Origin of the sequence: Undibacterium sp. SXout20W, assembly GCF_049340285.1 — a bacterium.
Classification (GTDB): Bacteria; Pseudomonadota; Gammaproteobacteria; order Burkholderiales; family Burkholderiaceae_D; genus Undibacterium.
In genome coordinates this window covers 1-52,477 of record NZ_JBMPPH010000031.1, presented here as the reverse complement: position 1 = coordinate 52,477, position 52,477 = coordinate 1, and the positions used below count along the sequence as shown (strand labels likewise).

Annotated in this window: 39 protein-coding genes, 1 tRNA gene and 2 pseudogenes; 17 read left to right on the top strand and 25 right to left on the bottom strand. The window is 47.2% G+C overall.

The genetic code is table 11. The features are described from left to right. The 4 genes and pseudogenes from ACO0K1_RS14760 to ACO0K1_RS14745 form a co-directional block, all read left to right on the top strand. A pseudogene (locus ACO0K1_RS14760) lies at positions 1-117 on the top strand (IS30 family transposase); the annotation flags it as partial. A 248-nt stretch (positions 118-365) separates the two neighbouring features. Next, a complete protein-coding gene (locus ACO0K1_RS14755) occupies positions 366-953 on the top strand; it encodes a DUF1131 family protein (RefSeq protein ID WP_423027025.1) in 588 nt (195 codons plus the stop codon). A 56-nt stretch (positions 954-1,009) separates the two neighbouring features. Next, positions 1,010-2,338 (top strand): SPFH domain-containing protein, encoded by a 1,329-nt coding sequence (locus ACO0K1_RS14750; RefSeq protein WP_423027023.1) that lies wholly within the window; start codon positions 1,010-1,012, stop codon positions 2,336-2,338. 131 nt (positions 2,339-2,469) lie between these two features. Further along, the gene (locus ACO0K1_RS14745; protein WP_423027021.1) at positions 2,470-3,756 is read left to right on the top strand and encodes a hypothetical protein; all 1,287 of its coding nucleotides are present in this window, start codon (positions 2,470-2,472) and stop codon (positions 3,754-3,756) included. Positions 3,757-3,927: 171 nt separating this feature from the next. Here the strand turns inward: ACO0K1_RS14745 and ACO0K1_RS14740 are convergent, their stop codons facing one another. Next, positions 3,928-6,621, bottom strand: a complete 2,694-nt coding sequence (locus ACO0K1_RS14740) for a polysaccharide deacetylase family protein (RefSeq protein ID WP_423027019.1) — start codon at positions 6,619-6,621, stop codon at positions 3,928-3,930. A gap of 651 nt (positions 6,622-7,272) precedes the next feature. Between ACO0K1_RS14740 and ACO0K1_RS14735 the strand changes: the two genes are divergently transcribed. Further along, positions 7,273-7,845 carry a PEP-CTERM sorting domain-containing protein gene (locus tag ACO0K1_RS14735; RefSeq protein ID WP_423027017.1) on the top strand — a complete coding sequence of 191 codons (573 nt, stop codon included), beginning with the start codon at positions 7,273-7,275 and terminating at the stop codon, positions 7,843-7,845. Between the two features lie 111 nt (positions 7,846-7,956). Here the strand turns inward: ACO0K1_RS14735 and ACO0K1_RS14730 are convergent, their stop codons facing one another. The 4 genes from ACO0K1_RS14730 to mutL form a co-directional block, all read right to left on the bottom strand. Continuing rightward, positions 7,957-8,346, bottom strand: coding sequence for an Arm DNA-binding domain-containing protein (locus ACO0K1_RS14730; protein ID WP_423027015.1), 390 nt, complete (start codon positions 8,344-8,346; stop codon positions 7,957-7,959). A gap of 111 nt (positions 8,347-8,457) precedes the next feature. Beyond that, positions 8,458-8,534 (bottom strand) — tRNA-Met (locus tag ACO0K1_RS14725). Positions 8,535-8,642: 108 nt separating this feature from the next. After that, complete coding sequence (miaA, locus tag ACO0K1_RS14720; RefSeq protein ID WP_423027013.1) at positions 8,643-9,584, bottom strand: tRNA (adenosine(37)-N6)-dimethylallyltransferase MiaA; 942 nt, start codon at positions 9,582-9,584, stop codon at positions 8,643-8,645. Between the two features lie 81 nt (positions 9,585-9,665). After that, the gene (mutL, locus tag ACO0K1_RS14715; RefSeq protein WP_423027011.1) at positions 9,666-11,684 is read right to left on the bottom strand and encodes a DNA mismatch repair endonuclease MutL; all 2,019 of its coding nucleotides are present in this window, start codon (positions 11,682-11,684) and stop codon (positions 9,666-9,668) included. A 79-nt stretch (positions 11,685-11,763) separates the two neighbouring features. Between mutL and ACO0K1_RS14710 the strand changes: the two genes are divergently transcribed. Further along, on the top strand, positions 11,764-12,411 hold the full coding sequence (locus ACO0K1_RS14710; protein ID WP_423027009.1) for a VTT domain-containing protein: 648 nt from the start codon (positions 11,764-11,766) through the stop codon (positions 12,409-12,411). A 202-nt stretch (positions 12,412-12,613) separates the two neighbouring features. Here the strand turns inward: ACO0K1_RS14710 and ACO0K1_RS14705 are convergent, their stop codons facing one another. Further along, entirely contained in the window at positions 12,614-13,420 is an 807-nt protein-coding gene (locus ACO0K1_RS14705) for an N-acetylmuramoyl-L-alanine amidase (protein WP_423027007.1), read from the bottom strand. 37 nt (positions 13,421-13,457) lie between these two features. After that, positions 13,458-14,426 (bottom strand): N-acetylglucosamine kinase, encoded by a 969-nt coding sequence (locus ACO0K1_RS14700; protein ID WP_423027005.1) that lies wholly within the window; start codon positions 14,424-14,426, stop codon positions 13,458-13,460. Between the two features lie 362 nt (positions 14,427-14,788). On the opposite strand from ACO0K1_RS14700, the gene ACO0K1_RS14695 reads away from it, so the two are divergent. The 4 genes from ACO0K1_RS14695 to ACO0K1_RS14680 are packed head-to-tail and all read left to right on the top strand — an operon-like array spanning position 14,789 to position 19,560. Beyond that, positions 14,789-16,093 (top strand): MFS transporter, encoded by a 1,305-nt coding sequence (locus ACO0K1_RS14695; RefSeq protein WP_423027003.1) that lies wholly within the window; start codon positions 14,789-14,791, stop codon positions 16,091-16,093. A 38-nt stretch (positions 16,094-16,131) separates the two neighbouring features. Beyond that, positions 16,132-17,112: a succinylglutamate desuccinylase gene (locus ACO0K1_RS14690; protein ID WP_423027001.1), complete on the top strand. Its 981-nt coding sequence runs from the start codon at positions 16,132-16,134 to the stop codon at positions 17,110-17,112. A 38-nt stretch (positions 17,113-17,150) separates the two neighbouring features. Continuing rightward, positions 17,151-18,944 carry an ABC transporter substrate-binding protein gene (locus tag ACO0K1_RS14685; RefSeq protein ID WP_423026999.1) on the top strand — a complete coding sequence of 598 codons (1,794 nt, stop codon included), beginning with the start codon at positions 17,151-17,153 and terminating at the stop codon, positions 18,942-18,944. Continuing rightward, positions 18,919-19,560 (top strand): M15 family metallopeptidase, encoded by a 642-nt coding sequence (locus tag ACO0K1_RS14680; RefSeq protein WP_423026997.1) that lies wholly within the window; start codon positions 18,919-18,921, stop codon positions 19,558-19,560. The genes ACO0K1_RS14685 and ACO0K1_RS14680 overlap by 26 nt, the downstream gene beginning before the upstream one ends. Before the next feature lie 43 nt (positions 19,561-19,603). On the opposite strand, the gene ACO0K1_RS14675 is transcribed toward ACO0K1_RS14680, so the two are convergent. From ACO0K1_RS14675 to ACO0K1_RS14665, 3 genes are all read right to left on the bottom strand, one after another. Next, positions 19,604-21,313 (bottom strand): glycoside hydrolase family 10 protein, encoded by a 1,710-nt coding sequence (locus ACO0K1_RS14675; protein ID WP_423026995.1) that lies wholly within the window; start codon positions 21,311-21,313, stop codon positions 19,604-19,606. A 262-nt stretch (positions 21,314-21,575) separates the two neighbouring features. Further along, positions 21,576-21,971 (bottom strand): hypothetical protein, encoded by a 396-nt coding sequence (locus ACO0K1_RS14670; RefSeq protein ID WP_423026993.1) that lies wholly within the window; start codon positions 21,969-21,971, stop codon positions 21,576-21,578. A gap of 302 nt (positions 21,972-22,273) precedes the next feature. After that, entirely contained in the window at positions 22,274-23,209 is a 936-nt protein-coding gene (locus ACO0K1_RS14665; protein WP_423026991.1) for a LysR substrate-binding domain-containing protein, read from the bottom strand. Between the two features lie 161 nt (positions 23,210-23,370). Here ACO0K1_RS14665 and ACO0K1_RS14660 point away from each other — a divergent pair, with 161 nt between their 5' ends. From ACO0K1_RS14660 to ACO0K1_RS14640, 5 genes are all read left to right on the top strand, one after another. Further along, entirely contained in the window at positions 23,371-24,207 is an 837-nt protein-coding gene (locus ACO0K1_RS14660) for a phytanoyl-CoA dioxygenase family protein (protein WP_423026989.1), read from the top strand. A 94-nt stretch (positions 24,208-24,301) separates the two neighbouring features. Then, positions 24,302-25,126 (top strand): sugar phosphate isomerase/epimerase family protein, encoded by an 825-nt coding sequence (locus ACO0K1_RS14655; protein ID WP_423026987.1) that lies wholly within the window; start codon positions 24,302-24,304, stop codon positions 25,124-25,126. 209 nt (positions 25,127-25,335) lie between these two features. Then, positions 25,336-26,565 carry a molybdopterin-dependent oxidoreductase gene (locus ACO0K1_RS14650; RefSeq protein ID WP_423026985.1) on the top strand — a complete coding sequence of 410 codons (1,230 nt, stop codon included), beginning with the start codon at positions 25,336-25,338 and terminating at the stop codon, positions 26,563-26,565. Positions 26,566-26,574: 9 nt separating this feature from the next. Further along, positions 26,575-27,222 carry a c-type cytochrome gene (locus ACO0K1_RS14645; RefSeq protein WP_423026983.1) on the top strand — a complete coding sequence of 216 codons (648 nt, stop codon included), beginning with the start codon at positions 26,575-26,577 and terminating at the stop codon, positions 27,220-27,222. Positions 27,223-27,388: 166 nt separating this feature from the next. Further along, on the top strand, positions 27,389-27,763 hold the full coding sequence (locus ACO0K1_RS14640; protein WP_423026981.1) for a VOC family protein: 375 nt from the start codon (positions 27,389-27,391) through the stop codon (positions 27,761-27,763). A gap of 108 nt (positions 27,764-27,871) precedes the next feature. Here ACO0K1_RS14640 and dacB read toward each other — a convergent pair whose 3' ends face one another. Continuing rightward, positions 27,872-29,308, bottom strand: a complete 1,437-nt coding sequence (dacB, locus tag ACO0K1_RS14635; RefSeq protein WP_423026979.1) for a D-alanyl-D-alanine carboxypeptidase/D-alanyl-D-alanine endopeptidase — start codon at positions 29,306-29,308, stop codon at positions 27,872-27,874. 372 nt (positions 29,309-29,680) lie between these two features. On the opposite strand from dacB, the gene ACO0K1_RS14630 reads away from it, so the two are divergent. After that, positions 29,681-31,651, top strand: a complete 1,971-nt coding sequence (locus ACO0K1_RS14630; RefSeq protein ID WP_423026977.1) for a peptidase U32 family protein — start codon at positions 29,681-29,683, stop codon at positions 31,649-31,651. 204 nt (positions 31,652-31,855) lie between these two features. On the opposite strand, the gene ACO0K1_RS14625 is transcribed toward ACO0K1_RS14630, so the two are convergent. Together ACO0K1_RS14625 and ppk2 are read right to left on the bottom strand one after the other, a co-directional pair. Beyond that, on the bottom strand, positions 31,856-33,472 hold the full coding sequence (locus ACO0K1_RS14625) for an inorganic phosphate transporter (RefSeq protein ID WP_423026975.1): 1,617 nt from the start codon (positions 33,470-33,472) through the stop codon (positions 31,856-31,858). 134 nt (positions 33,473-33,606) lie between these two features. Continuing rightward, positions 33,607-34,530 carry a polyphosphate kinase 2 gene (ppk2, locus tag ACO0K1_RS14620; protein ID WP_423026973.1) on the bottom strand — a complete coding sequence of 308 codons (924 nt, stop codon included), beginning with the start codon at positions 34,528-34,530 and terminating at the stop codon, positions 33,607-33,609. Positions 34,531-34,934: 404 nt separating this feature from the next. Between ppk2 and ACO0K1_RS14615 the strand changes: the two genes are divergently transcribed. Then, on the top strand, positions 34,935-36,338 hold the full coding sequence (locus ACO0K1_RS14615; protein WP_423026971.1) for an aspartate kinase: 1,404 nt from the start codon (positions 34,935-34,937) through the stop codon (positions 36,336-36,338). 116 nt (positions 36,339-36,454) lie between these two features. Here the strand turns inward: ACO0K1_RS14615 and ACO0K1_RS14610 are convergent, their stop codons facing one another. From ACO0K1_RS14610 to ACO0K1_RS14555, 12 genes and pseudogenes are all read right to left on the bottom strand, one after another. Next, the gene (locus ACO0K1_RS14610) at positions 36,455-36,814 is read right to left on the bottom strand and encodes an alkyl sulfatase C-terminal domain-containing protein (RefSeq protein ID WP_423026969.1); all 360 of its coding nucleotides are present in this window, start codon (positions 36,812-36,814) and stop codon (positions 36,455-36,457) included. Positions 36,815-36,895: 81 nt separating this feature from the next. Further along, entirely contained in the window at positions 36,896-38,425 is a 1,530-nt protein-coding gene (locus ACO0K1_RS14605) for an alkyl/aryl-sulfatase (RefSeq protein WP_423026967.1), read from the bottom strand. A gap of 89 nt (positions 38,426-38,514) precedes the next feature. Then, positions 38,515-39,318 (bottom strand): YdcF family protein, encoded by an 804-nt coding sequence (locus tag ACO0K1_RS14600; RefSeq protein WP_423026965.1) that lies wholly within the window; start codon positions 39,316-39,318, stop codon positions 38,515-38,517. Between the two features lie 67 nt (positions 39,319-39,385). After that, positions 39,386-40,255, bottom strand: coding sequence for an HD-GYP domain-containing protein (locus ACO0K1_RS14595; RefSeq protein WP_423026963.1), 870 nt, complete (start codon positions 40,253-40,255; stop codon positions 39,386-39,388). Positions 40,256-40,386: 131 nt separating this feature from the next. Further along, positions 40,387-42,345, bottom strand: a complete 1,959-nt coding sequence (locus ACO0K1_RS14590; RefSeq protein ID WP_423026961.1) for a GAF domain-containing protein — start codon at positions 42,343-42,345, stop codon at positions 40,387-40,389. Positions 42,346-42,425: 80 nt separating this feature from the next. Next, positions 42,426-43,742: an alpha/beta hydrolase family protein gene (locus ACO0K1_RS14585; protein WP_423026959.1), complete on the bottom strand. Its 1,317-nt coding sequence runs from the start codon at positions 43,740-43,742 to the stop codon at positions 42,426-42,428. Positions 43,743-44,134: 392 nt separating this feature from the next. After that, on the bottom strand, positions 44,135-46,198 hold the full coding sequence (locus tag ACO0K1_RS14580) for a DUF4382 domain-containing protein (protein ID WP_423026957.1): 2,064 nt from the start codon (positions 46,196-46,198) through the stop codon (positions 44,135-44,137). 204 nt (positions 46,199-46,402) lie between these two features. Next, on the bottom strand, positions 46,403-46,699 hold the full coding sequence (locus ACO0K1_RS14575; RefSeq protein ID WP_423026955.1) for a hypothetical protein: 297 nt from the start codon (positions 46,697-46,699) through the stop codon (positions 46,403-46,405). Positions 46,700-47,019: 320 nt separating this feature from the next. Next, positions 47,020-48,447, bottom strand: coding sequence for a M64 family metallopeptidase (locus ACO0K1_RS14570; RefSeq protein ID WP_423026953.1), 1,428 nt, complete (start codon positions 48,445-48,447; stop codon positions 47,020-47,022). Between the two features lie 246 nt (positions 48,448-48,693). Then, the gene (locus ACO0K1_RS14565; RefSeq protein WP_423026951.1) at positions 48,694-51,084 is read right to left on the bottom strand and encodes a TonB-dependent receptor plug domain-containing protein; all 2,391 of its coding nucleotides are present in this window, start codon (positions 51,082-51,084) and stop codon (positions 48,694-48,696) included. 180 nt (positions 51,085-51,264) lie between these two features. Beyond that, positions 51,265-52,197, bottom strand: coding sequence for an SAM hydrolase/SAM-dependent halogenase family protein (locus tag ACO0K1_RS14560; RefSeq protein ID WP_423026949.1), 933 nt, complete (start codon positions 52,195-52,197; stop codon positions 51,265-51,267). Positions 52,198-52,359: 162 nt separating this feature from the next. Further along, positions 52,360-52,477, bottom strand: a pseudogene (locus ACO0K1_RS14555) (IS30 family transposase); the annotation flags it as partial.

Below are 52,477 nucleotides of genomic sequence, written 5' to 3'. Positions count from 1 at the left end.
ACACAACAGGAGATTGATCACGCCATGAATAGACTGAATAATCGACCAAGAAAAAGGTTAGGATACCTTACACCCAATCAGGTATTCTTCAAAAATACGCTTGCACTTCAAAATTGAACTCGCGATGCATAACTCCGCTTGATTTGCTATAAATGGGAGTATCCACGGATTTTCTGCAAAAGTCATATTTTGCGTGTGAGTTTTTCTTCACGGCTGGGAATAAGCGATCATTGTGCATGATCAATCTTGGCAGGTTACGGCATTGTATGCTCCGGCAGCGCAGGCGCATGATGCAGTTCAGGGCGATGACATAAATGCCGTCACGTCCGACTAAACTTAGATCATAGTTCTTCAGGAGACCCTACATGTTTAACTTTACCAAACCTGCTATCGGATATTCGGTTTCTCATTTCATCATCATTGGTATGTTAGGGCTCGCCGCCAGTAACGCCAAAGCTAGCAGCATTGCTCCGGTCAAAATGTTGGCGATTCGTGAAAGTGGTATTGGACCGCTTAACGGACAAACCCATTTTAACCAACAAGAAATTCAGAAATTATTACCCGGATTCAAAGTCACAGCGGGCGTCGGCGCGTTCGAAGACCAAACTTTCCCGACTTTGCTGGTATCCGACGCTAAAGGCTTGCTACTGACCATCAACCCAGATGGCGACAAGCCTGGAGAAATTTATTCGATCATCGTCGAAACGAACCGTTTGCCGAATTCGCTCGGAGACAAGTTAGGAAACACCTACGGCAAGGTTTATCGCGGATTTAAGGCAACGTGTGTTGCTCAATTAGAACAGCTGGAAGGAACCATGCTGTGCAAGATGCCACAGTCTCAGCATATTTCGTATTTGTTTGAGCATCAGCAGATTCATTCGGGGAAGAATGGAATACCACCACAAAAGGTCATAGAAACAGCGCGGTTAAAAAATATCGTCTGGAAGCCGTAGGACAAATCTGTCGATTCTTTCCCAGACTTCTAACCCTTTTTTTTGTGAGTGCCATCATGTCCAATCGTCTGAAAGCAGTTGTTAAAGCCGTGTCCTCTACTTTTCATTCAGCATTCCAGACTTGCCGTCTTGGTCTAAAAACAGCGACTGCAAAGGTCGTTACGCTGACATCGACCAAATTTCCCATTCTGATTCTCATGGGCGTCGTCGGCGCCATTGGCTATGGCCTTTATCGGCAACCACCGATTAAATATATTGAGCGTGGTCAAGTGGGTGTAAAAATCAACCAACTGACTGGAAACAGCGAATTAATACGGGAGGGGATGGTCGTTTTAATTCCGGGCATTGATGAATTACGCCAGTATTCGACGCTGGATCAAATGTATCGCCCCGTTAAAAGTACTACCGCCAATGGTGAAGCGCCATTTCAATCGATAGAAGGTTTGTCGCTGGGTGTGGATCTGACCATTCGCTATGCGCTCGATAGCAACCGTCTCGCGAGTATGTCCAAGAGTTTGCCGCGGGATATCAATGCAGAAATTGTGGAACCGCTGGTGCAAGGTGTGATTTATAAAGCTTTTACCCGATATACCGTGCGCGAAATATTCTCCACAAAACGTGCCGAGATTCAACAGGCAATCGAAACGGAACTAAAGCCACAACTGGCTGCTGATGGCATTACTTTGCGTAGTGTGATGATAGGAAAAATTGATTTGCCGCAAGATTATAAAAGCGGTATGGATCAACTTTTGGCGGCGGAACTCGCTACAGAAAAAATGCGTTACACGCTGGAGTTAAAAGACAAGGAAGTCAAACAGACTGCTCTTGAAGCGCAGGCAGATAAAATTCGTCGCGAGACCTCCGCAGAGGCTGCCGGTAATGAAGCAATTATTGCAGCAAAAGCACAGGAAGAAGCAATGAAACACGTGCTTCCATTCAAACAAAAGCAAATTGAACAGCGACAATACGAAGCAGAAGCAGAAAAAGTCGCCCGGATTAAGACGTCCGAAGGTGCAGCCCAGGCGCGCGTGATCGAAGCTGTTGGTGAAGCGGATTCGCGTCGAAAATTAGCAGATGCGGAAGCCTATCGTCAGGAATTAATCGGTAAAGTGGCAAGCACACAAATGGAACGTGACGGTGCCTTGATCACCCGCAATCCTTTGCTGATACAAAAAGTCATGGCAGATAAACTGTCTGACAAAATTTCCGTCATCATCGCCCCTCCGCCGAGCGACGGCGGCTTCGTTGGCGCAGGATTGCTCGGTATGGGGAATAAAACAAATCACACGACAGGTAGCACTTCAAACGCTAATCCCGGGGTTGATTCAGCAAACTTATCAGCCAACTCTGCGGCGGGCTTTCCAATTCATGGTGAAGGTCAATAATCATGATTGCAAATCTCTTCAATGTTGCCAGTCTCGCCATGATGGCCATTGTGACCCAAGATTAGACGCAGTTACGTGCGGCACCGAAAGATCAGGCGCAGCCTCAAGCTGTACTGTGGCAGGGCGATAGTTTGGAAATCCGTGCGCAAAAGTTGGATTATTTGCAGCTCTACGATCATCGCCGTGAACGTGCAGGCTACGTTAAAGCGTCACAGGCGCGGTTGGTCTCTTTGGAGGCGAAGGATGCCAACGATAACCTCACAGTAGTCCGTTTTTTACGCGACACGCCGGGCGCTGAGGCCTTGGGCATTAGCTATACCGCAGCATACATCAAAGCGGCGCCGGCAACGGAAATCACTCCTGAAGCATTTGATGCGCTCGGTAGCATGGCAGAACGTCTGGCACGACGTTCTTCAAGCAAACAAAGCAAGCAAAATGACGAGATCATTGCGGCACATTTAGAAGTTGTCGCCCAATATGGTGTCAAAATCCAAGGCTTTGAACGGGATGGGCGTATGCAGCTTTGCTATGATGGCGAGGCTTTCCGTCGTGTGCTGGCGATGGCGGCAAGCAACGAACAACAAGCCCGTGCTGCGCTGGCGTTAACCCGCAACGATTGTATTGATCCAGCGATGCCACCGGCCCAAAAGGTAGCGTTGGATACCTGGCGTGCCGACGTGTTGGATCGCGTCAATCCAACAGGTCTGCCGGAATACATTAAAAATCGGCTACACATGCGCGCTGCGGGCATCTGGTCGGGTATTGCCTTTCAGATGACGCGTAAGCAGCTTCCTTTCAGCGTCGCAGCGCAGCGAGCCTTAAGCGAACTGGCCGCCGTCGATAAAGAAGAAATGACCAACGATGATGTGAATACCTATGCTGAAGCCGGCTTGCGCGTCGGTGCGAGCCGTTGGGCAGGGGAGAACATGGCGAAAGGTAAATCCTCTTTGAACATTCAAACGACGGTTGGCAAACCGGGTGAGACCTGCATCACCTTGCAGGATCAAAAAAGCACAAAGCCTTTAATGAATCGTTGTACCTACGGCATTGTATGGCCATCATCTGCCCGCGCTAATGCCAGTGGTACCGCATTGGCATTAGCGGTGCAACCGATGGATGGCTGGCGCGAACTTTGGCTATTTCATCAGCTCAATGGCAAATGGGTCGTGGACGTTTTACCCCCTTCTTTGAGTGATCCCGAACTGGGTTACGTTGAATTTGCCGGATGGGTACCGGCGACGAATAAATTACTGGTCGCCAGAGAAACAAAAACGGAAGGCAGGTTTAAACGTAGCTTTGATGTCGTGAATATGGATACCTTACAGGTTGAGAATTCTGCAGATAAGCCTGGATCTTTGTCTATTTTCTATCGTTGGCAAGATCCCGCTTGGAAACAGCAAACAGTGAGTTTGCGTTGAGTTTGCGTTGAATTGGCGTTCATCACGAGCCAGGGAAATTCTGACGCTATCCAAGATATTTTTTGAAACGCTTTTTATCAGAACTACGTCTGCTTCCTTCATTGGAAGCGGAAGTAGTTCTGACGCGCTTCATCGCTACACTGCATAGTTATCCGGGCACTGCACCGCTTTCTACAGTTTTTCTATCTGTTGCTTTGCATACGTCGCAGAGGGCGAATTGGGACTAAGCTCAACGTAGGTCTGATAGGCTTTCTTGGCTTTGTTCTTATCACCTGCATGGAAATAAGAGTCGCCTAAATTGAGATAGGCAATCGCCCGTGATGGATCTATTTTGATGGTATTTTCAAACCAGCGTGCCGCTTCAGTGAATTGATCGCGTTTATAGTAAACAAAGCCGAGATTGTTCGCAGCAAGGGCAAAGTCAGGGCGCAGTTTCAGGGCTTGCGTAAATTGCGCTTCAGCTTCGGCGTATTGCTTTTCTTTGTAGTACTGTAAGCCACGATCATTCGCGTGTTGCGCCAACTGCCGTGAAGAGACCGGCGTATTCATGGGCGTCACGAGAGTTTGTACGGTACCTTGCAGATCCTTGATTTTGACCACGGGATTGGGCTGCGGTGCGCTACCTTTATCGTTCGCTATCGGTTCGGGTCTGGTCGAATCGAGTTTTGTATTCAGAGCGATCGCATCGTTAGAAAGTTGGGTCGTTGCCGTGTTGATAAATTCGCTTTCCAGCGGCAATTCAAACACAAAGTCGCCACCTTCCGACCCTGGCAGACTACCAAATGCAGGTGTTTGCTGAGATACCGCCGCAACGGCGGGCGCAACATAAGCAGCCAATTCTGTCGCCGTGATAATGCCGTCACCGTTCAGATCGGCTTTTCCAGATAACCCTTGCATCAGCGTCCAGGTGAATACGGAATGTCCGTTCGGTCCGCCATCCGCAACCATTTGATCAGAACCACCCGCAGTCAACATTTGTCTGCCAATTCGCTTTGCATTATCGCGTAGATAGTTGCCGGCACCGCCGCGAGTTAATCCCAGCCCGCTATAACAAGCATCCATCACAAAAAACACATGCTTGGAGTTCAGGCTTTCAGATATATTTTGAATTTCCGTCATCGGAATCGCATCCGCAGCAAATGCATTCGGATCAGAATCGAACGGAACGATATACCCTAAATCTCGCCCTGAGCTGAGCTTCCGCGTTGCTCCATGACCAGCGAAAAAAACAAAAATGCGATCATTTTTCTGCACATTCGGATTGGCCAGACGATCATGGAACGCCGCCAGAATACCGTTGCGCGTTGCTTCGCCATTTTGCAGTGAGAAAACGTGATCCGAAGGAAAACCTAATTTTTCAATCAAAATCTGGCGCACGCTTTGTGAATCTTGCACTGCATATTGGAGCTTAGGCCATTTAGCATAATCGTTGATGCCAATCACCATTGCCCAAGAGTTGCTGTAGCCCGGGCTCACAGTGACCTTATCTTGCGGGGCATTTTTATTTTTTACGACAGTAAACGCTGTGCCATCCCATCCGGCAAATTGATAACCATCAGCGACCAGGCGATCAAGAATCACCGGCAAGGCTTTGACGGCCCGGTCATGAATATCATGGAAAAGAATAATGCCGTGACCTTCTTTTTCAACCGCTTGTAAGACCCGATCCGCAATCGAACTTGGGATGGGATCGGCCCAATCCAATGAGTCGATATTCCACATGACCGATTGTAAATGCGCTTTTTCGAGCGTTTGCAAGCCTTCTTGATTGTGTGCGCCATAAGGGAAACGGAACAGCGGTGAGCGGTTCGTATCCATCGCCTTTAAAAGCGAATCGGTATTAAAAATCTCTTTATTCAGCGTATCGCCACTGAGTTTCGACAATTGCGCATGGCTAAAACTATGATTGCCAATAACGAAACCCGCATCATGCAGTTTTTGGCTGATCTTCGCAGTTGCGGATAGCGTCGTACTGCCATCGGCATTAATTGCCCCCAGATTCTGCCCGACATTAAAGAAGACAGCGGGCACGCTATATTGCTTTAGAATCGCGGCAATTTCTTCTGTATATTGCTTATGCGGCCCATCATCAAAAGTCAGTACGATGGTTTTCGGCGGCAACTTGTAACCGAAAATTTCCCGCTCGGGTTTGCCGCTGGCAGACTCGTTGGTCGTGGGTTCTTCTTTTAGCGGTGCGGGCTCAACGGTGCCGTAATCTTTGAGAATTTTTTCACGCGAATACAATTGCTTCAGATGCGCGACATAAACATCCCATTTTTCTCTTTTTAAGACAATGCCCCGTTGGTCAAAATGACCGAAAATCTGTCCTAATTCTTTTTCATAATTGCGTTCAATATCATTTAACGCATCCAGATCTTCAGAAATCCGCTTATGCATTTTGATCGCGGTCAGCGAGGTATCTTTTGTTACCGAAGTCAGCAGCGAATTCAACACTTCTTTAAATGCCAGTCGATCCGCATCAAACAAGCTTGCATCGGATTCAACGTAATCGAGCAAGTGGTTGATCGTCTCAAAGCGATTTGGCTGCGCCGAGACCACCAGTGCCTCTAAGCTCGCTTTCAGCGCAACGATTTTGTCCTGACTTTCATGAAACACCTGCTGACCCACCCTGACGCTGGCGTCGAGTTCAGGCTTGGATAGTTTGTCTTCATTAGCAACCAGGACAATCACTTTCTGATAGTTCGCCAGGATATCTTTGAATTTGGCATCGAGCGTTGCATCGTTAGACCCCACCACCGCCGTATTTTCAGGAGAACTGCTCGTCTTAGCTCGATAAAAATACGTCGCTCCAGCCGCGACAGAAATAAACACCAGACTTATTGCACTAATTTTAAGAATTTTCACTATTGAGCCACGAGGTGAGGTGGGATGTGGAACTGAAGTTTTTCAGTTCAGAATAAACGTAATTTTATCGTGAAATTACAAAATATTAACGAAAGTCGTCTCGTTGCAGGCAGCTTGCAACATGAAAGCAACACTACAAAAAGCTGCCAAATTCTGCGAATCAACGGCTTATGCGCATTCGGGATAGGTGGACTAAAAGTGGCTTGAAAGCCTCATGGATGCGAGGTCTTGACTCTACTCGTATCGAAGATGGCCCTAAAAATTCACTGAAGAATTACTGCTTGACCGCTGCGTTTGATATCGGGATACATTGCGGACTTTTTAATTTGATTAACAAGGTTCAAACGGGAGAAAAATCAGCATCTCATAAAACGTGAGGAGTCTATTGCGAAACGTGCGGGACTGTCGACCGCCTCGTGGATATGGTGCACGACAGTGCCTTGCCTACCCTTCAGAATGAGATTGCAGGCCTCGTGAGCAATCTAATCCGTACCAGCGACTGCCTTTTTTGTCGGAATTTTTTACATTCAGATCCACATTTCGCCGATTTTTTTTGTAAGTGACTGTATTTTATAAAAAAATTATTGTGGTATGCAATTTGCTTAAAGATAATTCAGGATGTAAAACCACAACTTAAACTGGAGAATTAAAATGAATCTGTTGAAAAAAATATCGCTTTCATTGGCTCTGTCAATCTCGGTGATTTCCGGTGCCTCCGCCGATGTCATTCAAACCACTTCGCCAGTGTCGATGGATACTTATGGCGGATGGAATTGGGCTCAGATGTCCAGTGTGACATTGGCTAATGGCACAAACGAGGTGCTCGGTCTGACAAGCTCGATGAATATCAAAGACCAGGGCTGGGGCGGTCAAGATCCAACTTCCAACCAAGTTCTCATCGGCTTGTATTCCAACGGTCAAGATTTGTATAACGTGCACGTTGCTGGCGGATATCATTATTGGACGTTTCAGACGTTCGACATTGCGAATAATGTCGCAGCACTGACTGACCTTAACAATGTCCTGAGCAAGATCGACTGGTCAACAGCGCCGACAGTGACGTTGCAAATGTTTGCGGCACCGCTTGGTTATCCAGGATGGACATTGCACGCCACGGATGCAACGTTCACGGTTGATTCAACCACGGTTCCAGAGCCAGCTACAATGGCACTTCTGGGCTTTGGCCTTGCTGGTTTAGCCTTGGCGCGCCGTCGTAAAGTCTAATTGTCTGTCAGCGGTCATCCGCCCGACGAAAAAAACGGCCACTGATGTGGCCGTTTTTTTTAGTAAAATCTTGCGACTTGCTACGAAATGTAAAGTAACGCAGGCAAGTGATTAGAGATCAGATCTGCTTGCGAAGGCTGTCAACCGGCTTGCTGCCATGCCGCCCTCAAATATCAAAGTTTTGGTTTGAGAGAGGTCAATATCTCGATCAAGTAACTTTCTGGCTGCGAGTCGCTTGTTGCGAGCTTCAGAGAGACTGATTTCAGGATTTTTCCCAAACGCGAGTGTTTTTCGGGTTTCACCAAGCCGATAGTCCATTCGCAAGTATTTCGAACCATCGGAATTAATTAGTAAATACCGACCGCCACCATCCGTTAATTTGTAGGGCTTTGTTTTTGGTTTTGCTGTTCTGGGTTGAATATCGGTGAGGGGAATGAATAATTTAGGTAATTTGACGGTATATTTGACGGTATGACAAGATACCGTCAAATATACCGTCAAAAGTTGTGGATTTCAACGAACGTTAAAACACCGTAGAAAACAAAAAACCCGCTGTAGCCTAAGCTAGAAGCGGGTTTTTTGTACGTTACTGAACTAGTCAGAACGCGAATCTGGTGGTGATAGGTGGACTTGAACCACCGACCCCAGCATTATGAGTGCTGTGCTCTAACCAACTGAGCTATATCACCAAGAAGCCTGAGATTATGGCAGCTTGGGCTTGGTGTGTCAATACTGGGGCGGATCTTTTTGCCTGGAACATCGGGGATTTTTTAAAAAGACAAGGTGTATTTCCAGTCTTATTGGGGCAATTCTAGTTGTTCTTTGGCTAATTGTAGGATTTGTGCGGGGGGATTGTTGCTGAGGCAATCGATGATGATGCGTTCTGGCATGGAGCGTAGCCAGGTGAGTTGGCGTTTGGCGAGTTGGCGAGTGGCGATGATGCCGCGTTCGCGCATTTCTTCGTAGCTGGTGAGGTGGTCGAGGTAGTCCCAGGCCTGGCGATAGCCAACGCAGCGTATGGAAGGCAAGTTGGCGTGCAGGTCTGGGCGTAGTTTCAGGCTGGCGACTTCGTCGATAAAGCCATTTTCCAGCATCACATCAAAACGGTGGGCAATGCGTTGATGCAGGACGCTGCGGTCGCCGGGTTCTAAAGAAATCGCCAGCATCTCAAACGCCGGCCCGGTTTTGGTTTGGCGGGCGAACAGGGCGGACATCGTTTCGCCGGACAGGGCGTAAATTTCTAAGGCGCGCTGGATACGTTGACTGTCATTGGGTTTGAGGCGGGCGGCGGTTTCTGGATCAATTTCTGCCAGGCGAGCGTGCAGCCCGGGTACGCCAATACGTTCGGCTTCGGCATCGAGTTCGGCACGAATCGCAGGATCGGCGCCGGGCAAATCATCTAAGCCATTTTTTAAGGCGTTGAAATACATCATAGTGCCACCGACGAGGATAGGTAGCTTGCCGCGAGACTGGATGTCAGTGACCAAACGTTCTGTGTCTTTGCGGAATTGGGCAACCGAATAGGATTCTACCGGATCAATGATGTCGATTAAATGATGAGGTGCGCTGGCCAGCTCTTCGACGCTGGGTTTGGCCGTGCCGATGTTCATGTCGCGGTAGACGAGGGCAGAATCGACCGAGATGATTTCTGATGGAATGTGACGGGCGATTTCTAAGGCAGCCGCGGTTTTACCCGATGCGGTGGGGCCCATGATGGCGATGACTTTGGCCTTGTTCATGCTGACTTTCTGTGTGAAGCTCCTGCCAAACCGGTCTGGGTTTAGCGGGTATTGAAATAGTTTCTTGCGAGGTGTAGTTAGCTATTGACCGCGTAAAAACATTTTATCGAGATCGTTCATGCCTAATTGCACCCACGTAGGCCGACCGTGGTTGCATTGGTCGGCGCGTTCTGTTTGTTCCATTTGGCGCAGTAGTGCATTCATCTCTGGCACCGTAAGACTGCGATTGGCGCGTACAGCGGTGTGGCACGCGAGGGTGCCGAGTAATTCGTTGCGGCGGTCAATAAGCACCCGCGAGCCACCAAATTCACGCACTTCTCGCAATACATCGCGTGCCAGTGACTGGGCGTCAGCGTTTTTGAGTAAAGCTGGCACGGCGCGCACTGCCAGGGTGGTTGGGGAGATCGCTGTCATGTCGAAGCCCAGGGTTTTTAACGTAATCTGATGTTCTTCGACGGTGCCTACTTCAATCGCATCCGCATAAAACGTGACCGGAATTAACATAGGTTGCACGGGCATGGCGTTTTCATCGAGGGCATTTTTGAGTTGCTCATAGAGGATGCGCTCGTGTGCCGCGTGCATATCAACCAGTACCAGACCTTTGCTGTTTTGCGCGAGAACGTACACACCATGCAATTGCGCCAAGGCGAAACCCAACGGATGATCGTCGTCAGGCAGCGGCGCTGGTGCTGGCTGGTTGCCAGTTGGATTGCTATAACGATACGCGCTGGCTGCGTTGTCAGTAGTGGCGCGATCATTGTTGCCGCTGCCATCATTACCGCTGCCATTACCGCTGCCATTACCGCTGCCATTAGCGATGTCATTAGCGATGTCATTAGCGATGTCATTAGCGATGTCATTAGCGCTACTGAAAAAAGCGCCATAACTTTGCAAACTTTGCGCCACGCCGTGGCCGTTTTTGCTGCCAAAATTATTGTAATTCTGATTGTTACCATTTATCCCGCTACCACCTGCATACGGTGATGGGTTTGCAAATTGACTGGAAAACGTCGTTTGTTCACCCGCAACCCACGGCGTTTTACCCGATAACACCGCAGTCGCCGACGCGGCGGTCGCTGGCGCAGGAACCGTACCAAACGCTGTTGCAGAAGTTTGCGCTAATGCCCGGCTGACGGCATGAAATACAAATTGGTGTACGGCGCGGCTATCGCGAAAACGTACTTCAATTTTAGAGGGATGCACATTCACGTCTACTAATGCCGGATCCAAATCTAAGGCCAATACGTACGATGGATAACGGTCGCCATGCAGTACATCCTGGTAGGCGGCGCGCACAGCGTGGGTCAGCAATTTATCCCGGACAAAGCGACCATTCACATAAAAAAACTGCGAATCCGCCCGCCCGCGAGAAGCCGTCGGCAAGCCGACAAAGCCATGCACGCGTAAGGGACCAGCGCTTTCGTCGAGCGGTAGACGGGCGCTGGAAAACGCATCACCTAAAATTTGCGCACTACGTTTGTCGATGGCGCTGACATTCCAGTGATCGACTGCTTTGCCATTGTGCGTTAATGAAAATGAGACGTCGGGCCGCGCCAAGGCGATACGGCGCACCACTTCGGCGCAGTGGCCAAATTCTGTTTGCTCTGATTTTAAAAATTTACGGCGGGCTGGCGTGTTGTAGTACAGATCTTGCACATCGACCGTCGTGCCAACTGCACCCGAGGCCGGTGAAATTTTACCGGCTTCAATTTGCCACGCATGCGGTGCATCGGCGGTACGGGTCGTCAGCGTGAGTAATGATACCGAGGCAATCGATGCCAGCGCTTCCCCCCGAAAACCAAGCGTGGCGACATTTTCTAATTCTGTCAGTGACGAAATTTTAGATGTCGCATGACGTGCCACGGCGAGCGGTAATTGCTCTGGAGGAATGCCGCGACCATTATCGCAAATGGCGATACGTTTGACACCTCCTTCTTCCAGCCGGATCGTAATGGTGGTAGCACCCGCATCAAGGGCGTTTTCAAGGACTTCTTTGACAACGGCAGACGGGCGTTCAACCACTTCACCAGCAGCGATCTGGGAAATCAGGTTGTCGGGGAGGGCCTGGATCGGCCGATAAGCAGGAGAATTCGTATTCATCCTGCGATTATACCTGTCTGTGCTTGCGCGTAATACCGCATAGTGTATGATTGCGACGGCTTCATTGACTAGGATAATAATGGATTTAATGCAATTATTTGACATGATACTGCATGTCGACAAAATGCTGGATGCGGTAATCAGGCAATACGGGATTTTGGTCTATTTTGTTTTATTTGCAATTGTATTTTGTGAAACGGCGTTCGTTATCTTTCCGTTTTTGCCTGGTGATTCTCTGTTGTTTATCGCTGGAACCTATAGCGCGACAGGAGCGTTGAATATTTGGAGCGTCGTTGCACTCTTTATCATTGCGTCAATTTTGGGCAATACCGTCAATTATTGGATAGGTAGCTTGATCGGTCATAAAATTCTGGACAAGAATTATAGTTGGCTAGATAAAAATGCACTGATGAAGACCCACCAGTTTTATGAGAAGCATGGCGGTAAAACCGTTGTGTTGGCGCGTTTTGTTCCTATTGTCAGAACGTTTGCCCCGTTCGTCGCAGGGATTTCAGATATGACCCACAAAACGTTTCAGACATTTAATGTGCTGGGCGCGTTGTTGTGGATCTTGACCCTGGTGCTGAGCGGCTATTTCTTCGGCAATATTCCGTTTATTCGTGACCATTTGAACAGCATTGTGTTGTTTGGTGTTGGTGTTGCGATCATTCCGGTGGTGTTGGGTGCATTGTGGAAAATAGTCAGCGGTTTTCGTCGGAAAGCTTGATACCGCAGGCTTGTAGTGAATCGCCGTTCTGCCAGGTTTTGCGTGGTGCGAAGCCTTGCACCCGCTCTACGGCGTCTTGCCCTTTTACCGCGTAAACGGATACTTCATCGCAGGGCGGGTGTAACCCGCCTTTAAATCTAACAGGCGTGACATTATTGCTTGATGTTATTGCAAACGCTATTGCTTGATGTTTTTGCAAACGTTATTGCTTTATTTTACTCAATAACACATCGATCAATGCCGCCGTTTGCGCATCTGGCGCCCCATCAAATCTTTCCGGGCGGTATTTCATTTGAAACGCAATGAGCACGTTTTTGGTTGCTTCATCCACGATTCCTGATTGTGGGATGTGGTAACCAATTTTGCTAAGTCTTTGCTGGAACCACTTCACATCGGGTAATTGCTGTTCGTATGTTGGTTGCAAAACAGCAACCTCCGTGGCATCCGGCCACGGAATTAAACCGGCGTCGGCTAACTGTTTCCAGGGAAATAACGGCCCTGGATCTGGCTTACGTTGCGGTGCAATATCTGAGTGCGCGAGAATGTATTGTGGACGAATATGGTAGCGTGCCGAGATGTCTTTGACGAGCGCGATCACACGATCAATTTGCGCTTGTGGAAAAGGGAAGCAGACTCTGCCGTCTGGTGTTTCTTTATAGCCCAGATTGACAATTTCTATACCGATAGAGCTCGCATTAAGGCGGCTGAAATCGCGCCAGTCACTGTATCCTGCGTGATATGCCATACGACTCTCATCGACTAACTGCCAAACCTTGATGGGGTTCTCATTGCCGACCAGATAGTGGGCACTGACATCCTGAGTGCTGAGAACCCGCAATGAGGTTGCCTGATCAATGGCGGTGTAATGCAGAATGATAAATTGAATTCTGTCTTCCTGGCCTTTGGCAGAAACACTGTGATCAATAGCTGACGGTGATCCGGTGGTGGCACAACCACTGAGTAATGCCGTGGATAGACCGAGTAGTCCAGCAAAAAAGAGTTTTTTCATAGAAATGAATTAAAAATCTGGTGAAATCTGGTGAAAATCAGGACGGTAATGACAGTGATTGTATTTGACGCACCGCCATTCTGGCAGCAGAAAAATGTGCCTGGCAAGGGCGTTGCCGAAAACTGATTTCTGGCGGTAAATGGGCGCGCAGGGATTCGGTAATAACTGGATGCAATTCCTGGACGCGGCCGCTTAATGCAATGGGTTTATTGCCAAACCGTTTGCACATAGCGATGCCTATTCGCGCCAACTCTTGTCCTGCACGTTTTAAAATGTCCATTGCAACTTCGTCTGTGCTGGCTGCGCTCGCAACAGCTAACGCCAGCTTGCCGATCTCACCTCGACTGCGATGGTAAATGAATTCACGTGAATGATTCCATTCGTGTCCACCGATGGAATGGAACACATTACGCGCTAAATTGGAATTTACCCATTGATCTGGTTCTTCATCTTCAAGCCGCCAGACGTGACGGAGCGCTTCGCGAGCGATCCAAAATCCACTTCCACCATCATCGAGCATATAACCTCTGCCTCCAGCCCGGTGGAATTTTCCCTGTTCATCAATGTAGGCGGCGATCGATCCGGTGCCTGCATAAATAAGATAGCCAGTGCCCGGACGAAATGTATCGAGATACGCGATTTCTATATCATTGCCGACGGTGACATGTTGTTCTGGTAATTTAAATATTTTTGCCAACGTGCTTTGCAGATGTTGCGTATTGCTGCCAAAACCCGTGATGCCAGCTCTGACGGATTGCAGAATACCATGAGAGCCTGCAGTCGCTGCTAATCCTGAAAAGACTTGTTGAAACGTATTTCTGCCCTCGACGGTATTAAAATGCAGTGCAGTGAGACCTTCAGCGGTGCCGGTCGCGATGATTTCTTCATCAGCTCCTGCCAGTGCCCAACGAGTTTGTGTGCCACCGGTGTCAATGCCCAGACCTAGCATGGGTGGTGTATAGATTTCAGGTGCTTCTGGCATGATATGGTGTGGGATTGACGTCATTCAAAATACTAAAGAAACAATACGGTGGCAAAAACGTGAGTTATGAGGTGAAAGTGGCAGGAATTTCTAAAACTTAAAAGCCTGAAAGCCTGACCTGACGTTTTTTATACTTATTTACGTTTATTATAGGGCGCTTCTTGCTTCACGTATGCATGAAAAGTTGGTGGAAGATTGAAAATAGGCCAAAAATAAACCAAAACTAAACCAAAAATAAGCAGAAAATAAGCAGAAAATACGACGGCAATAAGCTGATCTGGCGCGCCGATGCCCCACCGTCATGTGCGGTGCAGAACCACAAATTGATAAAAACCGACGCCAATGACCTCATTTTCATGGGGACCAAAAGCATAGAAAATTACACTATGAGCATTGATGCCACTATTCCCACACCCTCTGCAAAGCCATCGGTAACGACAGCCTGGCGATGGATTCCTTCATTGTATTTCGGCCAGGGAATTCCTTATGTCGTTGTGATGACCTTATCGGTCATTATGTACAAAAATATGGGCATTTCGAATGCCGATATTGGCTTGTACACCAGTTGGTTGTATTTGCCATTTGTAATTAAGCCCTTGTGGTCTCCGCTCGTCGATTTGTTCAAGAGCAAACGATATTGGATTGTGTGCATGGAGTTGCTGATTGGCAGCTTATTGGGACTCATGGTTTTGGTGATACCAATGGCTGGATTTTTTCGGGCAACGCTGCTGATTTTTTGGTTGATTTCATTCAGCGCGGCAACGCATGACATCAGCGTTGATGGTTTTTATATGCTGGCGCTGGAGCAACATCAACAAGCCGCGTTTGCTGGCGTCAGAAGTATGTTTTATCGGATTGCCATGTTAGCCGGACAGGGTGGATTAGTGTACCTGGCGGGTAGCTTAAAGGATATTACCGGACACACAGAGTTTGGGTGGTGTGCAGTGTTTGCGGTGTTAGCGGTACTTTTTTTGGGCCTGGCTGCTTACCATAGAGCCGTGTTGCCGCATCCATCTGAGGATAGTAATCATGCCACGCAGGGTCATACCTTGACGGATTTTTTGTCAGTGTTTAGTGCATTTTTTAAGAAAAAAAATCTGGCATGGAGTATCGCATTTTTACTTTTCTATCGTTTTGGTGAAGCGCAGTTAATCAAAATGGCGCAACCTTTTTTATTGGACCCAGTTGCTGTCGGTGGTCTGGGTTTGTCGACACAGGCGGTTGGTATCATCTACGGTACGGGCGGCATGTTGGCTTTAACGGCTGGGGGATTGCTCGGCGGCGCGGTGATTTCTCGCTTTGGTTTAAAAGCCTGCATTTGGCCGATGGCACTCGCGATTAATGTGCCACATTTGGTCTATGTCTATTTGGCGCTGGTACAGCCGCAACATCTTTTGTTGGTGGGTGCAGCAGTTGTCGTTGAACAAATGGGTTATGGTTTTGGTTTTGCTGCGTATATTCTGTATATGATTATGTTCGTTGATGGGGAGCACAAAACAGCGCATTACGCCATCTGCACCGGCTTTATGGCACTGAGTATGATGATTCCTGGTATGTTCAGTGGTAGCTTGCAGACAGTACTTGGCTATGCGCACTTTTTTATATGCATTTGTTTGTCGGCGATTCCAACGTTTGTTGTTACTGCATTTCTCAAAATTGATCCGGCATTTGGTCGTAAGAAGTTAGTATGATCATGCGCCGTAATGAATTCAAGTCTGATGGAAAATACATGACGAAACCCCTTACTTCTACTGTCCCACCGATGACCTTTAATAGCCATCGCTATTGCTCGCCGGTGGCTGGTACCAGTCTTATTATTACCGGCGCGGTACATGGCAATGAAACTTGTGGCACGCTGGCGATTCGACGTTTGATGACAGAAATTGATTCTGGAAAAATTACACTCATTGCCGGGAATTTAACTTTGGTACCAGTGACCAACCCACTAGCTTTTCATTTTGGCCAGCGGCAGGGAGACCGTAATTTAAATCGCCGCTTATTACCTACCTCAACGCCGTCGGAATTTGAAGATCATATCGCCAACTGGCTTTGCCCTTTACTGGCTGAGCATGAAGTGCTGTTAGATTTGCACTCATTTGTTGGCGGTGGCGATGCGTTTGTGATGGTGGGGCCACATAATAATTCGGATGCACTCGAAGCCTTTCAACACGCCGACGCAGAACGGGCGATGGCGCATCGTTTGGGGGTGACGCGCCTGGTCGATGGCTGGCTAAGCACCTATGCGCGTGGCGTAGCGCGACGTCAGCAACGCTTGTCAGGTACGGAAAATGTGACCGAATTAGCGAACGCCGGCGCCCAGTTTGGCGTAGGGACGACGGAGTACATGCGATCCGTCGGCGGCTATGGCGTTACCTTAGAATGTGGTTCGCATACGGATCCGCATGCGCCTGACGTCGCTTATCGTGCCATCATCAATACGCTGACTTACCTGGGCTTGATTGAGGGCGAACCACCGCTCGCACAACAGCTCGAAAGCTTGCATATTTATGATGTGATCGATCGCTATCATGTTCAAGATCGTTTCGTCCGTGACTGGCAAAGTTTTGATGACATTAAGCAGGGTGATTTACTGGCACTACGCCACGATGGTTCTGAATTACGTGCAGAACGGGATGGTCGTATGATTTTTCCGGATGATGGCGCAGCGCCGGGTGAAGAATGGTTTTATGTAACGCATAAGTGCTCATAATAGTGACGGTGCATGCACAACCTGAACAGGAAAGAAGAATGAAATTAAGTGTTTTATGGCGTAGTGCAGTAGCACTGAGTTTAGTGACGGCGACGATGCTATGTGCGGCAGCACCACTCAAAACCTTACACGTTTTATTGACCAAGCAAGAAAGTGTCATGGACCCGGCGGTCGCATCGGACATCACCACGGCCAGTATCAATGAAAATATTTTCGAGCCTATGCTGGCCTACGATTATCTGGCACGACCGCTGAAATTAAAAGTAAACACATTGACTGCGATGCCCACCATCAGCGATGGCGGCAAAACCTATGTTATGCATTTACAGCACGGCATCATGTTTGCACCAGATCCTGCTTTTCATCACCAGACCAGAGAACTGGTCGCCCAAGATTATGTGTATGCGATCAAACGTCTGTATGACCCCAGTCTTAAATCGCCCTGGTTATTTATGTTCGAAGGCAAATTGTTGGGCGATGAAAAGTTACGCGCTGATAAGCTGCCAGCAGGGAAAAAATTTGATATGCAAACGCAGATTGCTGGTTTGCAAGCGCTCGATAAATATACGATTCAAATTCGTTTGAATGCGCCGGATACCAATTTTTTATTTATCTTAGCGACCACTGCCACGGGTGCGGTTGCCAAAGAAGTTGTGGATACCTATGGTAATCAAGTTGGAAATCATCCAGTCGGTACCGGGCCATTTATGGTCACTCAGTGGCAGCGCAGTTTTCAAATAGAATTGAGCAAGAATCCACAATATAGGACAACGCCGTTTGAGGCAGATCCCGGAAGTGATCCGGTGGCAAAAGCCATTGCGGCACGCTTAAAAGGTCAAAGCTTACCGCTGGTCGACAAGGTAGAGATCAGCATCGTTGAAGAGCAACAGGCACGTGTTTTAGGCTTCTTGAATCGCGAATTTGATTTTCTGGAACAAGTGCCACCACCATTGGCAGAAATGGTTCTGAAAGGCGGCAAGCTAAAGCCGGAATTGCAGCAACAAGGTATACAACTCAGCATGTTCCCCACCTTGCAAACCTACTACATGTGGATGAACATGGAAGACCCGGTGCTGGGCGGTTATACCCCGGAAAAAATTGCCTTACGACGCGCGATTGCATTGGCGTACAACAGTAAAGAAGACATCAGTCTGATGGAAAAAGGCCTGGCGATTCAGGCGCAATCGCCGTTGCCACCAAGTGTGCTTGGCTACGACGCCAATTTTGTCAGCCCTGTGCAATACGATATCCAACTCGCCAACGCTTTGCTTGATCATTTTGGTTATCAACGCGGCGCCGATCATTATCGCCGTTTGCCAGATGGTCAGCCTTTACAATTGTTGATGCATACGGAAGCGAATGCATCCGGCCGCTTGCGCGACGAAGTCTGGCGTAAAAACATGGATGCACTTGGTATTCATATCCAATTTAAAGCAGATAAACACTCTGAAATTATTCACGCAGCCCGTCTCGGAAAAGTGCAAATGACGGAAGCAGATTGGATCGCCGATTTTCCGGATGGTGAGAATTTTTATCAGTTGTTGTATGGCGGTAATGTCGGCCGCGCCAATTATGCGCGTTTCAATTTGCCCGCGTTTAATCGGCTTTATGAGCAATCACAGACCATGGCCGATTCGCCTGAGCGGCGCCATTTGTATCGCCAAATGGCCTTGTTGATACACGCTTATAATCCGTGGGTGTTGCGTACCCATCCTTTGTCGGCGGATGTGACACAACCTTGGCTGCAAAATTTTCGGCGCCATCCTGTTAATTTCACCAATTGGCGTTATTTGGATATCGCTCCTGATGCCAGACAAAATAGCAAAAAATAAGACGGGAAATAGTTTGATGCGTTGTGAATTGCTGCCGGAACATCCTGATTTTTGTCGCCTGAATAGTATCGTTGGCATCGCGGTGGATTTGCGTTATGTCGGCGTCAATAATTTTGTCGGACGCGATTTGTATGGTGATGTCGATTGTGCGTGGCTGCATAAGGAAGCGGCTGCGGCGCTACAGCGTGCCGTCCAACTATTGGCGATATCGTATCCGGAATGGACCTTACTGGTGCTAGATGCTTTGCGGCCGCATCGGGTACAGGAGATGTTATGGCAACATCTCGCCGGCACGCCATTGCAGTTGTATGTGGCAGACCCGGCTCGCGGCTCCATTCATTCTTTTGGCATGGCGGTTGATGTTACCTTGGTTGACCGGACTGGACATGAAATTGATATGGGCAGTGCGTTCGATGAGTTTTCTGAAAAATCCCATCCTGATCTAGAAGCGACTCTGCTGGCAGAAAAGAAAATAACGCTACAGCATGTAGCGAACCGCGACATCTTACGCACAGTGATGCTGGGCGCGGGTTTCCATGGTATTCATAGCGAATGGTGGCATTTTAATCTCGGTGATGTGGCAGTCGTCCGTGCGCAGTATTTGCGTATCGATTGAGTCGCAATCTGCAGTCGCAATCTGCAGTCGCAAAAATGCAAGCCTACGGTAGTTGTAGGCTGCCTTTGATACTTTCCTGCCCTGAACGATTAATCGCCATCACGCTAATTTTTCGCGGTGTAAAGCTCGCCAGATAGGGCGCAGGCGTCGTCAGATCGATCGTGAGTTTGCTCGCTGCTTGTACCGAAAATAACCACTGTTGATCCGTGCGTTTCCAGATCGCCAACCAGCGCGTGTTAACAGGATCGGCAAGCTTGATCGTCACGGTTTTTTTGTCGTCAGACAGACTAAGCTGAGGTGGGGCGATATTAGTGTTTTCCAACCATGGTGAGGCGGGTACCAACGCCTGCGACGTGTATTTTTCGGCAGCCAGACGCTGGCTGATATTCTTGCGATTTTGCTTGAGGCTGATGAGGCTAAAATGGACATGGCCGTCACCGCCTTGTTCGCGCAACGCATCAACCTGATTCAGAATCTCATCGGCACTCCACGAGTGTTCAGAATTATCAATGTGGCTCGTGTATAGACCCGGCCAAATATGACGCTGTTGCGGGTTCTGTGATTGCCAATAGGCATGCAAGACCTTAAACGCTTGTGGTGCTTGATTGATCGGCCAATACAATTGAGGCGACAAATAATCGAGCCAGCCATGTGCCAACCACAATTCTACGTCCGCATAGAGTTTGTCATATTGGCTAAAGCCTGTAATGCCAGCGGGCATTTTGTCGAGACGGCCGATGCCGAATGGACTGATACCAAACTTTACCCAGCTCTTTTCTTGATGCACTGCCTGGTTAATTGATGCGACCAATTGATTGACATTAGAACGTCGCCAATCGGTTCGGCTTAAGGTACCGCCGCCACTCACGTATTTTTGCCACGAATTTTCATCTGGGAAGTCAAGTTCATTCCCATTCGATCCCTTAATTGGATAAGGATAAAAATAATCATCAATGTGAATGCCATCGACATCGTAGCGATGTACGACGTCAGTAATCACTGCCAGTGTTTGTTGAGTAGCCGCTGGCTCACCGGGGTCCATCCATGATAAATCGCCGTATTGTTTAACGACATCGGGCATGGTTTTGCTGATGTGATTTTTTGCGGCATTACTCTTGGAGACGGCAGTTCTGGCACGGAAAGGATTGAACCATGCATGTAGTTCCAAACCACGGGCATGCGCTTGCTCGATCCAGAATTGCAGTGGATCATAATAGGGAAATGGCGGGCGGCCTTGCTCACCGGTCAAAAACTCTGACCACGGTTCGATCGCCGATGGGTAAATGGCATCGGCTGCAGGTCGGACTTGCAACACGATGGTATTTAACTTGAGTTGTACCGCTTGATCCAGGATAGCGATGATTTCTGCTTTTTGTTTATCACTGCTCAAATCGCGCCTGCTAGGCCAATCGATATTGGCGACCGTTGATACCCAGACAGCGCGAAATTCACGCGGCGTCGCTGGTGCTTCTGTGCCCGGAGGCTGATCCGGGAGCGGGGCGTTGGCGATGATACTGGCGTTGAGGCTGACGGGAGGCGTCGTAACAACTGGCTTAATCGCTTCTGGGTTGTTCACCTTATTCGTGCTACACCCGCCAATCGACCCAACGATAAATACGAGGCTTAATGGCAATATAACCTGCAATATAACCTGCAATGGAAACTGCAATAAGATCCGCGATCCATTGCTGGTGGTGCGCTTGCGTGGCAGACGGCTTTGGAAGTATTGAATTAATGCGGTAAGCGAAAACATGCGTTAAAAGTCGCCTGAGTACGAAAGACCTGAGATGCTACTGCATAACCGTGCAGCAAACCAGTTTTTCTTGTGCATCACACCAAGTCTCCTGACGATTCACCTTTGGAATTCGCATACTCCCCCATGTTGACCATCAATTAAGACGGTTTATCATTGAGAAGTAAGGCCTGTAGACTGGGGGGTTTATTATACTCTGGGAGAGTATATATTGAATGGCAACGCAAGACAGTGCGCGGTTTTCATTGCATGCAGACAAATTTCAGAACGATTTGCACCATTCTTTGGTGAGCACAAACGTCAGGGTCAACGCCAGAATTGCCGTGCAGGTCGTGAGAATAAAACTAAAATATTGAATCGGATGTCCCTGGCGTCGATTGTCAGCAAAAATGATTAACTCGCCGACGGTCATCACTGCTGTCAACATCGCAACGAACATCACCAACAACAAAACCAAGGCTTCTTTGTCGGTCAAATTTCGGCAACTATTGCTATAAAAGTGGGCAATCTGGATTGTCTGGTCGAATCCCATCATTTCGAATAAAACCGAAATTACAACGATGGCAATGGTGATCAGCGGAATAAACCACGTCAGGAAATGTTTGTCGGTAAAGGTGACGGTGAGGATTTTTATCCAGTCTTTGAGAAACGCTAGCATGCTCACCTTTATGATCGGAGAATTGAGTAGCGCTATGGGTAATAACGCGTTTTCATAACAAAAAATATTTCTTCATGGTAACGTGTATGTTACATCCATTCGAGCAAAAATTTTGCTTTTTGGAATCATTTTCCAAAAAAGCTGTATCTACACAACACATTTTATTTGAAAAATAGTGTGCTCTCTACGCCTGAGACAGATCTTAGCGGCATCGAGTGACACCAAGCGACATCAAGCGTCACTATGCATCATTTATAGGCGCATCGCATGCCGCAATCAAGTAAACCGTCTCTTTTTTCGGATTAAGATCTTTCCCGTAGTGCTTTGTCCCAGGCGGGTTCTGGCTGGTATTCGTCTACCAGAAAATCAATCAAAGCGCGGATTTTTGGTGCAACTTTGCGGGTGGATGGATACAGCGCCGTCAAATTATTTAAAGGTAATTCCCAGTCACTTAATACCGGCACTAAATGGCCGTTAAGCAAGTCACGCCACGCCAGAAACGTTGTGTCATACACGATACCTGCGCCACGCAGCGCCGCCTGATGCAGTACTTTACCGTTATTAGAACTAAAGCTGGGCGTGACGTCGACGCTGATTTGCTCGGTATGCCCACCAACCGTCCTTGTAAAGCGCCAACTTGCGCCGGTCGTCAGGTGACTGAAATGCAGGCAGCGATGTTGTAGCAATTCAGTCGGATGGACGGGCGTCCCGAACTGCGCCAGATAATCCGGGCTGGCACACAAAATTCCGTGGCATGGTGCCAACGTTCGCATTTGTAAGCCGCGGCTATCAGGGATGCCACCCACGCGTATGCTGAGATCGAACCCGTGTTTAAACGGATCGAGCAAATTGTCATCAACATGCAAGCTTGCTCGCAATTGCGGATGGCGTAGCGCAAACCGTGCTATCGCATCGGCAAGCCATTCGCTACCAAAACTGCTTGGCGCTTGTACCCGTAAGCCGCCCGCTAATTCACTCGCAGATTGGGAAATGGCCAGGCGCGCAAGTCTCGCTTGTTCGACGCTGGCGCTACATGGTTCCAAATAGGCGTGACCCGATTCAGTCAGGCTAACTTCACGGGTAGAGCGATGTAACAAGCGCGTACCGAGCTCCGCTTCGAGCTGCATGATCAGCTTACTGACCAGCGCACGGCTGATCCCTAGCTGCTTGCCAGCGGCGCTAAAGCTGCGCTGACGCGCCACTTCAACAAAAATCTCCATTGCTTTTAGTTGATCCATTTTCTTATTGTCAATAAATTGAAGACAATCTGTCAACCATTATTTGTATTGTGGAGCAATGCTCACATTCTTTAAACTTGCGCAGGATCAAAGCCAGATATCACACTCATTTATCACACTCATTTATCAAACTCATTTAATTCTATTTTCGCGGGGACCTTATGCTTAACCAGGAACAAATTACGCATTTTCACGAGCAAGGCTATTTGATCATCCCGAACTTTAAAACGCTTGCCGAGATCGCTGTCTTACGTGACAGGGCAGCGATGATTGTCAATGATTTTGATCCAAGCTCTTCCGCTTCGATCTTCACCACAAAAGAACAAGAAAAGAAGATCGACCACTATTTTTTGAACTCTGCCAATAACATTAGTTGCTTTTTTGAGGAAGAAGCGTTTGATGAGACTGGTAATTTGGGACAGGATAAAGCCTTATCGATCAATAAAATCGGACATGCGATGCATGACCTTGATCCCGTTTTCAGTGCCTTTTCACGTGGACCTGCCTTAGCTAAAGTTGCGCAGCAATTGGGACTGCACAAGCCAGAAATCTGGCAGTCGATGTATATTTTTAAACAACCGGGTATCGGTGGTGAAGTGCGCTGGCATCAGGATGCAACGTATTTTGAAACCGATCCGGTGAGTGTCACAACTTTCTGGTTTGCTCTCGAAGATGCGACTTTGGAAAATGGTTGTTTGTGGGCGGAGCCAGGCGGTCATAAAACGCCAATGCGCGAACGTTTTGTTCGTCATGGCGATATCGTCACGGTAGAAAAATTATCTGACTTGCCATGGCCAGGCGATGCGACTGCTGTGCCATTAGAAGTGAAGGCGGGTACTTTGGTCTGCTTTCATGGCCTGCTTCCGCATTACAGTGCACCCAATCGTTCACCGGTATCGCGGCATGCGTATACTTTGCATGTGACTGATGGTACGACCCATTATTCACCGTTGAATTGGATACAGCGTGACGCCAGTTTTCCAGTCAGCGGGTTTTAATTTGAAACAAGCCAGCCTCCCTTCGCCGGGAATTTGCATTTAAGCTTGGTACGGCATAAGCTAAGGCTCACTCACCAGACATCGACCTGACACCATGACACAGCACGTTTTATTCTTCGCCCCGCATTGGGGGAGCGCACATTTAGATCGCGATGATTTTATTCGGCAGGTAAAGGATGCTGGCTTTGATGGCGTAGAAATGTCACTCCCTATGGACGTAGCCGAGCGCGATGCTTGGGTAAAAGCCATTGCGGATGCCGGTTTGCAATTGATTGCGCAGCAATGGGAAACGGTATTTCACACTGATTTTAATGATCACAAACAGGCGCTGGCTGAATTGCTGTTAAATGCTTGTAGCGCGCAGCCTTTGTTTGTCAATACGCATACAGGGAAAGATTTTTACAGTTTCGCGCAAAATAGTGAATTGCTGGATCTTGCTGATAACATTAGTGCAGAGACAGGTGTTCCGATCGTGCATGAAATTCATCGTAGCCGTTTTAGCGGCCACCCAATGTTACTGTTACCGTATTTGCAGCAGCGCCCGGGACTGGCGTTGAATGCCGATTTGTCGCATTGGTGTTGCGCGTGCGAATCATTATTGGAAGATCAGCCGCTGACCCTTGAAAAAGTGTTCCCACATGTGCGGCATATTCATGCCCGTGTAGGTCATAGTCAGGGGCCGCAAGTCAATGATTTTCGTGCCCCAGAGCATGCAATTGCTTTGCAGCAGCACTTAACATGGTGGGATGACATTGTTACGCTGCGCCGTGCTGAGGGTGCCAGTTACATCACGATCACACCAGAATTTGGCCCTGCGCCCTATACGCAAACTTTGCCGTACACCAACCAAATTGTGAGCAATGCATGGGACTTGAATGTGGCGATGATGCAGCTCTTGCGGGCGCGATATGCAATTTAGATCTTGGTCTATGGCAACTCATGCAGCTGGTTGTGACTAACTATCCACAAACCATTTGCAAACCAATAAAAATCGAGCCTTAGTCATTCTGGTTCATTAAATTCCGCTTGGGATTTACCCTGTTAATGATTATCCTTATCCAAGCAACGTAGTGTGGGTATAAAACACATTGAGCGTTTCAAGATGGGTTAAATTTAACAGGAGTGGATATGAGCAATCCTCATCAGAAATCTGGTGCCAGACGTCAATTTTTATTGACGGCTGGTGCCGCTGCCGCTGGCCTGGCGACGCAACCTCTGCGCAGTCTGGCAGCAGACACGGAGCAACAAGCATTTGAAAATGGGACGCGTGATTTGGTGCGTTATCCACAAAAACGACCTCTCATGTTGATCACCACCAGACCGCCCCATCTGGAAACACCGTTTAGGATTTTCAATGAATCTGTCCTGACGCCAAATGACGCATTTTTTGTCCGTTATCATTTGGCAAATATGCCGTTGGCGATCGAACCGGGAAGCTACCGCCTGAACATTGGTGGCAAAGTGAATCGACCATTGTCATTGTCTTTAGCTGAGCTCAAATCAATCGCACCGTCGGTGGAAGTGGTCGCTGTCAATCAATGTTCCGGCAACAGTCGCGGTTTTTCTGAGCCCCGTGTATTTGGTGCGCAATTAGGCAATGGCTCTATGGGCAATGCGCGCTGGCGCGGGGTTCCACTGAAAGCAGTGCTGGAAAAGGCAGGGGTTTTGGAAGGTGCCAAGCAGGTAACTTTTAAAGGCTTAGATGAACCAGTCTTGCCAAGTACGCCACAATTTATCAAAGCGCTTGATATTGAACACGCACTCAATGGCGAACCGATTATTGCATGGCAGATGAATGGCGAAGATTTACCGTTTCTGAATGGGTATCCACTAAAACTGATTGTACCGGGATATTTTGGCACTTATTGGGTCAAACATCTGAACCAAATTGAAGTGCTCGATCACGTGTATGACGGCTTCTTCATGAGCACCGCTTATCGTTTACCAGATAATTCTTGTGAGTGCGTCGCGCCAGGCACTGCAGCGCCGAAAACACACCCCATTGGTAAATTAAAGATCCGTTCCTTTATTACCAATCTGGCTGACAAAGCACAAGTCGCGAAAGGCGTGCGACTGAAAATTCAAGGCATTGCGTTTGATGGTGGTGCCGGGATTAAAAAAGTGGAGTTGTCGATGGATCAGGGAAAAACCTGGCACAGCACCAAACTAGGCAAAGACCTGGGCAAATTCTCTTTCAGACAATGGACACATACCATCAATCCGACACAGCCAGGTGAATTGCAGTTGCTTGTCCGAGCAACCAGCAATAGCGGTGAGACCCAACCCACAGAGCAAAGCTGGAATCCTGGCGGCTACATGCGCAATGTGATTGAGTCCACCACTATCATCGTTGCTTAGGAGCCCGCAATGAAATTACGCTATTTACTTCCGGCATTGTTGTGCGTTGTGATGTCCAGTTTTGCGCATTCGACGCCATTAGAGATACAACTCCCGCCAGAAACGGCACAACTCAAACCGTCCACGCATCCGGGGCGCATCATCGCTACGCAAAAATGTGCGATTTGTCATTCGGTTGACTACATCAATTTGCAACCGGGCACCATGAACTTGAAACAGTGGACGGCAGAAGTGACTAAAATGCAGCGTGTCTATGGCGCCCCCATCGATGACGCAGAAGTCGCCCAAATTAGCGTTTTTCTGGCAACAACCTATGGTACGGAGCCCGCCGGCGCTAACCTGGCCGCTGCCACAGTGGCGCCGATGGTAACCGTCGCAACCGTCGCAACCGTCGCCAAGGCGAAAACGAACGATGCCATGAGCCTGCTTAATGCCAATGCTTGCTTAGGTTGTCATGCGGTTCATAGCAAAGTTGTCGGCCCCGCGTATGAAGAGGTTGCGAAGCATTACAAGGATGATGCGCAAGCCTTAAATAAAGTCAGTACCAATATCCGTCAGGGCGGTTCGGGGCGATGGGGAGCGGTTCCGATGCCAGCCTATGGCAGTTTATCGGATGAAGACATTCGCACGCTGGCCGAATTTATTTTGAAGCAGTGATCGTAGTGGTTTTCATTGTCATGCAAAGTTATTGAGGGTGGGAGAACCCGCACTGACCTTGAGAGTGTGACGTTGTCGCCGCTGCGACCGTCATCAAATTCTACGTTCGGTCAGCAGAAATATTTTCTTGACGTCCTTAATGAGGAATATTTTAATTGGAGTAAAAATGCAAAACCCAGTTGGTTGGTTTGAAATTTATGTATCAGACATCGTTCGCGCAAAGAGTTTCTATCAAGCGGTGCTTGCACAAGAGTTATCGGACATGCCATCGCCTATTCCGGGAATGAAAATGGTGTCATTTCCAATGAGTCAGGAAGCGCCAGGTGCTACCGGCGCCTTGGTTCTACACCCAACGAGAAAGCCAAATCAAGAAGGAACTCTGATTTATTTTAGTTGTGAAGATTGTGCAATTGAGGCGGGTCGTGTTGTTGCTGCAGGCGGCGTACTTACTCAGAATAAGTTTTCAATTGGTCAGTTTGGTTTTATTGCGCTTGCCATCGATACTGAGGGCAATGGAATTGGATTCCATTCGTTTAAATAACGTGCTGGAGCGAAGCCGGGTGTTGCCCGGCAGTCACTTACCTTTCTTGCTTCGCCAAGCAAGGTAAGCCAAAGTGAGCGACGCTGAGACTTTGTCCTGCGCGTGCCGTCACTGTGTGTCGTCTCCAGTGGCAATCCAGTCGATTAATACATCAAGTGCTGTCCGGGCTTTTTCTGCTGTTTCGGAATTAATCATCGCAACGATGATCCAGTTTTGATTGTGCATATCACGTATATATCCCGCAATTGCCACACTATCTTTTAGGGTACCAGTTTTAATTCTGGCATTTTGTGCAGCGGGGCTGTCTTTTAAGCGTTTGCGCATCGTGCCATCTGTACCTGCGATCGGTAAGCTACTGGCAAATTCCGGGAACCAATTACTGCGTGTCGCCGCGAGTAGTAAACCCGCCATTTGTCTGGCACTGATTTGTTCATTGCGAGACAAGCCGGAACCGTTTTCGAGTATCAGGCCAGCATCATTAATGCCATGCCGAAACATCCACGTGCGTATCCGTGCCTCGGCTGTTTGTGCGCTTGTGACTCCCGGCTGCGTGTTTTGTACGCCGAGGCTCAGATAGATGCTGCGCGCCATCGCATTATCTGAATGCTTGTTGACGATTCGTATGAGGTCGGCCAAAGGTTCAGATTTGTGTTCCAGAAGCAACTGTGCATTGAGAGGCGTCTTACCGTCGAGTACTTGTCCTTGCCAGCTGCCACCGAGTTCTTGCCACAAAGCTCGAACCAGATGCGCGATGTATTGATTGCGGTCTAAAATATTCAAATGTTGAGTGATTTTGCAATTGCGCGGAAAACTTCCATTCAAAATAATATTGACCGCATTGTCACTATCGATGACGGTAGGGACTTGCCAATACTTTTCCCATGCAGAACACGGTTTTTTATTCAGCATTAATTGATTAATGATGGTGGTGTTGCTCAGTGGGGTCAGCAAACTAGCGTTGATCTTGTCATTGTCTGACTGTACATTTATTGAGCTGATATTGCTGTGGATGAGTAGCGCATCCGGAATCACATTGTAATAGGCATCAGGAAATTCATCGAACGGCGGCGCATTCGTATCTAAGCGTTCTGGTTGAAAATAGCTGCGATCAACGATGATATTGCCGTTGATATTGTGCAGACCTTGATTGCGCAAGTTGCGCAGCAGGACGCCAAGCTTTTCCATATTCAGATCGGGGTCGCCGCCACCGTGTATATAGAGGTTGCCATTGAGCGTATCGCCAGTGAGCGGTGCATCGCTGAGTATTTGTGTTTTCCAGCGGAAGGCGGGTCCCAGCTCGTCTAAAGCGACGAGCGTGGTCAATAACTTCATGGTCGAAGCCGGGCGCATTGCAAGGTCAGGATTTTGCACTATGCGTGGCGCATCCAGACTACTTGCACTGACCGGCAACACCATGATGCCGACGGCATTACTCGGTACGCCGGCCTTTTGCAGGCTCAGAATGAATTTTTCAGGTAAGACTGATTGTGCGGTCGCATCGAAGCTGACGAGTAAGCAACTCAGGCACGTCATTACAGATGCCATTGTAGCGCTCAGAAAAAATCGACGGCGTGTGGAAAAAAGCATGGAGAATAGTCGCAAAAATAGACGAAAAATAGACGAAAAATAGACGCAAAAAACTTACAGCAACGAGTAAATCCGGAATGGAATTCAGTGACAACATTAACATAAATGAATTGTAGATGAATTTACGTGGTCATCTGTCCACCGCTTTAAAATACACGCTGAATTGGTTCTTTTTGGTTATTTTTTACCATTTCAAGGCCAGACTTTGCAGATTGCTATTGGTATTTGCCGTAAATGCACTAAAAATCAGCATGAAACACGCAGCAATCAGGACATAAGCCTTTGATTTCGTTATAATTTCGCCCTTTCCTCGTCACACTGGTCATCGCCATGAGCTTGCTCGTCAATCAAACTGAACTTCTGTCTCCTGCCAAAAATATTGAGATAGGCAAAGAAGCGATCTTGCATGGTGCGGATGCGGTGTACATTGGCGGTCCTTCATTTGGCGCACGCCACAATGCAAGCAATGAAATTTCTGAAATTGCTGAGCTGGTGCAGTTTGCACATCGCTATCATGCGCGGATTTTCGTGACGATGAACACGATTTTGCATGAGTCTGAATTAGAACCTGCGCGCAAGCAAATCCACCAGCTTTACGATGCAGGTGTTGACGCCTTGATCGTACAAGACATGGGTATATTGCAATTGGATGTGCCGCCGATTCAATTACACGCCAGTACGCAGTGTGATATTCGTGGCGTCGAAAAAGCTAAATTCTTAGGTGATGTTGGATTCTCTCAACTGGTGCTGGCACGTGAATTAACCATAGAGCAAATCAAAGCGATCAAAGCTGAGGTGAGCACACCGTTAGAGTATTTTGTGCACGGCGCATTGTGCGTGGCTTTTTCAGGCCAATGCTATATCTCGCATGCTGACAATGGTCGTAGCGCGAATCGCGGCGATTGTTCACAGGCGTGCCGTTTGCCTTATACTTTAACCGATGGCGAAGGGCGCGTTGTTGCTTACGAAAAGCATTTGTTGTCGATGAAAGACAACGACCAGAGCCGCAATCTGGAAGCCTTACTTGATGCGGGTATTCAATCGTTGAAGATTGAAGGTCGCTATAAGGACATGGGGTACGTCAAAAACATCACCGCACATTATCGCGTGCTGCTGGATGAGATCTTAGAACGCCGTCCAGAATTTACACGTGCGTCTAGCGGCCGTAGTCAAATTGCTTTTACGCCGAATGTGGATAAGAATTTTCATCGAGGCCACACCGACTATTTTGCGAATGGGCGTCTGGAGAATATCGGCGCGTTCGATTCACCCAAATACGTTGGCCTGCACCTTGGGTATGTCACCCGCATTGGTACCACGTGGTTTGAAATTGAAACGAATGAGCCAATGGCGAATGGTGATGGCCTCAATTACATGCTCAAACGTGACGTAATGGGCATCCAGGCTAATACCGTAGAACACATGGGTAAGAGCGAGAATGGCGACATTTGGCGCGTTTCACCCAATGAGAAAGTCAGTGAATTGGCTGGTCTCAAAGTTGGTATGCTGATCAATCGCAATCGAGATCAACGCTGGGAACACGCGTTGACCAAAAAATCTGCAGAACGCCGGATTCCTGTATGGCTTACCTTGTCTGACGATGCGCAAGGCTTGTGTCTGGCAGTCACGGATGAAGATGGTGTGCATTCTGAGGTGAGCATCGCATTGAATCTGCAAGCCGCGCAGCAGGCGGATAAAGCAGAAGCGGGCTTGCGTGATAGTCTCGCTAAATTGGGCAATACCATGTTTGAATCTGCGAATGTTGACTTGCGTTTGCGCCAGCCATGGTTTGTGCCATCGTCCGTCATCAATGCACTACGCCGCGATGTCGTCGCCGCACATATGTTGGCGCGCTCACAAGCATGGTTACGCCCACAACGCACGCCAGCGGTTGACCCACCGGTTGCATATCCAGAAACGACCCTGAGTTATCTCGCCAATGTCTACAACAGCAAAGCACGCGAATTTTATAAAAAGCATGGCGTACAATTGATCGCCGCAGCTTATGAAGCACATGAAGAGCCGGGTGAGGTGTCATTAATGATCACCAAGCATTGCCTGCGTTTTTCTTTCAATTTGTGTCCTAAGCAAGCCAAAGGTGTCAAAGGTGTGCAAGGGCAAGTCAAAGCCGAGCCAATGACCCTGGTAACGGGTGAAGAAAAATACACCTTAAAGTTTGATTGCAAGCCTTGTGAGATGCATATCATTGGTGCGATGAAGAAACATATCCTGCAAGCTCCACCGCCGTCGTCCGTCCCCTACAGCCCGTTGGTGTTTCATAAGACGCGTCCCGCACCATAGTCGTTATCGTTGATCGGATTTTCATCGGGCAGGGGCAACACGCCATTGAGGACAGATCAACAATCAGCGCGGGTTGTACCCGGTCAAAAAAAAATACCTTACCTCCAATAAAAAACTCGCTTTGAAAGCGAGTTTTTTATTGTTACTCTAATTTTGCGTAATTTCGGCTCAATTTCTACCTAATTTCTGATTTGATCAATTTGATCAGAAAATATGCGTAAATAACCAATACAAAGAGCCTGACAACAGCATCGCTGCTGGCAATGTTAATACCCATGCCATGGCCAAATTGCGGATCGTTGACATTTGCAGTCCAGAACGATTCGCAGCCATCGTACCGGCCACGCCAGAGGATAAAACCTGGGTCGTAGAAACGGGTAAGCCATACATATCAGCAGCACCAATCGTCAACATCGCCACTAATTCAGCAGAAGCACCTTGTGCGTAAGATAGGTGGGTCTTACCGATTTTTTCACCAACAGTGATGACGATGCGTTTCCAACCCACCATGGTGCCTAAACCTAGTGCAATCGCGACGGAAATTTTTACCCATAAAGGAATAAATTTGGTCGCATCATCAATCTGATGTTTAAACGCGGTCAGGTTTTCTTTGGTGTCAGTATCAAAATGCAGACTGCTGTCTTTATCCAAAATGCGAATTGCTTCAGATGCCAGGAACATATCATTGCGAACATTAGACACCAGTGCAGTGGGTACTTTCGCCAAAGTTCCGTTTTCTTTAATTTGCTTAGCAATATTACCCGTTGTTTCCGCGAGTGCAGGCAATACTTCTGGTGTCATTTGTTTGGTACGTACATAGTTCGCCAGAATCTTGCGAGGTTCTGCTGGCGCATCTTGCAAAATGTACTTATGCAAGGATTGTTCAGTGACCTGGGCGACAGCGATAAATTGCGTCATGTGATCAACTGGCATCGCGCGGTTCAACGCATAGGCCATTGGTGCCGTACCAACCAAGATCAGCATGATCAAGCCCATCCCTTTTTGACCGTCGTTGGAACCATGTGCAAATGACACACCAGTGCAAGTCAGCACCAGTAAGCCACGTATCCACCATGGTGGTGGGGTATTTGTGTCTGGCTCTTCGTATAATTCTTTTGCTTTTACCAACTTACGTAAGACCAACAACAACATGGCAGCGCAGAAAAAGCCGACTAATGGTGATAGCAGTAAAGAATAGCCAACTTTGGTTGCTTGGGCCCAGTCAACACCTGTTGTGCCGTCACGGCCATGCATAATCGCATTGGCAACACCGACGCCAATGATAGAGCCGATCAGCGTATGCGATGACGATGCTGGCAATCCTAGCCACCAGGTACCCAGATTCCAAAGAATCGCTGCGATCAGCAAAGCGAACACCATCGCAAAACCGGCGGAAGATCCCACTTGTAAAATCAACTCGACCGGGAGCAATGAAATAATACCGAAGGCGACCGCACCGCTAGAGAACAACACACCGAGGAAGTTAAAAAAGCCAGACCACATCACCGCAAAGTTTGGTGGCAAGGAGTTGGTATAAATGACGGTCGCCACAGCATTCGCCGTATCATGAAAACCATTCACAAACTCAAAACCTAATGCAATCAGCAAGGCAACGCCAAGCAGAATGTACGGCAACAGCGTGGTGCCGCCCAAGTTGATACCTGTCATGTCTGAAACCAGGCTGTAGCAAGTAAATGCCAGGCCAGCAATCAACAAAGTCGCAAAAATAATGAGCGTGGCAGGACCAGTTTTATGGTCCTTAAGCGTTTTCTTTTCAGTCTGTCCTGACAATCCAGGTATGGCAGCATTAGTGATGCTCATGTGGTGAACCTCCAAATAATTTGATGCAAATTACTCTTTAAATTCGTTTAAAAAGTAATGAATAAGCTAAGCAATGAATAAACTAAGTAAAAAATAAATTTAAAATAAATTAAAAAAATAAATTAAAATTTTTCTTAATAAACTTTAGGAACAATGATTTCTGCCGGCACTGGATGGCGCAGATATTCCTCATGGCGTTCCCGTTGTGGTAGCTCGATTGTTGGATGTGGCACTTCCTGATAAGGCATCTGGTTGAGCAAATGATGAATGCAATTTAAGCGTGCCTTTTTCTTATCGTCCGCCTCGACCACCCACCACGGTGCTTCAGGGATATGGGTGCGATCCAACATGACTTCTTTTGCTTTCGTGTAGTCTTCCCAGCGGCGACGTGATTCCAAGTCCATCGGACTCAACTTCCATTGCTTTAAAGGATCGTGGATGCGTCCCAAAAAGCGCGCTCTTTGTTCTTCGTCTGAAATCGAGAACCAGTATTTGATCAGCTGAATGCCAGATCTGGCCAGCATACGTTCAAATTCGGGGGTTGTCCTGAAAAATTCTTCATATTGATCATCGGTACAAAATCCCATCACCTTTTCAACACCGGCGCGGTTATACCAGCTGCGATCAAACAGAACGATTTCACCACCAGCCGGTAAATGAGAAACGTAGCGTTGGAAATACCATTGCGTGCGTTCGCGGTCATTGGGGGCAGGTAATGCAGCGACGCGACAAACACGTGGATTCAGACGTTGCGTAATGCGCTTAATCACGCCACCTTTGCCAGCCGCATCGCGTCCTTCAAATAAGATCACGACTTTATGTTTGGTAGCGACGACCCAATCCTGTAATTTGACCAGCTCTGCTTGCAGACGGAAAAGTTCGCGGAAATATAAACGGCGTTGTTCTTTTTCGGCTTCCGTCAGTGGTGTTGCACCTGCGTGCTCTTGCTCATAATGACGATCTTCGATTTCAAGCTCTAATTCTTCGTCGTATCCATCGAGTAAATCACGATGAATGTGTGCGCTCAGTTCATCGTTGTTAATTTGTTTATCTAGCATCGCAGGCTCACTTATGGTCTCAAATTAAAATAATCTCAGCACTATAAGCAGTCGATATGACTCATCTATGACATAGATCAAATTGTCATTTCTGTATGGAAATAAGTGCACATGTGCGCTTATGTTTCTTTTTTTTCAGAAATAATCACTAGATATTTAACAACAATCGTTCATTGCGCTACAACGACGGCACATTGATTGAGCCTTTGGATTGAACCTTTGGATTGAACCTTTCGATTGACCCTTTCGATTGACCCTTTCGTCATGTGGCAGTACCCTATTGCCTGGCATGGGGGATAGGGCAGGAGAAAGCCGTCAATTCCCTTTAAACGTAAGCGCGGCGGGGGTTTTCGCCCGATATCTTGCTATTGCGTACATTGAGTTAATACATTGTGGAATTGGGTATGAAAAAAATCGTTGTGAAATTTGGTGGATCGAATTTGCGTCAGCCGCAGGATATTGATCGTGTCGTGAATGTTGTTCAAGCGTATCAACGGCCTTTGGTGTTAGTCGTGTCGGCATTCTTTGGGATAACAAATGCGCTGATTGAATGTGTCAAAGCGGCCAAAGAGGGAGCGGGAACAAAGGCAGCATTGAAAGAGAGCCAAAACTATACCAAGACTTTGCGTGCCCTCAAGAAAGAAATTCTGGAAGCAAATATCAGCGATGTTGCTCATCGCCATAGAACCGAAGAAGCATTGGGCGAACGGCTAGATCAATTGGATCGGTTCCTGACCGGTATTCATTGTATTGGTGATGTCCCTACGTTTGTTAATGACGCAATTTTGAGCTATGGTGAACGATTGTCTAGCTTGTTATTGACAGAAGTGTTGCTGAGCAGAGGTATTGCGGCGCGTGAGGCGCTACCTGAAGATATTGGTCTGGTGACAGATGGTGTATTCGGCAATTCTGCCTGCGATTTTGCCGCCAGCACATTGCCGGTGTCAACAGCGCTGGCAGATAATGTGGTCTTTGTCGTGCCAGGTTTTTATGGCGTGGATAAAGATGGCAAAACCACCTTATTTGGCCGTGGTGGTTCTGATTACTCGGCGGCGTCAATTGCCGCGTGCATCGGTGCAGAATCGCTGGATGTATGGAAAGACGTGGATGGCTTTTTAAGTGCAGATCCTGGCACTGTCAGCGCACCGCGTTCCATCTCACAACTGAATTACCTGGAAGCGGCGGAGCTCTCTTATTTCGGTGCAAAAATTTTACATCCACGCACTGTCGAGCCGTTGTTTGACCGCGATATTCCGATCCGGATTTTAAATATCACCCGCCCAGAACGCGGTTTAAAGCCGTACACCATTATCGATGGACAACGCAAGGTGACGAGCGATGTCGTTAAAAGCGTGAGTTCCACAGAAGACGTGGCGATTCTTAAGTTGCATGGTCCCGGCGTAGGTTTTAAATCTGGAATTTTGGCGCAGGTGACGAGCACTTTAGATCGCCATGGTATCAATATCAAGAGTGTGTTGACGGCGCAAACTGCGATCAATATCTTGCTCGCTCGTGATCACCTGGATGCCGCCTATGAGGCGCTAAGTGAGCATCATTTGGCCGGCGTCGTTGAAGTGAGTTGTAATGCAGATGTGGCAATCGTTGCTGTGGTTGGTGATGGCGTATTGGACGCTTCCGATGTCGGTAGTGCAATTGCCAGCCGCGCGTTGTCTGCAGCCTTGGCGGGCGGCGTGCGCGTTAATCTGGCTGCCGCCGGTGCCAGCGAGGTGGCGGCTTACATGCTGGTACAGCAAGCCGATCGCAAATTGGCATTGCGTTTGGTGCATGACGAATTTTTTGCTAAGTAGAAAGAAGCGCGCCGTTTTCTATACGGCGCGTCAATTTTATTTTTGGATTGTCGCTCAGACCTGCTTCGGTTGTACGTGCATCAACTGATACTGATAGCTTAGATAGCTTAGATAGCTTATTTAGTCACGATAGCGAAGCTTCCAGTCGCTTTGTCAATGAGACCAAAAAAGCGCACCAGATCAATTTTACTGCCTTCAATTTTCAAATCATCGCTAAGCAAGGTATCTTTAACACCGGCAGTACCCGCCATCATCTTGATAAAAATGTCTTTAGTCAGTTTCAAGGTCGCATTGGCGTCTGACGCAGGGGCAATTTTTTGATGGTGCAGGACTGCGTTTTCTATCCAAAGTACATAGGATTCATGGGTATCAGTAAGTACTAGATTGATTTTTAGATTTTTACCCTCCGCGGCGGGACCATCTAAGCCGGCTGCCATTGCTTCAAGAAATCGTTCAATCGGTGTTTGCTGCAGCATTTCGATCAATAAGGCACGGTTTATCCCTTTTTTTGGCGGGCCGTTGCGCAGTTCGTCAGCACCTGTCAGATAACTATTGCGTCAGGTCGCTGATTCTGACTGAAAGCCCATCTGCTCGTAGGTTTTAGCAAGTAGTTCTTTGGCATTGGTATTGCCAGAATCCGCAAAAACGACATGATTGAGTAACTCTGCTGCCCAACGATAATCGCCTTGATCAAAAGCAGATTGCGCGGCTGCTAAAGCTTTATCCGCACCTCCGGCTAATGCTACATAGCGCTTGGCTACATCTTGCGGTGGCAGGGGATTTAAATGTGCTGGGTTACCATCGTAGGCACCGAGATAAAATTGGTAAATTGCTTTGACGTTATGACGCAGGTCACCATAATAACCACGAGCAGAGAAATACGTTTCCAGGGATTTTGGTAATTTTATGCTGTCGGCAATCTCTAAAGGTGTCATGCCGGCATTCATCAGGCGTAAAGTTTGATCGTGCATGTATTGATAGGTATCACGCTGTTTGGTAATGAATTCGCTAATCTGGTCATGTCCCCATACTGGCCAGTTATGCTGACCAAAGTAGACTTCAGCTTTGGCACTATGTACAAGAGCCTGATCGAGATAATTGCTCCAGCGTTGGGCATCACGTATTTTGGCGCCGCGAATTGGTAATAAATTGTGCATCGTTTGCGCCAAAATTTCAGCACCAGCGTAAGCTTTCTTTTCTGGAATAGTAAAGGTCAATTCTGCTGGTGCCTCCGCGCCAGGGACATTGTAAAACGTAAACGCCACACCATCGACGTTGACATCCTCGCTGGTTTTCGTGATGAAGCGTGTAGGAGGCACTACCCCTATCGTGCCATAGGAAACATTTTTGCCCAGGCCCGTGTCGATATTGCCCGAGGCAGAATGAGGTAAATTTTTACCGAACTGATAAATCGAGCGACGTGCCATGGCTGTACCTGCCAGAACATTTTCGCTCGTCGCTTCCTCCATGAAGCCATCTGGCGCAATCACAGGTATATGGCGATCAATAAGTTCCTGAGGGTTTGCAATGCCTAAAACGCCGCCGAAATGATCCGCGTGACTGTGGGTAAAAATGATGGCCGAAACGTCTTTGTTGCCTAAGTGTTTGCGGGCAAATGCCAATGCGGCTGCGCCGCTCTCTTTTGACGTCAGAGGATCGACAATGATCCAACCAGTTTGTCCTTCGATGATCGTCATATTAGAGATGTCAAAGCCGCGTAACTGATAAATACCGTCAGTGACTTTAAATAAGCCAAGCTCCGCATTTAACTTTGCATGTCGCCACAAGCTGGGATTCACGGTGGTTGGTGCCTCACCTTGAATAAATTGGTACGCATCAAAATCAATCAGCACATCGCCATTCGGTCCCATGATTTTACCTTCAGGGCGCGCTATCAGACCGCGTTTCGCATTCACGAAGTCGGTTTGATCATTTAATGAGAGCTTTTGTACGCTATCTTGATGAAGTTTGATCGTCGCCGGGCTAGCGGCGCCAATTGTTGGTTCTTTCGATGAGGGACTACAAGCTGACAACAACAGAGAGGAGAGTAACAAAGAAGATGCGAGTCGTAGCGGTTGCGTAGCCATAGTGCACTCCTGATCGGATAAAAGGAACCTGAATCCACGAGTGTAGAATCGTACCGATTATTCAGTCAAGCTTCCTATGGCAGAAGTTGTTATCTGCCTGCATATTCGCCGAGGATGTAGCCACTGATAAACGCAAAATATTCCCGTAGCCAATTGTTGTAGCGGACGCTTAATGGGGTCTCCGCACCTGCGCTTGCAGTATTATTGAAGCCAGCTTTGCGGGCAATGTAATGTGACCTTACGCTGTGGAAGTCGCTGGTAACAATTAATAGTCCCTCCGATGACGTGATCTTGTTGTCGGCCATGAGCTTCTTGCTCATTGCAAAATTTTCAAACGTACTCGTACTGCGCTCTTCTTGCAGAATGCGTGCGGGTGCCAAGCCTCGTGCACGCAAATAGTTACCCATTGCCTCGGCTTCCGTGCACTCTTCTCCGCGATCGAGACCGCCACTGACAACAACTTTTGCATCAGGCAAACGTTCTGCCCAAACTAAACCCAAATCCACGCGGGCACGCAAAGTCGCATTTGGTTTGCAATTGCTGGCATTGGCGCCCAAGACAATAATGGTTTTTACCGGACCTTGAATACGGTTGATCTCAGTATCATGGTTGACTTGAATAAAGTAGAAAAATACTGCTACGCTGGCGAGCCATATTCCCGCGCCGGTCCATCCTAGGCACCATACTTGCAAACGCCATTTTTTTTGATTTAGCCAGTAATGTATAGGCTGCCATTTCAGGCCAATCGCCAGTAGAAAAACAGACACACCTAAAGGAAGGTATACGCCAAAGCCAAAAACGCCGCATAGCATCAATACTATGCTATCGGTAGCCAGCGCCGCACCTAAAAATAGACATAAAAAGCGTTTCAAATTTTCGTTGATGATCGACATAAAGAATGAAGGCAACAAATGAGATCATGCAATTGTCGCACGGGAATGACTTTTCAAATAGTGTGATTCAGAGGTACGCTTGAATATCAACCTGATCAATTTGCTCTGGCCGCATATGTAATTTTGCATAGTCGAGATAAACACCAGAGCGCAGAAAAAGGGCGAATAACTCACTATCAATGTGTTGATCGCGTTGCATGAAACTCATAATTTTGATCGCTTCAGAAAGAGTTTTTCCTTTTTTGTATGGACGATCGGCGGCAGTGAGTGCCTCAAAAATATCTGCGATCGCCATAATTTTTGCGGTGGTACCCATGTCTTTTCCATGCAAACCTTTTGGATATCCTGTGCCATTGATTTTTTCATGATGGCCGCCGGCGATTTCAGGCACACGACTCAAATGGCGCGGAAATGGCAATTGGGTCAGCATCATAATGGTATGAATAATGTGCTCGTTGATCTTGTAACGTTCTTCTTCGGAGAGTGTGCCGCGTACGACTTTCAGATTAACTAGTTCGCCACGGTTATAAAGGTATTCGGGCACTTTGATATTGAAGCCCCATTGGTTATCTGCCGGAATCGTGTCGTGCTGATCGCGCATAAAAATATGTTCCGCTTTATCGTCCAGCACTTTTTCTATGACGGGTAACCCAGCGTCTGGCGTACGATTTTTTCTCTGTCTTTCCTCATCCGATATACCAATGCGGTCCGACAGGGTGCGTTTCCAGCGTCTTTCGGAAATCTGATCAATACGCGCTATTTTTTCTGCGCTCAAAAATTCGCCCCCCGTATTACAGGTAGCAATGAACGAAAAATCATCATCGACGTCGGCAAGAGCTTGAATAAGTTCGGGCTTCAGCACATCGGCATTACCGCCTGCGGCGATCGCTTTCCAGTAATCAATCTCCAGCTCACGTTTGATGACCTCGAAACGCATACGCACTTCGTGGATTCGATCGTATAAAATCTCTAATTTGGTCGCTTTGTCGATAACATACTCTGGCGTCGTGATTTTGCCGCAATCATGCAACCATGCGGCTACATGTAATTCTTCCCATTCCGCTTCAGTTAAATTGAAATCAGCGAAAACCTAGTTGTTTCATTGCAAGCTGCTTGTGCCAGACTTTTTGCGATGAGAGGCAGGCGTTGACAGTGGCCACCGGTAATCGGGTTTTTCGCGTCAATTGCCGTTGCCAGTACCTGGATAAAGGCTTCGATTAACGCTTTTTGCTCTTGGATCAAGCGTTGATTCTCGATCGCCACGGCGGCAGTACCAGAAACAGCTTCCGCCATTGTCTGACGGCCCATATCAATGTTCCTGGCATTGATGAACAAGGCGATTGCACCTACCAGTTGATTTTTTCTATCTCTGAGAGGCACTGAAATCAGCGTACTTTCTGGTAAGCGCCCAACAATTTCACCAAAGAAATTTGTCACATTTTCTGTGTCTAAGCGTAGAACCGAGGAAATATTATTGCTTGCAGTATCACTGAGTTTGGCGTTACAAATCTGTGCTAGTGGATGGGAATCACTGAGATTGATGCACTGTTTTGATCCATTCGATGTGGGCAAAATGGCAGTGATCTGATGATCATGGAAGCGTTGAACTGGTTCTAGCGCGATTGTTTTAGGATCGTATAAATATAAAATCGCTGCATCTGCTATCGTAATTTCGGACAGTTCCCGTAATACCTTGCCTAATAAGGTATCAAAATTTGTTTCAGCCGCAAGGTTGCTGGCAATGTCCAAAAATGAATGTATCGTCGAGCGCATACCCGTCATCGACAACGATAATGCGGAGATTTCATTGACAGGTGAATCGATCTTGACTGGGCTGTTGAAATCAAAATGCGCAATTTTATTGGCTTCTTTAGCCAACTGCAGGATCGGTTGACTGATTCGTTTTGAAAACCAGATCGCCATCATTACGGCGATCCCAAACATGACAGCAAAGATAATGACACTTTGTTTGCGCATCGCGGTAATTTCAGACAATAATTCTCTGTGAGGGCTAGCAATGAGTAGTGTCAATGGCTGACCGCCGGGGACGTTAATTTGCTGTTTGTAGGTCGCCCAGGTGATATCTTCCATCTCAAGCGTTTGGCACGCTGTGCCTTGATTTAACTTTTGCTTGAAAAGTGTTTTCAGTACGTTCGCATCTTGATCCAATAAGCTTGGTAAGCGGAGTGTGCCATCTTTGTCTTCGATGACTTTCGGCCTGAATGGTGGTTTTTGACCACGTTGCATAGCAAGAATTTGTGCATTCTCATCGACTAAAGCGACCCTGCTTGACGGCGTTAATTTATTATTTGTGAGGGTCTCTAATAATGTCGGTAATTCGATATCAATGCCAATAACGGCATCAGCATCCGCAATTTTTTCGGAATAAGTAATGCCAATTTGATGATTGGAGAAAAAGAAATAGGGCTTCGTGACCTTAGCATGATCTGACTCTTGTCGATAATCATTCACTGCAGACTGATACCAAAGCGTATTGCGCGGATCAAAATTTCTCCTGGAAATTTTTTTACGGCTAGTTTCTTGTAGTTTTGCATTGAAACTGAGAATGTAATCCGTAAGAATTTTATGTTCAAAATTAGTACTGTAGACGAGCCACTCTGTGCCTGCCGGCGCTACGAAATCATCGTTAATCGTATCGTTTTCTTGGTGTTTTCTCAGCAGAAAAAATTCACCGCTAGCGTAACCAACGAAGAGTGCCTTCGCAGAAGGGATACTTGATAGCGTTTTGGCGAGATATGCGGTATGCCTGAGTCTGGCATCAATCGTTGTTCCAGGAACAGGCATCGATTCAGCCAGTATTTCTGTTTGATTTTTCGCCGGCGTGTAAATTGCTTGCACAGCGCTGGCTAAATATCTGCCTGTGTCGGAGTAATTGCTATTCGCCTCATCCAAAATAATCTGTCCCATATTTTGGAATTGCCAGATACCAATAGCGAACGCGAAAATCAAGCCGCTTAAACAGCAAAAAATATAAACACGGAATGGCAATTTTTTAAAAACTTGCATCACTTTCCCTTACGCAATCGCAAAAATATGACCTTGCTTCCGTTTGAAAATTATCCTACTGACCTTTGTTTTTATTGCGCTTAAGGTTGTGCTTGCTCAAGACGCAGACCCACCGCGGTACGAGCCTTAAAGCCTTTCCAGTAAGTGTGATCTGGATTGTAAGTCCCATCCTTGGCAACTGACCATTTACCATCTTTAGCATGTTCTATTAAACGTAGGTAAGCATCTTTATCTGCCGCATTTTTGAGAAATTTATCTAAAAATGCCGTTACAAAATGCTGGGAAATATTATTCATGCGTGCATTATCCCAGACAGGATCCATATAATGCTCCGCTGGCACGAAGCGAAGTTTTTCAGAATAACTCCACGTTTCTTTTGGTGCAGGGATAGGCGCACCGGCATTATGATTCGCATTTTCAAAGGTCAATAAATAACGCGGCGCATTGATACTGTTTTCATAAATATTTCTGACACCCGGTGCATAGCCAGACACATCATCCACGCTGCCAGCAATATAAAATATAGGTGTTTTTATTCCAGCTAAGCCTTGCTTATCCCATATCCCTACATTCCATCCCCATGGGGCAAAGGCGACGGCTGCTTTAATGCGCTGATCGATTGATGCAAGGTATTCGGCATTTCCTGTTTCGCGAACGGCGAGACCGCCGTTTGGAACACCTAATGGTGATTTCACAGCGGCCTCACTCAAGCCACCGCCTACGGTATTGACCACCCCATAACCACCCATTGAATAACCTATTAATCCAGTAACATTGGCATTGATGATTCCCTTCAAACCAGTTTTGGCATTCTCGTTTAGTTTTGCCATTTCATTTAAGACAAACAACTGATCCAATGACCGATTGAGCAGTGTACTGCTGAAGCTAGCCTGATCACTGTAAGTGCTGTCGGTATGATCAATGGAAGCAACGACGTAGCCTTTACTGGCGAGGTTGTCGGCGAGATGGCTAAGTAAAAAGCGATTGCCCGGATAGCCATGCGAAATAATGAGCAGTGGATAAGGACCATTTGTAACGTCAGCCTGCGCATCTCGTACGGCTCGACCCCACAACGATACGGGCGTGACGCCATCACGTCCAACGGTCTTTATGGTGCTGCCTGGCTGTTGGCCAGCGGCCAATTTTGCTGGATACCAGACCTCAACGGTGAGTGGCCTGTCATAGGTCGGAATTGCCTCTCCTGCTCTGGCTTTTAATACATCGGCTTGATTTGCGTGGATGAATTGGAATGTCGTAACACCGGTCTGTTGGTTGCCGTAGTGGGCTAATTCTGGAGCGTCAGGCCGAATCGTATCGATACGATTTTCTTGAGAATAACTGGCACTTGTGCCCAAAAGCAGAACGCTCAGAGTTAAACCACGAGAAATATTTTTCATTTTAGATTTCGGTAGGAGGAGAGATTAGTTTTCGCAATCATAAGCTGTTATTGATCCAGATGCTCCATGATAATCAATTAGTAACTCCGATTTGGGTCAATTGCATTGCAAGGTGTAGGTTGGCTGCAACTTCAGTGGCATAAATTTTCGTTAAATTCGCTCAACATTGAAAGCTCGCAAGCTTACAAATTTGCATTTTTTGAATTGCTACTAGAAAGTTGAATGGCGGTTTGGAACCAATTTCAAACGGGAGAGGGGACGCCCACGGCAGCGAGATCCTCAATGAATGGAGAACGCAAAAGGGTAAGTTTTTACATATTTAAAAAATCAAAAGCCGCTTAAATTTAACTTAAGCGGCTTTCGAAGTAGTGACGTATTTACCTATTCGTACCTTACTTAGATGGTGCGTTAGAACCCGTAAAGTACTTGATTGTGTAGGCGCTGATGGTGCCATCTGACTGCGGTACACCGGTCACTTCAACCTTGTTACCAGCTACTAATCCTCCAATTAATGAAGCAATCCCTGTGGTCGTCGTGATGTCCAGAGGACTCACAGTGACCTGATCGCCTGAACGATCTACCTGATAAACCAGTGTCGCTGAACCAGTTACCGCACTTAAGCCTACCGTCACAGATTTGGTGCCACCCGATGCATTGATTGCAAATGTGTAATTATTTGCAGAACCTGTTTGAGGTACCAGGGCGCTCGCAACAGTAGTATGAGGAATCGTTTGTGGTTGCAAGATTGCGTACGGTGCGGACCATCCACTTGGTTTAGCTGGATCACCCCAGGTTGCGTATGATAGTGCTGACGCGTTATAGACGATCGGGCTTGTGCCGCCAAAATTAATTGCTCCACCACCATTGCCGCTCGTCGTTGTCACAAATTTGCTAATGGCATTGGTTGCCGACGTTGTATAGGTCACAATCGTTGGATAAGCGTAATTCCAGAACTTGAATCCATTAATTGTTGTCGCCGGGTTGAGTGGATCTGCACCATTTGCTGTGTTGTTACTGATGTAAGTAAGATTAACAATATAGTTATCTCTGCTTGTTGGGTAATTACTGTTGAGATTGAATGCAGTCGGCGTGACGTTATTGATCGTTCCTGAATATGGTGCAGATTCAATGTCAACAGTTGCGGCATGCAGCGTCGCTGCAGTGACATCGACTGGAGTGATTTTTACTTTAAATCCACGAACCAGATTGTGGATCGTCAGGAACCCCGGACCTGTTCCGATGACGTTCGTATCTGTTGCGGTATTCGGACTGCGGAAGAAGAACTGAGTGGTTGGATCAATGATTACGTTGATCGGTTTACCATCAGCATTGTCAACCACAATGCTCGTACCAGCTTGGTTTGTGTGAGTCACATGCCCCTCCGGACTCACGAATACCTTATTGAAACTAGTCGAAGCGTAGATGCGCGTCGCGACCAACGTTCCGTCTTGCTGGTAACGTGCGGCGATCCTTACATACTCACCTGTTTTTTGTAGTGCGGCGACAACTGTTGCACTAGAGAAGTCCTTAATGGTCGCGTTATTTGCACTGTTATCGAGATCGTAGAACAAAGTTCCATTGGTACTATCGAGACTAAAGGTTGCGGCTTTTCCTGTGTCGACGGGTGTGAACGTATTACCGCCTCCAGTTGTTGATATAGCGCCCGTGTCACGCTCGATGACGATGGTTTTTGCTGTGGTGGAAAGCGATGTCACACTGCCGTACACGTTACGTAAAACCAGATGCGTCAAGTCGCTTACTGGCTTATGTTTTACGGGACCATTGAAGTTGATCGCCCAGATAGTATTGCCGCCACCTGCTGGTACATGTCCGATGATGAAAGCTGGATGGCTAAGATCAAAGTCGACATTGATTCCAGTCGTTGTCGTGCCTGCCGCTGGTGCTGGGTTCGTTGCTGAGGTCGCTTGCGGAGCAACAAATGGGGCGGCAAATTTAACGTTGAAGGTAACTGTCTGGCTGCCTGTTGCACCCGTTGCACCTTGAATCACGATACGACTTTTTGGTATGACTGTTCCAGGAGCTTCAGGGAATCCAGATTCTGGATCGCTCGCGACTGTCAGTCCGATATCGCCAGGATTTGCACTTAAAGTCAGCGTCGCGCTGACGTAGGTTGTACCTGCGGTGAGTGTGGCCGAGTTGAGTTGCTCGGCCAGATTATCCAATTGTTCGAGGTTCCCGCTCCAAGGAGTACTCAATAAATTCGCAGTGACGTTACCATTCGAGTCAGTAAAGGTAATGGCGTTGATGGTGACGTTAATTGCCGACCAATCATCGGAAGACGCATCGCTCAGCATGATCGGCACATTGACCGATTGTGGTGCTATAGAAACCGGTGTGGGGGTAGATGTTGACGATGTGGATGAGCCGCCACCGCCGCCGCATGCAGAAAGGCAGGCAAGCACGATGGCCGTTAAGGTAAATTGATGGTTTTTCATGATGCAAGTGTCCCTTACTAAATTGAACGGATTTTGTTCGGTTGAAGCTACAAAGGTAACGATGAAACCTGATAAATATCGAACTACTTTTTTCTGCTTCTGCTTCTGCTTCTGCTCCTGATTCTGCTTCTGCTTTTGCTTGGCTTTCAGATACGCTGATTTAATGACCGATTTTCATGATTGAGTTTCTTTAATTTTGTCCCATTAATTACTTTTGGGGAACAAATTTTGCGCTATATTTGTTTCATTTCGTAGCATTCGATGAAGCTCATCAAAGTCCTCCATGGTTTGAAATTTGTGTTCAATAATTGACATTTTTATCTCATTAATTTTCTTTTTGTCAGGAAAATCTTTTAATGCTTTGACCAATCGATTGATTTTGAAATGTTGTGCAATCAGCATTCCAAAAAGCAATAAAAAAGGTAGCGCTGAGAGGCAAGAGTGAACATCGATTTTTGAAATTGAACTTGGCATTGTTTTTGATTTGGCAATGGTTTTCATGGAAGAAAGCCGCATTTCAGAATTTGCTTTTTATGTAAAAGAAGCAAACTTTTGCGAAAGGAAGTAACGCTACTTTCGCAAATAAAGTTGTCGTCGTGAAAGTAACGTATCGTAGGAGGTTGTAAGCGAATGAAATCGGTTTGTCGATTTTTTGCTACAAAGGAGCAAGGGGAGGGATGATCTTGTAACTAAAGTAATAATTACAAAACAACAAAACGATCAAAACGAAGATGGCTGCTGTATAGGTGGAATTCAGCGATAAAAAGAGCTGCTGATCAACGTATTGAGTAGATCAATTTTAGCAGCTCTTTACCTTCGTATTATTTCTTTGTTTGCACAAGCCCTGGTGTTGAATACATTTGAATGACTTTCTCTACCGCAGCACTGCAAACATCGCAAAATTTGTCACTGCGATCAAACATGATGCACTGCATGGCAGGGCGGTAATAACCATGGGATTCGTAATTGGCACCTTCAAATGCGCCAGTGATATGCTCAAATTTTGCTTCAGAAAATAGTTTTTTGCTATACGCTAAATCTTCTTTGAACAGCGCGCTCATTTCTGATTCCGGGCGATTTTTTGCTCTGAGTTCAGCACGAGTTTTTTGATATTCTTTAGCGTGTTCATCATAAGCTTGTTTGGGCCATGGCGTAGGCACTGGTGTGCTCGAAGCAATTTTGTCTTTCCATTTCAGATTGCTTGGATCAAGCAGCGCAGTCGCGTTGGGTTCCCACGGTTCGACTTTATTTGCGCTTGGCTGATAGGCTACTGGGGATGTGTAGTATTCATCAGCGAGACCAGCGAAATGATGGCCGAATTCATGCACAAACAAATAATTGGCCCAGTCATTTTTTGCTGCTGCGGTACTGAATTGACCAAAGATACCGCCGCCGCCATAGGTTTCATTATTCACTAGAATTTCGATGAACTCGTAAGGCGCATATTGTGCGATGTCACGTAGAGCACGATTGTCTGTCGTCAATACATAACGTTCACTGCCAAAAATATCATAACGGGCTCCCAAAGCGGACGCATGATAAACGCCCGTCGATGGACGAGAAACGCCGGATTCTTGTGTCGGTACCGCCATCGCCCAGACGTTAAAATCTTTTGCGTGTTCTTTAAACGGCGAGACTTCAAACAAATGTTTGCTCAATCTGGTGGCATCCGCTTTGAATTTCTGCATTTCTGCAGCAGTATAGCCATCACCTAAAATTAATAAATCCACCTTGTCTGGTGACGCGCCTGAGACACGAATTGGGATTGGTTTGACTGGTGCTGGACCTTGTTTACGGATCACGTCCTGAGAGTCTGTATCAACCTCCACACTCCATGAAAGAGTAAAAACATTGTCGGTGTTACGTTTGAAAATGCTAATTTTGACCGGATGTTCTGGTTTTGGAAAACGAACAGATTCTTCGAAGCCGCGGCTGATTTTGCCAGCCTCTTCAGTGCTGCTCCACTCGCCAAACACAGTAGAAAAACCGCGCGAGTACAATAATTCGCCGGTTTTTATATCGGTGATCTCTACTTTATTGTTGCCGAGATTCGAGTGATCAATATTCTGCTTTACGTTGCCCGGCCAAGGTAAAGGTTCGACCAGTACGCGCTCCAGCGCATATTGTTCTGTGGTGGCATTACCGCTATGCAAATAATCGACACGGATGGTCGCCGGTTGTGCTGCAAAGACAAGCTGAGAGAAGCCTAGTAAGGCTGCACTTAGAATTGTGTAACGTGAAAAGTTCATCAGGACTCCATAGATTGGAATGAAATAGTGACACCAGCTTCGATTGTAAACCGGGAAGTGGCCGTCATATTGCCCATTATATCGGCCATTGTTGAATGAGAACTACAAATGCATAAGAACCCGTGCCTTTCCGCTCCCGCGCCCGCTCACGCTCCCACTCGCGATTGAGGGGAGCATTACGTTAGAACACTTCTCCTGAGAACGGGAGAGACGCATAACCTGGCAGCGGAAATATCTTCATTTCTCTTAAAATTGATGATTCAAACGTGCATATAAATACCGTCCGTTAATACCGATAGGTGATACATAATTATAAGGAAAAGCGCCAGAATAACTGTCGTTGGGATTAGTCGTGCGCGTTGGATATTTGTCCGTTAAATTATTGGCACCAACCAAAATGGATGTCGTTTTATTTAAAGTATATTTTGCTTCCAGATCCAAGGTCCAGGCAGCATCAAACTCAAACGGTGCGCTGGATGGGTCATAAGACATCACAGACAATGTTCCATAACGAGTGAGCCGACCGTTGATGTTCCATTGATTGACTTGCCAATCACCGGATAAAACTAATTTTGTTTTAGGTGTTGCATGCATTAAGTCATACAAGGTCTTTGCATTGAATAATGGCGTGCCGCCGATACCTGTACGTACCGAATCAAGATTGTTGTGGTTGTAGTTTAAAGCTGCGGTCAGACTAAGTTTGCTATCAGCCAAAGCAACATCTCGTTGCACTACGGTCTCGATGCCCTTGGTTGTCGTATCAAGACCATTCGTCAAGAAATTAACAGCGTTCAGCGTCGGATAGTTAGGGTCATTGATACTAATCGGACTCGACAGTGCGATTCTGTCTTTGAGCTTGATTTGATACGCATCAAGTGTCAGATAAGTACCATCCGGAGCGCGATATGCCAGCCCTAATGTCTCGTTGACAGACGATTCTGGCTTCAAGGCTTGCGCGCCTTGCCCTTGTGCGAGAGGGTCCGTCGCAGGAACCAAAGCTACATTTGACAATTGACCCGCAGAATTAAACCCTAATACGGTATTCCGAAAGCCAACCTGCGCTAATTCTGGTGCGCGAAAACTATTCGAGATGGAACCGCGCACCAGAAAATCAGGCGAAAATTTATAGCGGAAAGACACTTTACCAGTCGCTTTGCCGCCGATATCGCCAATGTTTGAATATCGTGCCGCGACACCAAGCAACAAATGTTTGCTCAAATCACTGTCCACATTGATATACGCTGATTTGTTATAGCGCGACAAATTGACCGTGTCCGAGGGCTGCAAACCCGGGTCACCTTGAGCACCCGGCAGGCCGTTAGTGTCAGATCCAGCTAAATACGAAGCCGGATCGCCAGCTTCAGTGCGGTAGGCGTCGCGTTGTGATTCAGCACCAATGGCGACGTTTAACGGCGTTGGTAAAATACCGTCAAAGCTGCGATGAACATCGATATTAATCCCTTGCTGTGTTGAGATGAAATTTGCCAAATGGAAGCGTGTCGGGCTGGCGCCATCCAGTGATGAATTAATTGTGTTTTCAAGATCGTAGCTGAAGTAGTTCCGACCCAGCCGCAAGCTGACATCGAGATTCCATTCACCTACCTCACCGCGTGCACCAACCACCGCCCCAAAGTCGTTACTACGATTCACGCTAACAGGTAAAAAGCCATTCGGATACACGGCTAGCACATTACCAGGGTCACCCGGCCAGCGGAAAAAACCAATGCCCAGCGAGCGACGTTGATTATATGTGGCGAATGAATAAAGCTCGACGTCGTCGGATAACGGAAGTGCGCCGTTAAAGAATAAATTGGTGTTATACAGTTGTGGGTCACCAGATTTGAATAATACTTTTCCGACCAACGCTTCATCCGCTGGCGTGCCATTATAGGAAGAATCAGCCGATGGCCCTGCACGATTCGTGCCATTTTTATCCTGGTAATCAAACCCAAAACGCACGTAGCCCTTGTCGCCAATTTTCAAACCTGTATTAACGCCCACCTGAAAATTTTGCCCGTCAGTGATGGTTTTATTTAAGGGCGAAAAGTTGGTGTGATTGCCGCCATATGACACATAAGTATCGGTGCCGCTTGACGCTTTTTTCAAGACGATATTAATGACACCGGCAACCGCATCGCTTCCATACTGAGACCCGGCACCATCACGTAAGATTTCAATTCTTTCGATGGCACTGACTGGGAGCGCATTCAGATCGACCGACACTGTACCTTGAAATAATCCTTCCTGATCCATGGTCGCGTTTGGATGCCAGCGTTTGCCGTTGACCAGAATCAATACTTCATCTGGCGCTAAGCCACGTAATTGTATGGTGCGTATTGTGTCGGATGTGCCGCTAGCCGAAGCCTTGGGCATGTTGATGGATGGCGACAAGTTCTGTAACAACTGACCTAATTCTCCCGTGTTGCCTGCTCGTTCGAGGTCCTTTGCCGTGAAAATATCGATAGGTACATCGCTATCGAACAAGGAGCGTGCTTTAGCACGTGATCCAATAATAGAGATCGTCGCCGCACCAGTTTCGCTGCCCTGATCATTGGCGTAGATACTCGGCGTATAGAAGGCGAGCAAACCTGCAGCGGCGAGCGCTTGGCGAAGGATTCGATTTTTAATAATCAGCATGATGTAATTCGCTTAGGAGCGTTTTTAGATAGTCAGTTCGTTGGTAAAATCTGTCGATCACTAGATGAAATTTCTGGGAAATTTCCTGACAAAAAGTTTACTTTTAAGAGCAACTGAAGTCGCTGCTGTGATCGAACTGAAATCATGGCAGCAACTTGATTTGCGATGAAAAGAATTCTGCTATTTGTTTGAAGAAGCTGATTTTTCAACTTGGATATGCCAGTCTGCACCAGACTCAACATGATATTTTTTAGCAAAATCGCCTTGATTAATCGCCAATGAAAAATTGAGCAGACTATTTACATACGCCAGCGGTTTTCCAACCTTGACGCCGCCAAATGAGTTTTCAAATGGTAAAACCAGCGTGCTTATTTTTTTATCTTTATGAAAAATGCTAACCTGCAACTTATCGCCAGCATTGATCGACAATTGATCCAATGTGGATTTCGGGATGTTCGTCCAGACATTGCCATAGTTAACATCTAACACCGGGATATTGCCTCGCAAAGTGTTACCGCTGCGGTTGGCTTTTTGGTAGTCAATTTTTGTTAATATGACAGGATCAAGCACTGGACCGACGTCTTCAAATTTAATAATGTCGCCCGCTAATCTTGCTCCAGTGTATGCATACACATCACGGCCGTGAAAGGTGTAACTATCGGCTGATCCTGGCAGTCGATTCACTTTCTCATCGATTTCTCTGATCTCAGCAATCCCGTCTCGCTCAGCAATTAATGTGTATAAACCATTATTAGGACCAACAAAATATCGTCCATTCTTTGTTTTCAAAACGATGGATTTTCGTTCCGTCCCAACACCAGGATCAACAACAGTCACAAATACTGTTCCTTGCGGCCAGTAGTTGGCGGTTTGGTACAGACGATAAGCGGCGATCCAAATATCGTAGGTCGGAATTTGATGGCTAAGGTCAGAAATATTTAGTTGCGGATCAACCCCAAATGCCACTCCACGCATCGCCGAAACGGCACCATCAGCCTGTCCAAAGTCCGTTAATAAAACGAGTGGTGTTCGTGCCTGCGCAACACTAAGTACACCCATTGATGTGGTAATTAAAAACGTGGCAGCTAAAATGTATTTTTGAATAATTTTCATAAGGTAGTAGGTAATTGAGATAAATCGATTGGCGAATTTAATGAGAGGGCGACCACCGTATTAATTAGCATAGGGGGGCTTGCCATGCAAGGCGTGCGTATTTATAAATTGCTTAGAAAAAGTATATAGTCGATTTTTTGTGGTGAATTAGACTTGGCGGATTCAATTTCGAAGTGCAACCACATGTTGATGCGATTGTAACTGCTTCATAAATACTTGGTGCGGCGTTTTGAAGCCGAGACATTTTCTGGGACGATGATTTAAGCTGTTCATCGCCCAT

Coding starts and splice junctions, on each gene's coding strand:
- ACO0K1_RS14610 (WP_423026969.1), bottom strand. CDS start 36,814: ATGCTGCAGCAAACACCGATTGAACGATTTCTTGAAGCAATGGCAGCC.
- ACO0K1_RS14660 (WP_423026989.1), top strand. CDS start 23,371: ATGCTTAACCAGGAACAAATTACGCATTTTCACGAGCAAGGCTATTTG.
- ACO0K1_RS14600 (WP_423026965.1), bottom strand. CDS start 39,318: ATGTCGATCATCAACGAAAATTTGAAACGCTTTTTATGTCTATTTTTA.
- ACO0K1_RS14695 (WP_423027003.1), top strand. CDS start 14,789: ATGAGCATTGATGCCACTATTCCCACACCCTCTGCAAAGCCATCGGTA.
- ACO0K1_RS14585 (WP_423026959.1), bottom strand. CDS start 43,742: ATGAAAAATATTTCTCGTGGTTTAACTCTGAGCGTTCTGCTTTTGGGC.
- ACO0K1_RS14650 (WP_423026985.1), top strand. CDS start 25,336: ATGAGCAATCCTCATCAGAAATCTGGTGCCAGACGTCAATTTTTATTG.
- ACO0K1_RS14655 (WP_423026987.1), top strand. CDS start 24,302: ATGACACAGCACGTTTTATTCTTCGCCCCGCATTGGGGGAGCGCACAT.
- ACO0K1_RS14705 (WP_423027007.1), bottom strand. CDS start 13,420: ATGAAAAAACTCTTTTTTGCTGGACTACTCGGTCTATCCACGGCATTA.
- ACO0K1_RS14680 (WP_423026997.1), top strand. CDS start 18,919: ATGCCAGACAAAATAGCAAAAAATAAGACGGGAAATAGTTTGATGCGT.
- ACO0K1_RS14710 (WP_423027009.1), top strand. CDS start 11,764: ATGGATTTAATGCAATTATTTGACATGATACTGCATGTCGACAAAATG.
- ACO0K1_RS14645 (WP_423026983.1), top strand. CDS start 26,575: ATGAAATTACGCTATTTACTTCCGGCATTGTTGTGCGTTGTGATGTCC.
- ACO0K1_RS14590 (WP_423026961.1), bottom strand. CDS start 42,345: ATGCAAGTTTTTAAAAAATTGCCATTCCGTGTTTATATTTTTTGCTGT.
- mutL (WP_423027011.1), bottom strand. CDS start 11,684: ATGAATACGAATTCTCCTGCTTATCGGCCGATCCAGGCCCTCCCCGAC.
- ACO0K1_RS14625 (WP_423026975.1), bottom strand. CDS start 33,472: ATGAGCATCACTAATGCTGCCATACCTGGATTGTCAGGACAGACTGAA.
- ACO0K1_RS14755 (WP_423027025.1), top strand. CDS start 366: ATGTTTAACTTTACCAAACCTGCTATCGGATATTCGGTTTCTCATTTC.
- ACO0K1_RS14570 (WP_423026953.1), bottom strand. CDS start 48,447: ATGAACTTTTCACGTTACACAATTCTAAGTGCAGCCTTACTAGGCTTC.
- miaA (WP_423027013.1), bottom strand. CDS start 9,584: ATGAACAAGGCCAAAGTCATCGCCATCATGGGCCCCACCGCATCGGGT.
- ACO0K1_RS14685 (WP_423026999.1), top strand. CDS start 17,151: ATGAAATTAAGTGTTTTATGGCGTAGTGCAGTAGCACTGAGTTTAGTG.
- ACO0K1_RS14670 (WP_423026993.1), bottom strand. CDS start 21,971: ATGCTAGCGTTTCTCAAAGACTGGATAAAAATCCTCACCGTCACCTTT.
- ACO0K1_RS14640 (WP_423026981.1), top strand. CDS start 27,389: ATGCAAAACCCAGTTGGTTGGTTTGAAATTTATGTATCAGACATCGTT.
- ACO0K1_RS14615 (WP_423026971.1), top strand. CDS start 34,935: ATGAAAAAAATCGTTGTGAAATTTGGTGGATCGAATTTGCGTCAGCCG.
- dacB (WP_423026979.1), bottom strand. CDS start 29,308: ATGGCATCTGTAATGACGTGCCTGAGTTGCTTACTCGTCAGCTTCGAT.
- ACO0K1_RS14690 (WP_423027001.1), top strand. CDS start 16,132: ATGACGAAACCCCTTACTTCTACTGTCCCACCGATGACCTTTAATAGC.
- ACO0K1_RS14595 (WP_423026963.1), bottom strand. CDS start 40,255: ATGCGTTTCGAGGTCATCAAACGTGAGCTGGAGATTGATTACTGGAAA.
- ppk2 (WP_423026973.1), bottom strand. CDS start 34,530: ATGCTAGATAAACAAATTAACAACGATGAACTGAGCGCACACATTCAT.
- ACO0K1_RS14750 (WP_423027023.1), top strand. CDS start 1,010: ATGTCCAATCGTCTGAAAGCAGTTGTTAAAGCCGTGTCCTCTACTTTT.
- ACO0K1_RS14605 (WP_423026967.1), bottom strand. CDS start 38,425: ATGGCTACGCAACCGCTACGACTCGCATCTTCTTTGTTACTCTCCTCT.
- ACO0K1_RS14630 (WP_423026977.1), top strand. CDS start 29,681: ATGAGCTTGCTCGTCAATCAAACTGAACTTCTGTCTCCTGCCAAAAAT.
- ACO0K1_RS14735 (WP_423027017.1), top strand. CDS start 7,273: ATGAATCTGTTGAAAAAAATATCGCTTTCATTGGCTCTGTCAATCTCG.
- ACO0K1_RS14575 (WP_423026955.1), bottom strand. CDS start 46,699: ATGAAAACCATTGCCAAATCAAAAACAATGCCAAGTTCAATTTCAAAA.
- ACO0K1_RS14665 (WP_423026991.1), bottom strand. CDS start 23,209: ATGGATCAACTAAAAGCAATGGAGATTTTTGTTGAAGTGGCGCGTCAG.
- ACO0K1_RS14675 (WP_423026995.1), bottom strand. CDS start 21,313: ATGTTTTCGCTTACCGCATTAATTCAATACTTCCAAAGCCGTCTGCCA.
- ACO0K1_RS14580 (WP_423026957.1), bottom strand. CDS start 46,198: ATGAAAAACCATCAATTTACCTTAACGGCCATCGTGCTTGCCTGCCTT.
- ACO0K1_RS14565 (WP_423026951.1), bottom strand. CDS start 51,084: ATGCTGATTATTAAAAATCGAATCCTTCGCCAAGCGCTCGCCGCTGCA.
- ACO0K1_RS14560 (WP_423026949.1), bottom strand. CDS start 52,197: ATGAAAATTATTCAAAAATACATTTTAGCTGCCACGTTTTTAATTACC.
- ACO0K1_RS14700 (WP_423027005.1), bottom strand. CDS start 14,426: ATGACGTCAATCCCACACCATATCATGCCAGAAGCACCTGAAATCTAT.